This window comes from Chromobacterium sp., assembly GCF_041912965.1.
Lineage (GTDB): Bacteria > Pseudomonadota > Gammaproteobacteria > Burkholderiales > Chromobacteriaceae > Chromobacterium > Chromobacterium aquaticum.
The window spans coordinates 1-41872 of the sequence record NZ_JAYSGF010000043.1; the positions used below are offsets into that span (position 1 = coordinate 1).

Here is a 41872-nt window from a genome sequence, read left to right on the forward strand (position 1 = left end):
CGTAGGCCGGGGTCAGCGGCACGCCGCGACGCTGGGCGTCGAAGTCGGCGCGGAAGGGCTGGGCTTCCTTGCTATCGTGGAAGGCTTTGAGATCGGCCGGCAGGTTGTTGCGCGCGCTCAGGCTCTGGCGGGTGATGACGAATTCACGCTGTTCGCTGCTGTCGCCGTCGTGGGCCGGGTGTTCGTCCAGGCGGAACCATTGGCCGGCGGCCAGGCCGCGCACGCTACCGCCGCCGCTGAACTGCTTGGCGTTCAGATCATGCGCTTGCTGACGCAGCTGGGCGTAGTGGCTGAGTTGGTCGGCGTCGCCGGCGTAGTACAGCGATTGCGGGTCATAGTCGTGCAAGGAGGATTGCAAGGCCTTGCCGTTCTGGCCCTGGTCGATGAGGCTGTCGTCGCCGCTGTGCTGGGTGCTGACGGGCTGGTAATCGAAGCTGGCCAAGGCCACCGCGCCGGGGACGATCTGGCGCTGGGCGTGCCACTCGGTCAGGCCGTCCTCGGCCTCGGTGGCGTCGCTGCGGTGGAAGCGCACCCGTTCCACGCTGGCCGGCGGCAGGCTGTAAGGGTCGTCGAAGGCGACCAGCTGCACTTGGGGGGTGTCGCCATCGACATGATCGAAACGCCAGGCATAGCCCTCTTCGTGCAACAGCCGCACGATGAAGTCGTAATCGGATTCGCGGTATTGCAGGCAGTAGCTGCGCGGCGAGGCCGGGCCGGTCTTGAAGTCCAAGGTCTGCACCCGCGCGAATACCGGGTTGGCTTGCTGATGCTCGGCCAGAATCTGTTTGACGATGTCCGGCACCGACAAGTCCTGGAACACCCGCGAGCTGACGCGATGCCGCAGCAGCGCGAACGGCGGCTCGATGGTCAACTGGTAGCGGCTGAAGCCGCCATCCGAGCCCAGGCTTTCCACCTTGGACACCACGCCGCAGCGCAGGCTCTCCGCGCCGACGGCATCGAGAATGCCGAGGCGAGCCGGCAGGCCGAGCAGGGTCTTGAGTTCGATCGCGCCGTCCGGAGATAAACACACCAACTGGTAGGCGTAAGGCCGGGACACGCCTTCCTCGCCGGCCAGGCTCAGCGGCAGCAGTTGCTCGGCCGCCACGCTGCCGTCGCCCAGGCTGAGGGTGAGCAGGCGCTGGTCTTGGTTGAAGGCGGAGGCGAAGCTGGCGAGCAGGGTGCTGAGGTCCATGGGGCGGTCCTTCGAACTATCCAAAATCAAAACACCCCCAAACCGGCCTTATGCAAAGCCCCCATGGCGACGAGCGTCGACCTGATCTGCGGATGGGGGCCGTGAGGCGTAATGAGGGTGGAGATGACAAAATTTGAGCCAAAATATTTTAGATAACCGGTACTTAGCGGGCAATCCAAGAAAATTGCCATTTTCACAAAACTGGCCAAAAGGACAGGTTTAAACTCTTATCAATCCCAGTGAGCGGCTTAAACCTCGTTTGCCGACATTAAAAAGTCAAAACAAGGAAAGTTATGGCTTGATAAGAAAAGGTAAGAGGCATTCAAGGCCACGCTAAAGACCTGAATTGAATGTGTTTTTATCATGCCGTCTCCACTCAAGGCCCAGGCCAAGCACCTGCGCGCCGCAACCACTGGAGACCACCATGAAACAAAAGCACGCCCTCCTCACCCTGGCGGCCGTCTTTGCCGCCGCGCTTCCGCTGGCGTCTCAGGCCGCCACCGTCACCCGAACCGGCACCATCAAGTTCACTGGCAAAGTCACTGCGCCCAGTTGCTCGGTAAACGGCAGCACAGCGATGGCGATTCCCGCTATTAATGTCACTCTGGACGAGATATCCATGGACAAGGTGCAAGCCTTGGCGATCAAACCGAGCCATCCCAAAACGCACTCGATAACAATTGCCTGCAAGGGCGCTACAAATTTGATCGTGTCCCTCAAAGCTCTAAACGGCACCAACACGCTCACAGGCCAAACCAACATCCTGAAGAACACCGCCAGCGGCTCGCCGGCGACTGGCGTTGGCATCGCGCTGTATCAGACGGGGAAGGCAACAAGCTATGACCTTGTGTCTGGAGAACTGCTGAACAAGCCCTCTCCAAGCACAAGCGAAACCATCACGTTTGATGCCGCTTACGTTAAGGACCCGGCAGTTACCCCGATAACCGCCGGCCCCGTACAAGCCGACCTCCCCTTCGAACTGAGCTACGACTAAGCCCTCGCCTCTTCAACCTACAGCGGCGGGCTTCCCGCCGTTGTCTATTTTCAGGGCCCCATCATGAAAACCCTGCTGCAAGCCGCCGGCTTGGCGGCCTGGCTGGCCATGTCCCACGCCGACGCCGGCATCAGCCTCAACGGCACCCGCGTCATTTTCGACGGCGCGCATCCGGAAGCCGCCGTCACCGTGCGCAACCACGGCGCGGACATCCTGGTGCAATCCTGGCTGGAAGCGCTGGACGGCGACAAGGCCGAACTGCCCTTCGCCATCACTCCGCCGCTGACGCGGCTGCCGGCCGGGCAGGAGCAATTGCTGCGCATCCTCTACGCCGGCGCCGGCGCGGCCGATCAACAGGAAACCGCCTTCTGGCTCAATGTGCAGGAAATCCCCCAGGCCGCCGGGCAAGGCAATGTGCTGCAACTGGCGGTGCGCCAGCGCGTCAAGGTGTTCTACCGCCCGCCGGGCCTGGACGGCGATGCGCTGCAAGCGCCGGAACGCCTGCGTTGGCGGCTGCGGCGCGAGCGCGGCAACAGCTGGCTGCAAGCGGACAACCCCAGCCGCTACCACGTGACCGTGACCGGCCTGACCCTGCTCTCCGGCGGAAAATCCAAGGACATCAGCCGCGCCCGGATGCTGGCGCCCGGCGCCGACGGACAATGGCCGCTGCCCGCCGACGCTGCAAACGACGCGCGCTTGCGCTACCAGATCATCAACGACTTTGGCGCCAGCCAGGCTTTTGAAGCCCGGCTGCAAGGCGCGGCGCCCGTCCAGCCGCAGCGGCTGGAACCCTGAGCCGGCCGCCGGACCGCGAGGCGATGAGAAGCAAGCCGCTGATGCCCCATGCCCGCCGCAGCGCCGCGACCCCGCTGGCCTGCGCCTGCTGGCTGATCGCCTGCGCGCAGGCGCTGGCGGCGGACGCGCCCGTCTTCAACACCCGTTTTCTGAAACTGGACGGGCAGGCGGCGGACCTCAAAGCGGTGCTGAGCGCCGGCAACGACATCCTGCCCGGCAGCTATCGCGTGGACATCCTGCTCAACCGCCAGTTGGCCGACCGCCGCGACGTCCTGTTCCGCCAAGAACGGGACGGCAAAGTCCGCCCCTGCCTGGACGCCGCGCTGCTGCGCAAGCTGGGCGTCAAGCTGCCGCCGTCCAGCGCCGGCGACGAGGCCTGCGTGGACCTGCCCCAACGCCTGGAGCACGCGCAAATACGCTACGACTCCACCCGGCTGCAACTTGAGCTGAGCGTGCCGCAAGCCCATCTGCTGCGCCGCGCCGACGGCTATGTCGACCCCTCGCTATGGGACGCCGGCGTCAACGCCGCTTACGCCAATTATCAATTCAGCAGCCAATACAGCCGTGGCCAGGACGGCCGCGCCAGCCGCCAGTGGTATCTCGGCCTGCAAAACGGGCTCAATCTGGGAGACTGGCGCTTGCGCAACGACGCCACCCTCAGCGGGAATACCGGCCAAGCGACAGAAATACGCAGCAAGCGCGCCCTGCTGCAGCGCGACATCACCGCGCTGCGCAGCCAGCTGGCGCTGGGTGAACAATACACCGACGCCATGCTGTTCGACAGCGTACGCATCCGTGGCGCGCAGCTCAGCCAGGACGAGGCCATGCTGCCGGACAGCGAGCGCGGCTACCGCCCGGTGGTCCGCGGCCAGGCGCGGAGCCAGGCCACGGTGGAAGTGCGCCAGAACGGCTATGTGCTGCACCGCGCCGATGTGCCTCCCGGCCCCTTCGAATTCAGCGACATCACCCCCTCCGGCTCCAACGGCGAACTGGAAATCACGGTGACCGAAGCCGACGGCAGCCGCCGCGTCAGCCATCAAAGCTTCTCCAGCCTGCCGCTGATGCAGGCCAGAGGCCGCTGGAAATATCACGCCGCGCTGGGTCAGTACCAGGGCGGCGAAGCGGCCCGTCCCGCGCTGGCCGCCGGCGCGCTGGTTTACGGCCTCAGCGACGACGGCACCGTGGCCGCCGGCTTCCAGCTTTCGCCGCGCTTCCAGGCCGTCAAGCTGGGCCTGGGCGCCAACACCCCGCTGGGCGCGCTGTCGCTGGACCTGAGCCAATCCCTCAGCCGCGCCCAAGGCAGCGGCAGCCAGGGGCAAAGCCTGCGCCTGCTGTACCACAAGGCCCTGCCCCGTACCCAGACCCAACTCACCCTGGCCGCTTACCGCTACTCCACCGCCGGCTACCGCAGCTTCAACGATCACGCGGCGGACCTGGCCCAGCGCCCGAACCAACATCGCGCGCGCGCGCGGATGGACCTCAGCGCCCAGCAGGCGCTGGGCCGCGAAGGCCGCCGCGGCAGCCTTTATCTCAGCCTCAGCCGGCAGAACGATTGGGGCCGGCCCGGCGCCAGCCACAGCCTCAACCTGGCTTACAGCCACCGCTGGAAACAATTCCATTACCACCTCAGCCTTAGCCGGAGCCGCGACGGCCGCGGCCAAGGCGACAGCCAGATCATGCTGGGCTTCAGCCTGCCGCTGGACAGCGGGCGACACGCCCCGCAGCTCAGCGCCCAGCTTGGCCGCAACGCCCTGCACACCAGCCTCAGCGGCCAGTTGGGCGAGGCCGACAGCTACACCGTCTCCATGGGCCGCGACAGCCAGGGCGACGCCAGCCTAAGCGCCAGCGGCGTCCATCAAGGCGATGTCGCGCAACTGAGCGCCGCCTATAGCGCCGCCCGCGGCCATCAATCCGCCAGCCTGGGCGCCAGCGGCGCCATCGTCGTCCACGGCGGCGGCGTCAACCTCAGCCGCGCCGTCGGCGACACCTTCGCCCTGCTGCAAGTGGACGGCGCCGCCGGCCTGAACGGCAACGGCTACAGCGTGCGCGCCGACGCCCAGCCTTATCGCGCCAACAGCCTGAGCCTGGACAGCCGCCAGTTGGGCGCCGCGCTGGAACTGGAGGACAGCGTCAAGCAAGTGGTGCCGCGCCGCGGCGCGGTGGTGAAGGCCGTGTACAAGGCGCGCAGCGGCCGACGCGTTCAATTCAGCCTGCGCCGCCGCGACGGCAGCGCGGCGCCGTTTGGCGCCAGCGTGGAGGATGGTGCCGGCCGGCCCTTGGGCATCGTGGACCCGCAAGGCCGGACACTGCTCTTGCTCACGCAGCCGCAAGGCCTGCTGACCGTGAAATGGAGCGACGGCGGCTGCAGCGCCCGCTATCGGCTGCCGCCCGCCAAGCCCGGGCGTCATTACCAGCGGCTAGAGCTGCCTTGCCACTAAGCGCCGCGCTTAATCAAAGAAAAGGATACCCAGATGCTCACACCGCCTACCCGCCGCCCGCTGCTGGCCTGCCTCTTCTTGCTATTGGCGCTGGGAAGTTGCAGCCGCCCAAGCCATGCCGATTGCAAAGTGGTTTCAAGCACCCTCACCCAGGCGCTCCCCGATCCCTTGGTGATTCCATACCTGGCGCCCGCCGGACACCTGATCGCCAGGGAAGTGATGCAAACCACGATTACATGCGACAGAACCAATGCCAACGGCCAACGCAACTGGTACGCCTTTTTGTCCTATGACAATACCGACAACGACAGCACATCCCTGACAGGCGTCAGGAAAACCCAAACATCCGGCATCGGTATTCGCTGGATAAACAGCAATACCCACTCCGGAAAGTCGCAGACCTTTAGCACCACAAGGCTGAACAATGGCCGCACCAATCTGCGCGGCATGCCCTTGAATGGCACCGTCACCATTACCGACACTATCGAACTGGTCAAAACCGGCCCGGTGACCTCCGGTCGGCTCAATCCGGAGAGCTATGCCGTCAACTACAAGAACAAGAAAGGCAGCGACCACGGCAGCCCGCTCTATACCTACTCCTTCAATCAGCCCGCCATCAGGGTGATAGGCTGCTCGTTCAAAAACGCCGGTCAAACCGTCCGCCTGCCCGACGTCAGCACTCGCGACTTCGCCGGCACCGGCCGCGCCGGCGATAAGCGGTTCAACATCGATCTGGACTGTGCGCCCGGCACCAGCGTCAGCGCCAAATTGCGCGACGCCAACGCGCCAGGGAACACCGGCACGCTGCTGAGCATTGCCGGCGGGCGAAACAACGCCCAGGGCATTGGGCTGGAGCTGCAGCGCCAGGGCGAAACCGGCGCCTATATGCTGGGCACCGAGTTCACCAGCCTGGCGGCCAGGCAACAGCACGCGCTGCCCATGGTGGTGCGCTACGCCGTCAACGGCGCCCCCATCCAGCCCGGCGAGGTCAACGCCGCCGCCACCGTGGAACTGAGCTTTAATTGAGCCCCGACAATGCAATAAGGCCGGGCATGACGCCCGGCCTTAGAACCTGTTCAAAACCTACTGCGCCTCAGTCCTCCACGCCCCAGCGGATGCAGCCCGGTTCCGGGCATTGCCAGGAAGCCATCAGCCGCTGCCGGATCTCCGCCAGCGATTGCCGCGCCAGCAGCCGGCCGTCGCGGAACACCGGCCGCAATTCGCCGCCCTCCGCCTGCTCCGCCGTCTGCTGCTGGTGCAGCACGTAATGATCGCCCTCGCGCTCCACCCGCAGCAGGCCCTTGGCGGATTTCTTGGTGCCGTCGTCCGTGGCCGGGTCCTTGTAGATATCCACCGCCTCGCCGTCCACTTCCGCGTAAATCGCCTTCAGCGCATAGCCGAAGGTGTCCCGCGAATTCATGCCGTAGACAAAGCTGCCGATGCCGAACACCACATTGCCGGAGGCAAAGCCCTTGGCCGCCAGCCGGCGCAGGATGGCGCGCGCGCGCGGCAAGGTGATGGAGTCGCCGTAGATCAGGCCCACATGGCTGTCCAGCAGCCGGTAGCCGGCGTCGCTGACCGTGCCGCCGTAAATCTCCCACAAGCACTCCACCGCGCCCTTGCGTTCCGCCTCCGTCACCCGCTGGCCGTCGCTCAGCGCCGTGTACGCGCCGTCCGCGTCCCGCGCCGGCTGGCCGTCGACGCGGACCAGTTCCTCGTCGCGGTAGCCGGTGAGGATTTTCACCGGATCGCCGGAATCCGGGCGGAACACCACCTTGGCGTTGCCCAGCGCGTCCGGACCTCGCGCCAGGATGTCGTCCTTCAGTTCACGGGCAATCACCGTGACCACGTTCCAGAAATCAAAGGTATCGCTGACGATGGACACCATGCCCCGCGGATAGTCCTGGCTGACGAATTCCCGCACCACCTCACGCTCCGCCAGCCGGCGCAGCGCCGCCTCCTCCAGCCCGGCGTGGGCCGGGTCGCGGCGCAGCCGCTGCAGCGTCAGCAGGATGCGCAGCGCCATCACGCTATGCTCCGACGCCGGAATGGAACCGCCCACCAGTTCCCGCTCCGCGTCCGCGTCGTAGAAGTCCTCCAGGTAGTCCAGCGCCGGAATGGTGTCGGTGCCGGTGAAGGACAGCAGATGGCCGGCGCCGCAGCGCATGGCGTCGTGCACCCCGCTCATGCCGCGCATGGAAAAATCGTGGCCCTGCCAATTGACGAACTCCGGCGCGCTGCCGGTGAGGCGGGCGAAGTAATCCAGCAGCTTGCGGAATTCAAACGCGATGGTGGCCACGGTGGACGGCTTCCAGGATTCGCAGCTGAACAGGGTTTCAAAATAGGTGGCCACCCAGGGGAAATCCGGATGCGTGTTGCTGAAGATCACCGGCGGCACCTTGATGTCCACCCGCGCGCCTTCCGGCAGGGAGCGGATTTCCAGCGGCAGATAACCGAGCGCGTGCAGCGCTTCCAGCCGGCCTGCTGGCACCGCGCCGGCGCCCAGCGCCGTGTCCATGCGGCGCTGGTATTTGCGCACCGCCTTGTCCCGCGGCTGGCGGAAGAACTCTTGGTCGAACAGATCGATCAGGTATTGCTGGATGAAACCCTGCAGGCCGAACCACACCACCTTGTCGTCGAACAGCTCCGGCAGCACCGGCGCGTACTTGGCCGAACGCGGGGTGAAATTGGCCACCAGCTTGGTGGTGGCCGCCGGATACATGGAGGGGTGGCCGGTTTTGTAGAAGTCCGCCAGATTGAACGGCTGCAGCTGGTTCAGTTCACGGGCCAGGGGGCGAATGGGTGCGTTCATGATGTATTCCCTATTTAATGTGTGAGTCAAACCAGCTGGCAGCGGGCATCCACCGTCCAGTCATTGCGGCTGAACACCTGCTGGTAATGCGCCAGCAGCGGTTCCAGGCCATGGCTGAAAATGCCGTGGGTCACGTACAGGTGCAGCGGCGCGTCCAGGCCCTGCTCCCGCTGGCGAGCGCGCAGCGCCTTGGCCAGCTCGGTGAAGGTGCGGCCGCCGTCGCAGATATCGTCCACCACCAATAGCGGCAGCGCCGGCAAGGGGCCGGCCACCTGGGTGCCGCTGATGCGGCCGCTTTGGGTGTCCCTCACCTTGTCCGCCAGCACCGCCTCGCAGCCCAGCTCCCGCGCCAGCTTCAGCACCCGCTTGCGCGCGCCGGCGTCCGGCGCCACCAGCGCCGCCGGGCCTACTTGCTCCAGCACTCGGCGCAGCGCCGGCAGCGGATCTTCCACTTCCACCCGGTCCAGCAGCGCGGTCACCACATCGCTGTGCGGGTCCTGGATCACCACCCGGCTGTAGCCCTGGGCATTGATCAATTGGCAAAACACCTTGGCGCTCAGCGCCTCGCCCGGGTTGGCCACCCGGTCCTGGCGCGCATACGGCACATAGGGCAGATGCAGGGCCAGCGGGCGCCCCGGATAAGCGCGGCGCAGCGCGTCGCTCAGCATCAGCAAGCTCATCACCGCCTGCGCGTCCGGCAGATGGGCGTGCAAGCGCAAGGCCTGCGCCGGCGCGTCCACTTCCACCGACACCTGCACTTCCCCACCGGGAAACACCGTGCTGTGAAAGGCCAGCGGCTGGCTGCCGCCGTGCTGCGAATCCGCGAAAATCTTGAACATGATGCTGACTCCTGCGCTGCGTTGGCTTACTTAGTTGATAATTTCAACTAACATGCGCACAGTATAAATTCACTTAGTTGAGTTTTGCAACTATCTGGCGGAAAATATCGGCAAAGCCAAACCGGAGACCGCTCATGAGCCCCTCGCGCCCCGCGCCCGCCGTCAGTGTGGACATTGTCCTGCTCACCTTGGGCGATACCGGCCTGCAAGTGGCGCTGCACCGCCGCGACCACGCCCCCTGCCAACACCAGCTGGCGCTGCCCGGCGGCTATGTGCATGTGGACGAGGACGATAGCTGCGAAGCCACCGCCATGCGCGTGCTGCGCGACAAGACCGGGCTGGAACCGCGCTACCTGGAGCAGCTGCGCACCTTCGCCGGCCCGCGGCGCGATCCGCGCGGCTGGTCGGTGGCCGTCTCCCACGTGGCGCTGATCCCGCTGCAGCAACTGCGGGACGCCGGCGACGGGGTATTCCACTTCTACGATGTGGACCAGCTGCCGGAGCTGGCCTTCGACCACGCCGAGCAAGTGCGGGAAGCGGTGCAACGGGTGCGCAACAAGGCCAGCTATTCCACCCTGCCTTGCTGGCTGCTGCCCGAGCGCTTCACCCTCACCCAGCTGCAACACACTTACGAGCAGATTTTTGGCGAAACCGTGTCCCGCGGCACCTTCCGCTCGCGGCTGGGCATCAAGGTGGCGGACGCCAAGCCCGGCGAATACGCGGACGAGGCCGCCCTCCTGGAAGCCACCGAAGAATTCCTGGGCGGCAAGCAGCGCCCGGCGCGGCTGTTCCGCATCAACCGGCTCAGCCTGTTCAAGCGCGCGCGCTGGTGACACGGCGGCCGCTCCTCTGAGCTTGCGCAACACCTGGCGCAGCGGGCCGCGCGCAGCCGGGCATCTACCCCCTCCCATCCTCAGTCCCTCCCGGCGCGGTTCCCCGCCGCCTTGACGCCCGGGACCGTCCCCCTTACTTTCGCCCATGCGCTGCGCCCAATAACGCAGCCTGGGCTTGGAGGCCCAGCGCGTGTATATCCAGACAAATCGCTTGGCGGCGATTTGTCATGTCCATGCGTCCGCCGCAATCGGGTGGGCGCATGGCATCGAGTCCTCCGGGGCTGCCGCTGATATACCGGTCCTCCAACTTTGTCATGCGCCTGCCCACGCCTTCCATGCGTGACGCGCAGGCATCCCTGAAGCGATGTAAGCGGAGGCCATAATGAATATATTGAGTTTCTACCGGCGACACCCCGGCGTTGACCGCCCCGTGGCGATGGAGAGCGAGCCATGAGCATCATCACCGCCAGCGCCCGGCCGTCACCGCTGCGGCAAATGCACGAGCAGATCAAGCAGCTGCGCATCGTCACCGCTGGCCAGGGCAATCTCTACGCCCTGGTCAAAACCCTGGAGCAGCACTATCTGCAAACCGATGCAGGCCTGACCCGCGGCATTGTGCATATCCACACCGCCAACCAGAGCCTGCACGCGATGTTGGCGCTGCTGCTGAACTGCCCGGAGGAGCAGCAAGTCAATTGCAAGCAGATCGTGACCTTGCTGGAGCCGATACACCAGGAACTGCAGGCCGGCTTCACACAGATGTCGGAAGCGATGTAGACGTGACAACGCCGCAGCGGGGAGGCTGCGGCGTTGCGAGGGCTTGGTGCCTGGTGGCGCAGGCGCTAGCCCCTCAGAACCTGTTTACGATCTGCTGCGCGTCGGCGGGATGGATAGAAATGGGCGTTGAAACCAAGCTCAAAATGCTCATGTACCACCTGTACACTCCGCTTCTTCGCTCGGTTTCGCCTTGTCTCGCCTTGTCTCGCGAGATCGTAAACACGTTCTCAGAACGACACCGTGCCGGACAACAGCAAGGTGCGCGGCGCGCCCAGGCCGCCGGACAGGCCGCTGCCGTCGCCGCCGGTCCATGACCCCGTCCAGTAAGCTCGGTTGGCAACATTCTGCACCGTCGCGCGCAGGGTGATTTCCTTGGCCGCCAGCTTGGTGGTGTAACGGGCGCCCAGATCAAACAGAGTGTAGGACGGCAAGGACAGCTGGTTGTTGTCGCGGACGAAGCGCTCGCCCACGTACTGGGCGTTGCCGGTGGCGGTCAGGCCCGGCAAGGCGGCGATATCGTATTCCACGCCCAGCTTGGCCATCACCTTGGGCACGCCGGTGGCCTGCTTGCCCAGGTGCGTCGGGTCCAGCGCCTTGGTCAGCTCGGCCCTGGTGTAGGACGCGCCGCCCATCAGGCGCAGGCCGCGGCTGGCCTCGCCCCAGAAGCTCCACTCCAGGCCGCGGTTGCGCTGCTCGCCGTACACGCCGAACACATTGCTGTCCGGGCTGGTGTAAGCGCTGGGCCGGGCGATCTGGAACAGGCTCAGGCTATGGGTAATGCCGCCCCAATCCAGCTTGGCGCCCAGCTCGTACTGCTCGGTCTGATACGGCTGCAGGCTTTCGCCGGCGTTCTTGGCCGCAGTGGGCGCGGTGTCGCCTTTGTTCAGGCCCTGAATGTAGTTGCCGTAAACCGAGAGCTGGTCCGATAGCTTGACCAGCAAGGCCGTGGCCGGGGACCAGCGGCTTTGGTCGTAGTTGGAGGTTTGCGCGCCGGCCGCGTCGTAGTTGCTGCTCTGCACGTTCTGACGCCGCGTGCCCACCGTCCATTGCACCTTGCCGTCCATGAAGGAGAGGGTGTCCGCCAGGGCGATGCCGCCCAGCTTGTCCTCAACGCTGCTGCCCATATACCGGAACGCCGGCTTGGGTCCGAAGGACGGCGCATAGTAATTGGTGGTGAAGGAGGGCCCTCTGCCATTCTGGTAGTTCCACTGCGAGGTATAGCGCGTGGCCACCAAGGACCATTTATGTTGAATCTTGCCGGTGTCGAAATGACCACGCACGCCGGCCTCGCCGGATTTCTGCGTCCCGTCGCTGATTAAGCGGAAGGCATTCATGTTGATGTCGCCGGCATTATTCAGCAATTCATTTCTGGTGATCTGGGCGTCGAAATCCACGTTCCGCTGTCCCCACGCGCCAAATAGGGTGAGCGCATCGCTCAGTTCGTATTCGCCGCGCAGCATGGCCATCTGGGTGTTGTTAATGCTGGCGGCCCAATCCGGCGCCAGCTGATAATCGCCAGTCTTGGGCGTGGGCAGCTGTGTCACTCCTGAGGCGATGGAGGAGATGCCGAAGTAGTTGATGCCGTCCAGCCTCTCCCGCTGCTTGTAAAGGTCCAGCGAAACGCGAGCGCGCTCGCCGCGCCAGTCCAGGCCCAGCGAGGCCAGGCCCATGTCCTGCTTCTGCTTGTCCACCGCGGTGTCGCCGTTGCGGTAAACGCCGTTGAAGCGCACGCCCCATTGCTGCTTGTCGCCAAAGCGCCGGCCCACGTCCACATGCACGCCGGGCATATTGTCGGATTCAAAAGTCGCGGTGACCGAGGTCAGCGGCGTGTTGCCCGCGCGCTTGGGCACGATGTTGACGCTGCCGCCCAGGCTGCCGTCCGGCGGCATGCCGTTGAGCAGGGTGGACGGCCCCTTCAGCACCTCCACCCGCGCCGCCATTTCGGTGGAGCTGCGCTGATTCGGCGCCATGCCGATCAGGCCGTTGAAGGTCATATCGTTGGCCGAGGTGGGGAAGCCGCGGATATTGAATGTTTCTTTGACGGACCGTTTGCTAGCCACAAAGACCGAGGCGTCGGCGGCACCGATCAATGTGCCAATATCCCGCGCTTGCTGGTTTTCGACATAGTCCTCGGTGTAGCTGATGGTGCTGAACGGCGTGTCCATCACGTCCAGATTGCCCAGCACGCCCACCCGGCTATCGGTGGCCAGCTGGCCGCCGGCGTAGACGCGGCGGCCTTGCACCACCACCGGCTCCAGCCGTTCCGGCGCGCCGCCGCTGGCCTGGGCCGGCGCCTTGTCCGCCGCCAGCGCCGCCGGCGCCAAGCTCAGGCCGGCGCCGCCAAAGCCCGCCATCAGGGCCAGATGGATGGCGACGCGCAGCGTATTCAGGGGGAAGGCGGATTGCGGCGCGAGTCGGCGTGTGCTTGATATGGGGGAGGCCGACCGTTTCTGACTCAACATCCAGATTCCTTTCTACGTGAGGAGATTGTTTCACTTCACTATGTATTCCGAAGCAAAGTGCCAAACCCTCAAATAGAAATGAAAATCATTTTTGATAGCACATCGTCAAGCCACCCGCGCCGCATCCGGTTTAGAGCCGCTAACAAAACCGCGCAGCGTACCTGAGCCAAGGCGCGCCGACGCAGAAAACGAAGTTTCTGCGAAGCTACAGTACAAGTCGTACGACAAGGAGGCGCAACGCAGGATCAGGGGTTTTGTTAGAACCTGTTTACGATCTGCTGCGCGTCGGCAATACGGCGTTGAAACCGAGCGCAAAATGCTCATGTACCATTTGTACATTCCACTTTTTCGCCCGTTTTCGCCTTGTCTCGCCTTAGCTCGCGAGATCGTAAACACGTTCTTAGCGGGTCTTAACTACGATAACCCTTGATCACCTCATCCCCAATCCGGTTCAGGCAACTCAGGCTGGCGGTGCACAGATACCAGGTTTCGGCATCGGCGAAGATCACCTTGCCCTTGCGCCAGGCCTTGGTCTGCCGCAGCAGCGGGTTGTCCAGCGTTTTCAGGTTCAGGGCCGGCCGCCGCTCCATCACCGCGGTGCGGTCTATCACGTACAAGATGTCCGGGTCCGCCTGCTGGATGAATTCATTGGAGATGGGCTGGCCGTGCAGGCCGCTATTGGTCTCATTGCTGGCCGGCTTCACGCCCAGGGTGTCGAAGATGTAGCCGTAGCGCGAGCGCACGCCGTAGGAGGTGAAAGCGCCGTTGTTGTGCAGCACGATCAAGGCCTTTTCCGGGCGGCCGGCGGTCACCTCGCGCACCTGCTTGATCTTGGCGTCGATCTCGCCGGCTTTCTCGCGCGCCAGCGCCTCCTTGCCCAAAATCCGGCCCAGGGTCAGCAAATGCTCCTTGGCCGTGTCCAGGGTATGGCCGGGGCGGTTGTTGAGGTCGATGTCGTAATGCAGCGTCGGCGCGATGCGGCTCAGCTCCGGATAGCTTTGCGCCTGCAGCGGGGAGATCAGGATCAGGTCCGGCTTGAGCGCGTGCAGCCGTTCCAGATTGGGCTGGATGGTGGTGCCCACGTCCACCACCTTGGGGTCCTGCTCGTACTTCTTCAGGAAGCCGGCCACATAGTCCTTGGAGATGCCCGCCACCGGCGCGCCCAGCTGGTCCAGCGCGTCCAGCTCGCTCATGTCAAAGGCCACCACCCGCTCCGGCCGCTTGTTGATCTGGGTGGTGCCCAGCTCATGCTTGACGGTGACCGGGGCGTAGGCGGCCTGGGCCGCCGGCGCGGCGGCGGTGGATTGAGCCTGCCGGGCGTCGCAGCCCAGCAAGCCGCCGGCCACGGCCAGCGCCAGCAGGGCCGCGCGCGCGCGCGGCTGCTTATGAATGCTCATACGGTTTCTCCAGAGGGTGAGGGATTGAAGTAATTGCAGACGAAGCCGCGCTCGCTGGGCAGGATGTCCACGGCCAGGCCGTAGAGATCGCGCAGCCGCGCCTGGGTGACCACCTCGGCCACCGGGCCGCAGCCATGCACCGCGCCCGCCTTCATCGCGACGATGTGGTCCGAGTAATTGGCGGCGAAATTGATGTCGTGCACCACCAGGATCACGGTGCGGCCTTGTTCCGCGCTCAGCCGGCGTATCGCCTGCATGATGCGCACCGCGTGTTTCATGTCCAGGTTGTTGAGCGGCTCGTCCAACAGCAGGTAGTCGGACTGCTGGGCGATGCTCATCGCCAGAAAAGCCATCTGCCGCTGACCGCCGCTGAGCTCGTCCAGATAGCGGGCGCGCAGCGGCTGCAGGCCCAGGAAGGCCAGCGCCTCGTCCACCGCGCGGCGGTCGTCCCGGCTCAGCAGGCCCTGGCTGTAAGGGAAGCGGCCGAACCCCACCAGCTCCTCCACCGTCAGGCGCAGGCCGATATTGGGGTGCTGGCGCAGCGTGGCCACGCGCTTGGCGTAGCTGCGCAGCGGAATCCGCTCTATCTCCTCGCCGTCCATCAGGATGCGGCCGGCGCTGGGCTTCAGCAGCCGGGCGATGGACATCAGCAGCGTGCTCTTGCCGGCGCCGTTGGGACCGATCAGCGAGGTGACTTGCCGGGAGGGAAAGCTGAGATTGACGTCGCGCAGCACTTGTTTGTCGCCGTAGGCTTTGTAGACGCGCTCAAGCGTGATCATGCATGTCCTCTGCTGCGCACCATCAGCGCCAGGAAATAAGCGCCGCATACCAGGTTGACCAGAATGCTGACGGTGGTTTTGTAATTGAACAGCTGCTCCACCAGGAGTTGGGCAGCAATGAAGATGGCGATGGCGACGGCGCAGGCCAGCGGCAGCGTGACCCGATGCCGGAAGGTGCGCGCCAGCGCGTAAGTGATGTTGGCGACGAAGACGCCCATGAAGGCGGTGGGCCCCACCAGGCTGGTGGACACCGCCGCCAGCACCGCGATCAGCGCCAGCTGCATGCGCACATTGCCGGGGTAGTCCACGCCCAGGGAAATGGCCTGTTCGCGTCCCAGCAGCAGCACGTCCAGCACCGCCAACCGCCGGCATACCGTCCAGGCCGCGGCCGCGGTCAGCAACGCGGCGAACAGCAGCGCCCCGGGCTGAACCCGGTTGAAGGAGGCGTAGCTGAAGCCCTGCAGGATGGCGAATTCGCCCGGGCTGGTCTTGAGCTGGATGAACTGGGTGAAAGTGCCCAGCACCATGGTCAGCACCAGGCCGCTCAACAGCAGCAGATAGAGATCGTTGCGCTCCTTGCGGAACAGCGCGCGGTGCAAGGCCCAGGAATAGGCCAGCATCACCGCGATGGACAGCAGCACGTTGCCGTGGCGGCCCAGCAGCGCCAGGCTTTGCGCGCCCAGCAGCAATACCAGCAGCGCCTGCAGCAATAGGTAGATCGCCTCGTAACCCATGATGGCCGGGGTCAGGATGCGGTTGCCGGTCAACGTCTGGAAGGTCAGCGCGGACACAGCGATGCAGACGCCGGCCACCCCCATCGCCGCCAGGCGGATCAGCCGATTGGGAATCACGTAATCGAAATCCAGGCCGGAGCCCAGCAGCAGGAACAGCAGCGCCAGCGCCGCCGCCAGCGCCCAGACGCCGCGGCGGATCAGGGCGTCCCTCATTTGTGCTTCCATAGAATCATCATCAGGAACAGGACGCCGCCCACGCTGCCCGCGGTCAGGCCGATGGGCACTTCAAACGGGTAGATCAGCAGGCGGCCGATGATGTCGCAAACCAACATCAACAAGGCGCCGCAGGCGGCGACGATGGGCAGCGTGCGCTGCAGGTTCTCGCCCCAGCGCAGCGCCACCAGATTGGGAATGACCAGGCCGACAAAGGGAATCGCGCCCACGGTGATGACGGTGGCGGCCACCGTCACCGCCACCAGCACCAGGCCCAGCGCCGCGGTGGCCGCATAGCTCAGGCCCAGGCTGGCCGCCATCTCCTCGCCCATGCCCAGCACGGTGAAGCGGTGGGCGTAGCAATACGCCAGCGCGACGATGGGCAGGATCAGGTAGACGATCTCGTAATTGCCTTCGACGATCTTGGAAAAATCGCCCAGCAGCCAGCCCTGCATGCTTTGCAGGATGTTGTGGCGGTAGGCGTAGAACTCGGCCACCGCGCTGAGCACGCTGCCGTACATCAGCCCTATCACCGGCACCAGTACGGTGTTCTTGAACTGGATGCGGCGGATGATGGCGATGAAGACCAGGCTGGAGGCGAAACAGAAAGCCAGCGCGAACAACATCCGCCCCAGGTTGCCGGCCTCCGGGACCAGGCTCAGCCCCACCAGAATGCCCAGCTTGGCCGCGTCCAGCCCGCCGGAGGTGGCCGGCTCCACAAAACGGTTACGCACGATCTGCTGCAGGATCACCCCGCACACCGACAGCCCCACCCCCACCAGCAGCAACGCCGCCAAGCGCGGCAGCCGGCTGGCGGTGAGGGTCAGCCAGCTGTCGTCGGACAGGGCCAGCGGCCCGGTCCAGGCCATCTGCTTGGCCCCCACCATCAGGGACAGGCCGCTGCAGGCCAACAGCAGCAGCGGCAAGGCGAGTCGTTTCAAGACAGGGCCTCTGCCGCCGGCGCCGCGGTAATGCGCCAGCCCTTGGCGCTTCTGCGCTGCTCCAGGAAGTGGGCGTAGAGGCCGGCGCGCGCGCTCAGCTCGGCATGGCTGCCTTGCTCGCGCACCTTGCCGTCCTCCAGCACCACGATCTGGTCCGCCATCTCCACCGTGGACAGCTGGTGGGCGATGACGATCAGGGTGCGCTTGCCGCGCAGCCGCGCCAGCGCCTCGGCGATGGCGGCCTGGTTCTCGGTATCCAGCGCCGCCGTGGCCTCGTCCACCAGCAGGATGGGCGCGTCCTTGATCAGCGCCCGCGCAATGGAAATGCGCTGGCGCTCGCCGCCGGACAAGCGCGCGCCGCCCTCGCCCACCGGGGTGTCCAGGCCCTGCGGCAGGCGCTCGATGATTTCCTCCACGCCGGCCAGCTTGGCCGCCGCCAACACTTCGGCGTCGCTGGCGTCCGGCTTGCCGATGCGGATGTTGTCGCCAATGCTGCCCTGGAACAGATAAGCGTCCTGGAAGATCTGGCTGATCTGGCCGGCCAGCCGTTCGCTGGACAGATCGCGGACATCCACGCCGCCCACTTTCACCTCGCCCTGGTCCACATCGAAGAAGCGGGCGATCAGGCGCAACACCGTGGTTTTGCCGGAACCGGACGCGCCCACCAGCGCGGTCATGCTGCCCGGCGCTATGCGCAGGCTGAGTTCGTTCAGCACTTGCACCTGTTCCGGCCCGTAGCGGAAGCCCACCCGGTGCAACTCCACCGAGGCGTCCGCCGGTTCGCCGGAACGGACCGGCTCGGCCATGGGCTCCACCTCGAACAGCTTGGCCACCGCCTGCAGCTGGCCGCGCGCGCCGCGCAGCACCTCGCTATAGCCGGCCACGTCCAGCAGCGGATCGATGAAGCGGCTCATCAGCATCAGCGCCACCAGCGCCGGAATCACCGTGGCCGGGCTCAGACCCAGGCCGGCATGGTCGCTCAGCCACAGCGCGGCCACCAACAGCAGCGCGGCGAAGCTGGCCTGCACCGCCCAGACATTGAGCACCGAGGATAAGGCCGACAGCCGGATCAAGCGCCGGCCGGAGCGCTGCTGCTGGGCAATGGCCTGCTCCAGGAAACGCGTGCCGCCGCTTTCGCCGTTGAAGGCGCGCAGCACCGATTGCGCCTGCGCGAACTCCACCATGCGCTGGCTGCTCTGGCCGGCGTGCTGCTGATAGGCCTGGTCCGCGCGCTGGCTCAGCCGCGCGGTCAGCCCAAACACCAGCAGCAGGCAAGGCAGGCTGGCCAGCCCCACCCAGCCCATCAACGGATTGACGGCGAACAGCGCGCCCAGCACCACCACCGGCGTCACCACGCCGACAAACAACGGGGTGAACACATGAGCCGGCAGCTGGGCCATTTCCATCATGCCCTGGGTGGCGATGTGGTTGAGCCGGGCGGTATTGCCAGCGCTGAACCAGCCCACCGGCAGGCCGCCGACATGCTCGGCCAAACGGTGGCGTCCGCCTTGCAGCACGGCGATGCCCACCGCGATGCCGGCTTTCTCCACCTTGCGCCGCAAGCCCCAGCACAGCGCCACGCCCAGCGCCTGCGCCGCCAGCCACATGCCGGCCGCGCGCGCCTCGCCGGCCAGCAGATGGCTGAGCACCGGCGCCAGCATCACGATGGTCACGCCGCACAGCAGGCTGTAGATCAAGGCCAGCCACGCGTAGCGGCGCAATTTGACCGCGTCCTCCCCCAGCAGCCGAATAAAAGTCTTCAACATTGCGGCACCCATCCTTCCTGTTCTGCTTCCCCGGCCTTGCCGTAATGACCCTGCGCCCACAGCCGCGCATAGCAGCCGCCCTGTTCCAGCAACTCATGGTGGCGGCCGCGCTCGATCAGCCGGCCCTGGTCCACCACCAGGATCTGGTCCGCCTGCATCACCGTGTCCAGCCGATGCGCGATCACCACCAGGGTGCGGCCGCGGGCGAAGGCGGACAGCGCCTGCTGCAGCTTGACCTCGTTTTCCGCGTCGGCCGCCGCCGTCGCCTCGTCCAGCACCAGCACCGGCGGGTCCAGCAACACCGCTCGGGCGATGCTCAGCCGCTGGGCCTCGCCGCCGGAGAACTGCACGTCCTCGCCTATCACCGCGTCGTAGCCGCGCGGCAGTTCGAGAATGCGCTCATGGATATTGGCCATGCGCGCGGCGGCCTCGATTTCCGCCTGGCTGGCGGAAGGCCGGCCCAGCGCGATGTTGTCGCGCACGCTGGCGTGAATCAGCCTCACGTCCTGCAGCACGAAGCCGATGCGCCGATACAGCTCCGCGCTGTCCAGCTGCCGCAGATCCACGCCGCCCAGAGTGATGCGCCCGGCGCTGGGGTCGAAGAAGCGCAGCAGCAGCCGCGCCAGCGTGGACTTGCCGGCGCCGGAGGGGCCGACGATGGCCGTCACCGTGCCCGGGGCCAGCGTGAAGTCGATGCCGGACAGCACCGGCTCCTGCTCGGCATAGCCGTAGCTCAGCCCTTCCACGCGGATTTCGGCGTCGGCCGGCCGCGCCGCGCCGGCGGCGGTTTCCAGCACCGGCGTCTGCAGCAGCGCGTGCACACGCTGGGCCGCGCCGGTGGCGTGGTTCAAATCATGAGTGATGTAGCTCAGCATCAACAGCGGCGAGCTCAGCCCCGGCGCCACCAGGGCGAAGGGCAGCACGTCCACCGGGGCGATCCAGCCCAGGCCCACCATCAGCGCGCCGAAAGCCAGCACCACGCCCAGCACCGACACCGGCGCGATGATGGCGTTGGCGTTGGCCATGGAGCTGACCAGCGGCCGGGTGAAATCGGTGAAGGCGCTGGCGAAGGCGTCTATCGCCGCGCGGTAGCTGCCGTGCGCCTTGTGCTGCGCGCCAAAGGCCTTGACCACCGGAATGCCGTTGACGAACTCCACCACCGCGTTGTTGATGCGCGCCATGCCCGCGCCAAAGCTCTCCATATTGGCCGCGCTGGCCTGGTGCGCCCGCGCGAAGAACAGGAAGAACAGCGGAAACGGCAGCAGCGAGGCGATGGCCATGCGCCAATCCATCGCGAACAGATAGACGATGGACGCCAGCACCGCGCCCACGCTGCGTCCCAGCGTGGTGTAGAAATGGGCGGTCAGGCTGTGCAGGGTGCCGATATCGTCGTGCATCGCCTGCTTGACCTCGCCCGAGGCGCGGCTGGTGAACCAGCCCAGCGGCACCTTGGCCAGCCGGCGGGTAATCGCCAGGCGCAGCAGGCCGGTGATGCGGTTGTCCGCCAGATGGGCCACCACATCGCCGGCCAGGATCAGCGTCATGCCGGCGAACAGGCAAAGCAGGCTCAGGCCCACCACCCGCCACAAGACATCGCCGCTCAAGGCGGCCGCGCCCTGGCCCAGCGCCAGCTGCGCGATATGGGCGACGCCGGCCAGCGGCGCCAAGCTCAGCATGGCGCCCAGGCCCGCCAGCAGGCCGGCGGCGATCAGCCGGCCGCGTATCGGCGCCAGCACACGGGCGATAGGCCCGGCGGCGGCCTCTCCCAAAACCTCTTCCTCAACACTCATGACAACTCCTCTACGACACGAATTAATGAATGCGGCTTGCAGCCACCCTGCCCCAGTCCGGCCTCCACGCTGCGGCGGCAAGCCTGCAGGCCGAGCGCGACGTATTTCTCCACCGACGACACCGACACCTGCAGCTCCGCGGCGATATCGCCGTAGCTCATGCCGTTGAGCCGGGACAAGAGCAGGGCCTGGCGCACCTTGAACGACTTGCCCATCAGCGCCAGGTCCACCCCCTTGATCTCCTCCTTCAACAGCGCGCGCGCCTCTTCCGACTGCGCGCGCGGCTCCGGCTGCAAGGCCTGGCTTTCCAGATAGCGGGCCTCCAGCCGGCGGCGGCGCAGCAGATCGATCACCTTGCCTTTGGCGATCTGCGCCAAATGACAACGCGATTCTTCCGCCGGCGGAATCCGCCCTTTCTGGATGAGGTGCAGGTAAATGTCGTGAGCCAGCTCCGTCGCATCGTTCGGATTGCCCAACTTGCGCTGCAACAAGCCGCACAGCCAGCCGTGGTGATCCAGGTACAAGCTCCGCAATTGCGACTGAAAAGTGATCGGGCCATTGTCCACGCCCCTCTCCTTTTCACTTGTATTTGCAAATGATAATCATTTTTATTATTATCACCGACATTGTCAATACGTCATACCTAAAGCAAACACACAATGTCCTTTGCATTAATTATGCCGAAAAGCCAGTTTACGAACGCCAGGCATGACGTATAAGCGCCCTATTAGCCTGATGGACCCGTAAGAACCTGTTCAAAGTCTCGCGAGCAAGAGCGAGACAAGGCGTTGCGGCTGAGAAAGCGGAATGTACAAGCGGTACATGAGCATTTCGAAGTTGTTTTCAACGCCGTATCGCCGCAGCGCAGCAGACTTTGAACAGGTTCTGAAAAACGGCCGGAATCCCGCGCCTCCCATGCCGTAGACATCTCATCGCAAGAACCCGCCGCACCCATTCCCAGGGCCGTCATCCCCCGACGACGCGTCCTGTTGACTGGCGACCGTCAAATGCCTCCCGTCGCCGCCCATAAAGATTATTGGCTGTTGAATTTCAGAAGGAGACCACTCTTGTCGCACCCCCACCCCGACATCCCGTCGCAGCGCCTGTCCCTGAGCCTTCACGAAGAACAATGCTGGCTATTGCAGCAGCAACACCCGGAACGCCTGAGCCGCCGCGTTGACGCCTGGCGGCTGGACGAACAGACCGATCTCGCGCTGCTGACCCTGGCGCTGCAACAGCTAATCCAGGCCCGGCCGGAGCTGAACGCCCGTTACGCGTTCAGCGACGACGGCGATCTGTGCAAATCCCATGTGGCCGGCTGGCACCCTTGCATCGCCTTCCCCCGCATCAAGGAAGCCGAACTGGCCGAGCGCCTGCTCGCGCTGCGCGCGGCGCCGTGGGACGCGGCGACGCAGCCGCCGTTCCAGGCCCTGATCATCCATACCGAGCACAGCGCCGTGCTGGCGCTGAGCCTGCACCCCATTCTGGAACCGGCCCAGCCGTTCAACGCTTTGGCTGACGCGCTGGCCCAGAGCTATCAGCAACTGGACGCCGCGCGCCGCCCGCTGACGCTGACGCCACTGCCCTTGCAGGCCGGCGAAACCGGCTACCACCCGCCGGCGGCGGCCCAGCCCGCGGTCGACGGCCAAGACGCGATCGCCGCCACCATCCTGGCCGAACTGCGCGCGGTGCTGGCCGAGCCCGGCATGAGGCCGGACGACAACTTCTTCGATTTCGGCGGCCATTCGCTGCTGGCCACCCGCATCATCGGCACGCTGCAAAGCAAGCACGGCATCCAGATCCGCTTCAACGACTTCTTCGAAGCGCCCACCGCCGCCGCGCTGGCCGCGCGCGCCACCGTCAGCGAACAAGGCCGCCAGGCCGCGCCGTCCGCCGAAGTGCGGCAAGCGCCGCTGGCGCTGGCGCAAGCCTCGCTGTGGCGCGCCTACGCCGCCTACGACTTCGGCACCATCTTCAACCTGCCCTTCGCGCTGGACTTCCTCGATCCGGTGGACGAAAACCTGTTCCGCCTGGCCTTCAGCGACTTGCTGGAACGCCACGCCAGCCTGCGCACCACCTTCCATGAACAAGACGGCGCCGCGCTGCAGCGCATCGTGCCGCTGGCGGAAACCGGCGGCTACAAATGGTTCTGGAGCAGCGCGGAGAGCGAGGGGCTGACGCTGGCGGACGAAGCCGCCCATCGCTTCGACCTGGGCCGCGAGCTGCCGCTGCGGATACGCTTCCTGCGCCACCCGGCCACCGGCCGCCAAACCCTGTCCTTCCTGGTGCATCACATGGCGATCGACGAATGGTCGCTCAATGTGATGATGGACGAGCTGGCGCTGGCCTATCTCGCCCGCGCCGCCGGCCAGGCGCCGCAATGGGCCGCCCCGGCGCCCTCCTTCCACGCTTTCGCGCTGGAGCAGCAGCGCCAGGGCGTCAACCCGCGCCACATGGATTACTGGACCGCCATGCTGCGCGGCGCCACGCCGGGCCTACAACTGCCGGACCCGGCCGCGCCGGCCGCCGCGCCCGCCCAGGCCGCCGGCTTCAAGGCCAAATGGCTGGAGTTCAAGCCCGAGCCGGGCACGCAGGAAGCGATCACCGCCTTCGCCAAGCGTCACGATTCCTCATTGTTCAGCGTGGTCTACACCGCCATCGCGCTGGCGCTGCATAAGCTGGGCGATCTGCCGGAAATCGTGATCGGCACCTCGTCCTCCGGCCGCACCGACGCGGCGTATTTCGACACCGTCGGCTACTTCACCACCATGGTGGCGCACCGAGTGCGTTTCGACCGCCGGCAGTCGCTGGGCAGCCTGCTCAAGGACGTGACCCTGACCATCAACGACTCCATGGCCTACGCCGACATTCCGCTAGAACTGGTGCAAAACGCGCTGGGCATGACGCCGGCGGACGGCCTGCTGTTCGACGTCTACGTCCAGGTCCACGCCAACAACGCGCTCAACGGCGCGCTGCCGGCCCCGGACGGCGGCGAGATCCGCTACCGTCAGATCGACCCGGACAAGAGCGAATCCATGTTCGGCCTGCAGTTCGAGATCATGGAAGACGCGCACGACGGCTCGCTGCGCCTGGTCATCACCTACCGCGCGGAGCGCTACTCCGCCGCCCAGCTCGAGGCCATCTGCGCCACGCTGCACCGCTTGTTCGCGCTGCTGAGCGCGGGCGACGCCAGCGAGCGGAGGCTGGAAGAGCTGCTGGGCTAAGGCCTATTCCATGCCCGCTGCGCGTCGGTGATACGGCGCGCAAAACCTTGACGCCCCCGCCCTCAAACGAGAGCGGGGGCGTCAATTCCATTCGGTCTCAGAGCCAGTTTTCGATCTTTCTTTAAGTGCATTGAAACCTAGCTTGGTACACAGGAAGTCACATATCCGACGCACCCCGGGTCCCTTCAAGCCTGCCGTCGGGTGGCAGGCCCGAGGTTTTAAGCGGCTGCTTGTTCGAGCAGCGCGACGTTAGCGCGCTGCGAGTTCAGCCGCGCCTCGGGCCTGACGGGACCCGGCGGGAAGCCGTAGGCCAGGCTTGCAGGGTGGCCTTTAGGGGTGGAGGGGATATTTGGCCAAGCAAATATCTCCTCCCTGCTCGCCGGGCGGAACCGGCCCTAAACCATCATCCGCGCAGCGGATTCAAAACCAGCTCGCCAGAAACAACCTACCCCTGCGGCAGCCCATAATGCTGGAACGCCGAACGCTGCGGCAGGCGATAACGCGGCTGACCCAGCAACTGATTGATGATGGCCGCGTTGCGGATCGGGCCTATGCCCAGGTCCGGCGAACCCACCCCGTGCTGGAAAATCTCCGCGTTCTGCACAAACACCCGGCCCGGCCCCTGATCGCGGCGGCGCGCGGTGAAATCCTCCTCCACGATGCAATCGCCCTGCGCGTCCACCGCCAGCACCGTCTCCTTCAGCCGCTCGAACCACTGCGGCCAGGCGTGGGCGTAGCCGGTGGCGGCGACGATGGCATCGGTCTCCAGCTGGCAACGCTGGCCCAGCTGCCGGTGATGGCAAGTCATGCGCAGCGCGCCGTCCGCGCCCAGTTCCTCCAGCGCCTCCACATCGCAATTGGAATACAGCTTCAGGCCCGGATCGCGGCCGCCTATCGAGCGCTCGTAGAGCAGATCGAAGATATCGCCGATGGTGGAGAAGCTGATGCCCTTGTACAGCAGGCCCTGGCCGGCCACCACCTCGCGGCGCTTCTCGCGCGGGATACTGTGGAAGTACTGCATGTAAGCCGGGGTGAAGCACTCCTGCCCCAGCTTGGAAAACTCCATCGGGTGGAAGCCCGGCGCGCGCGTGATCCACTGGATGGACGCCCCGGCCGCCACCTGCTCCGGACTCAGCTCGCGGAACAGCGCCAGCACGCACTCCGCCGCGCTCTGGCCGGAGCCGATCACGGTGACGCGCCGGCATTGCGACAAAGCCTGCTGATTGGGGATGAATTGGGCGGAATGGATCACCCGCGGATGGCGGCTGGCGCGCGCCCACGCCGGTAGCCATGGCGAAGTGCCCACCCCCACCACCAGATCGCGGCCGGCATAGCGGCGCATCCCGCCCGACGCCGACTCGCTGTCCACCACGAAACGCCCCGCGCCCGCGTCGTAAGTCACGTCCCGCACCTCCTCGCCAAAACGGCAGGCCGGCAGCTGCTGCGCGGCCCAGCGGCAGTAATCGTCGTATTCAATGCGCGGCACCAGGGTGTTGTCGTAGTAGTAGAACTGGTAAAGCCTGTCGTGCTGATGCAGATAGTTCAGATAGCTGAGCGGATGCGTGGGGTCCGCCAGCGTGACCAGATCGGCCAGGAACGGCACTTGCAGCGTGGTGCCCGGCAACAGCAAACCCTCATGCCAGCGAAACGCCGGCTTGCGCTCCAGAAACACCCCTTTGATGTCCGAGTGACGCGACAACAAGGCCGCCAGGCCCAGATTGAACGGCCCGATGCCGACGCCGGCAACATCTACGTTCGCCATTTCCATATGCGAAAAACTCCCAAGGTTCTATCAAAGGTTCTATCGATTGTCCCCGGGGTGGGATCGCCGCCCCGGGGTGAGTTTGATCAGGGCTGGCCAGCCGCCAGCAAACGCTCCACATCCGCCACATTGCGGCAGCGCAGCAGCTGCCCTGGCGACAGCTCCACGGCGAAGGTTTCCCGCAGGCGCGCCGCGATGGCTTTCAGATGCTGGGGCAGCAAGCCCATGCTGCTGAAATCCAGCAACTCATCGGCCAGCTCCTGATAGGAGCGCCCCAGCACGCCCAGATAAATGTCCAGCACCGGACGCCGGTGCCGCGTCGCCGCGGCCGGCGCCTCGGCAACGGCGGGCGCCGCCACGCGCTCCTGAGCCGGGGCATGGGCCGGCGCCTGCAACAGCGCGCGCGCGCCGCGGCGGTCCGGCTTGCCGTTTTGCGACAAGGGCAGTTGCGCCACCTGTAAGAAACGCGTGGGCACATGGGATTGCGGCAGGACGCGGCGCGCGTGCTCGCGCAGATCCGCCGCGCTCGCCTCCACGCCGGGCTTGGCCACGTAGAGCGCGCCTATGCTCAGCTCCCCCTGCCGTTCATCGCCCACATCCACCACCAGCACATGGGCCAGCGCCGGATGCTTGATCAGCTCCATCTCGATGTCCGGCAGCGACACCCGCACCCCGCGCACCTTGACATAGCCATTGACCCGGCTGTCGAACATCATCACCCCGTCCGGCCGGTAACGGCCGCAGTCGCTGCTGCGGAAGGCGCGCGCCTGCTGGCCGGCCTCGTCGCGCACGGTGACGAAGTCGTGCTGGGTCAGCTCGCCGTTTTCCAGATAGCCCAGCGCCAGATTGACGCCGGCGGTGTGAATGCGTCCGGCCACGCCGGCCGGGCAATGCTCGCCGCGCTCGTTCAGCAGCCAATAACGGTTGCCGGGCAGCGGCCGGCCATAGGGCACCTTGGCGCTGTCCTCAGCGACGATGTCGTGCCAGATGCTCCAGATCGTGGTTTCCGTCGGCCCGCCCAAGGACAGCAGCCGCGCCGCCGGCAGAGCAGCGCGCAAATCCGCGATGATGGACGGCTTGATGTAATCCCCGCCCTGGGCCACCAGCCGCAGGCTGTGCAGCCCGCCGTCCTGCCGGCAAGACAGCAACATCTCCAGCATCGCCGGCACCGTGCACCACAGCGTGACGCCGTGCTCGTCCACCAATTGGTTCCAGCGCACCGCGTCCTTCTCCTCGCCCGCCTCCGGCAACACCAGGGTGGCGCCGGCGCTCAGGCTGCCCAGCACGTCGAACACCGACATATCGTGGTGCAGCGGCGTCACCGACATGCACACATCGCGCTGCGTCACCCGCCAATGCTCCAGCGTGGCGCCGATGACATTGGCCGTGGCCCGGTTGCACAGCACCACGCACTTGGGCTTGCCGGTGGTGCCCGAGGTATACAGGTAATACGCCGGCATCTCGCTCAGCGACAGCGCCTGCCAGCCTTCGCGAGCGGCCAGCGGCGCGGCCTCGGCCAGCAATTGCTCCGGCGTGGCCCGCGCATGCTCGGTCGGCAAGGGCTGGGCCGCCACCACCAGGTTTGGCCGGCAGTTGTCCAGCAAATAACGCAGCCGCTCCTCCGGCGACGCCGCGTCTATCGGCACCCAGATCACGCCGTTGAAGGCGCACGCCAGGGTGACGATGGTGTGCTCCGGGCTGCGCGGCAGGCATACCGCCACCACCTGGCCGGCGCCGACGCCGCGCGCCTTCAGCGCCGCCATCGCCCGGGACACCGCCGCGCCCAGCTCGCCGTAGCCTATCCGCCGCTGGCCGCTGATCAGCGCCACCTTGTCGTTGTCCGGGTCGAAGATATGGGCGGCGATGCGGCCGAGGAAATCCTCGCTGCGCGCCTCGGCTTCCATGCTGTTCAGCCGGTAATGGCCGTAATCCAGCACCCGCCCGGCCGGCGCCTCGAACACGCCGCTGTCCACCACCTGCTCGATGGCCCGCTCCAGCGCGCTCAGCACCGCGCCCACCAGCGCCGGTTCCAGCGCGTCGCGGGCGTAGTCGATGTCAAACACCAGCGCGCCGTCCGCCCGCGCGGAAAAACGCAGATCCATCGCCACCTGCGGCGTCTGGGTCAGTCCGCCGATCTGGCGCATGGCGCCGTCCGCCGCTGTTGGCCACGACAAGCCATTGGTCACCACCACCGGCAGCGCCGGGCCGGGGCCATGGCTCTCAAACAGCATCCGCGCCAGGTCCACGCCGGAGAAGGCCAGGTGCTGCAAGCCCTCCATCACATCCGCCTGCAAGCGGCGGCCGCGCTCCGCCAGGCTGTCCAGCCCCGCCGGCCACGTCACCGCGATGAAACTGGAACGGTTGGAGAAACCGCCAGACGGCAACGGCGCCACCGGCACCGCCACGCACAAGCCGCCCTCGTCCAGCCAGTGCGACAACACCTCCAACACCAGCGCCATCACCGTGGTGTTCTTGAAAAAGCGTTGGCCGTTGCCCAGCTTGCCCAGCCGCTCGAAACGCTCCGCGCTCACCGTCAGGCTTTGCCGTTCATAGCGCGCCACGCCCAATTGATCCAAGGGCTTGCGCCAAGGCAGCCGCGGCGCGCCGCCGCAATCGGCCAGCTTGTTTTTCCAATACAGCGCATCCGCCTTGCGCGCCTCAGCGGACACCTCGGCCGCCGCCGTGGCGGCCGGCCTGCTCGGCTCCGCCACGCCCTGAAACAGCTCCAGCATCAGCGCAGCGATGGAACGGCCGTCAACAATCAAGGCATCGAAACGCACGAACACCGTCAAGCTCTCGTCCGGCAGCAGGAACAGCGTCAGCTCCCACGGCGCGTGCTCCAGATCAAACAGCGCGTGGGCGTAATCCTCGCGCGCCGCCGCCACCCGCTCCTGGGCCGCCGACGACGACAAGGCGCGCAAATCCACCTCCCGCAGATTCACCCGCGGCTGCGCGCGGACCCGCTGCCGCAAGCGCGCGACGTCGATCACCGTGCGCAGGCAATCATGACGCCTCACCATCTCGCCCAGCCGGGCGCGCAGCAACGCCGGGTCCATCGTCCCGTGGTATTCGCGGAACTCCTGCATCGCCACCCCGCCCAGCGGCAGCTGCGCGGTGCGGCCCAGCAGGTAAGCCTGCTGCAACACCGACAGCGGCGTTTCCGCCTCCGGCTGCGCCAGCGGGCGCTCCAGCGCGGCCGGGTCCGCCGCCACGGCGGTGGCCAGGGCCACGAAATCGTTGAATAGCTGCGTGATCCAGTCTTGCGGCAAGGCGTCCAGGCGGATGTCCCAATTGATCAATACCCCGCCGTCCGCGCTGACAATCTGCGCGTCCAAGGCCACCTGCGGCCCCTGCGAAATCACCCAGTTCATCGCGCCGAAGGCGCGCCGCACCCGCTCCGAGAACAACTCGCCGCCCGGCATATCCAGCGCCGCGGTAAACACCACCGGCGCGATCTGCGGCGAACGGTGATGGCGGGACAGATCCCGCATCAGGTTCACGCCCGGATAAGCGCAATGGCCGGCGCGCTCCAGCAACTGCGCGGCCAGGTTTCGGCACAGCGCGCCCAAAGTCGGCGCCGCGTCCAAATCCACATCCAGCAACACCAGGTTGGCGAATTCCCCGATGATGCGCTCCGCGCCCTCCAACAGCGGCGGCCGCCAGAACACCGGCACATTCAGCCGGAAGCGCCTGTCCCCAGTGGCCGCGCCCAAGGCCTGGGCGAACACGCCCAGCATCAGGCCGGACAGCGTCAGCCGCTGCGCCTTGGCCAGCCGCCGCAAAGCCTGGCGCTGCTCCGGCGCCAGCCAGGCGCACAAGCGCTGGCTGGACGCTACGCCCGCCGGACCCTGCCGGCGCGGCAAGGACGGCGCCGGCGCAATCTTGGGCAGTTGCTCGCGCCACCAATCGCGGTCCCGCTCCCGGGCCGCCTTGAGCCAGGGCTCGTCCCGCGCCCGGTCGCACCACTCAAAGAAGGACGGCGTGGGCGGCAGCTCCGCGTCCGGGGATTCGTAAAACAGCGCCAAATCCTCCATCAGCAGGCGGAAGCTGGACGGATCGACGGCGATCATGTCCGCGTCCACATGCAGCCGGCTATCGCCCGCGCCAAACAGGCTGATGGAAAAACGAACGGCTTGACCGGTTGCCAGGTCAAGCCGTTGATGAGTCCACTGCTGGCGCTTGGCTTCCAGGCGCTGCGCCAGCACCTCGCCCTCCAGGGCGGTGAAATCCTCCACCTCCAGATGAGGCGCCTTGTCCGCCGCCGCCAGCGCCTGCATCCCATCCGCCGTCACGCAGGCGCGCAGCATGGCGTGCTCGCGGCCCAGCCGCCCCAGCGCGGCCACCAAGCGCGGCAGCTCGATGGCCTGGCCGTCGAACTCCGCATACAAATGCGCAGAGACGCCGCCCAGATCGGAATGATCGCCCCGGCCCATCCAGCAGGCCGCCTGCATTGAAGTCAGCTCTCTCATTGCGCACCCATGAAAATTGACAAATGGATTTCTTGCATTTCTTCCATCTCCATATGGCATCTCTAAATGCGAATGATTATAATTTACATAATTAGCGCTATGCAATGATTCAGGTGAAATCAACATGACGAATGAAAAACACGCCCAAACAATGCAAACGGAAGCGGCCAGCCCGCGCCAATGGCTGCATGGCCGGCTGCGGCAACTGCTGGCGGAAGACGGGGTGCTGAACCCCACGGAAAACCTGATGTATTACGGCCTGGATTCCCTGCGCCTAATGACGCTGGCCGCGGAACTCAACGCCCGCGGCATCCCGGTGCGCACGGAAGAACTGAGCCGCTCCCCCACGCTGGCGGACTGGGAAGCGCTGCTGGACGCGCGGCAAACCGCCGCCTGAAGCACGGCAAGCGCGGCGAAAGGCTGTTCACGTTCTTGGCCCGCTTTTTGAACTTGTCTGCCAGGCACCGCGCATCCGATGCGCGCTGGGCCCTTCACGCCCGCCGGGCAGCCCCGGCAATGAAAACCACCATCCGCAAAAACAGGCAACAACCGGGCGCCAAGCCACGCCCGACCAACAAGGAAAAACACCCGGCAATACCCACTCCAACCCACTGAGAAACCACGGAGCCACCACCCATGTCGCTGTCCCCACTTGACCAAAACCGTATCGAATCTTTTTGGCATTACTGCTTGCAGCACCAATATTTCAATCTCGCTTATCCAGAGTCAGCCGACTTCGACTACGCCCCCTTGCACCGCTTCCTGCGCTTCTCCATCAACAACTGCGGCGACTGGAACGAAAGCAGCAACTACCTGCTGAATTCCTTCGACTTCGAACGCGAAGTCATGCACTTCTTCGCCGAACTATTCCACATCCCCTTTGATGAAAGCTGGGGCTACGTCACCAACGGCGGCACCGAAGGCAATATGTTCGGCTGCTACCTCGCCCGCGAACTCTTCCCCGACGCCACGCTGTACTACTCCAAGGACAGCCACTACTCCGTGGCCAAGATCATCAAGCTGCTGCGCATCAAATCCCGCGCGGTGGACTCCCTGCCCAGCGGCGAAATCGACTACGACGACCTGGTGGCCAAAATCCAGCAAGATCAGGAACGCCACCCCATCGTCTTCGTCAATGTCGGCACCACCATGAAAGGCGCCGTGGACGACATCGGCGTCATCCAGCACAAGCTGGCTGAGGCCGGCATCCCGCGGCAGGATTACTACCTGCACGCCGACGCCGCGCTCAGCGGCATGATCCTGCCCTTCGTCGACGCCCCGCAGCCCTACTCCTTCGCCGACGGCATCGACTCCATCAGCGTGTCCGGCCACAAGATGATAGGTTCGCCGATGCCATGCGGCATCGTGCTGGCCAAGCGCAGCAATGTGTCGCGCATCTCCGTGGAAATCGACTACATCTCCGCCAAGGACCAGACCATCAGCGGCTCCCGCAACGGCCACACCCCCATGATGTTGTGGGCCGCCATCAAGAGCCGGCCGCTGGCGGAATGGCGCCGCAAAGTGCGCCACTGCCTGGACATGGCCCAATACGCGATAGACCGCCTCCAGGCCGCCGGCATCCAGGCTTGGCGCTGCAAGAACTCCATCACCGTGGTCTTCCCCAGCCCGTCCGAGCCGGTATGCGACAAACACGGCCTGGCCCGATCCGGCGGCACCGCCCACCTGATCACCACGCCCCACCACCACGACAGCCAGCGGCTGGACCGCCTGCTGGACGACATCGTCCAGGACCTGGGCGCGGTGACGGCCCCGGCCGGCGCCACCATGAGCGCGGCCTAAACCCCGCATAGCGCCGCCGCGGCGCAGCAAAGCGGAAAGCCGCCCACAATGGGCGGCTTTCCGCTGTAACGCCTCCGCCGTATCGCCGAAGCGCGGCAGATTTTGAACAAATGCTTACTCCGCCTCCAGCAACACCGCCTCCACCTCCCGCTGACACATCACTCGGCCCGCCGGCGACGCGGCCAGATCCGCCAGCCGCAGCCGGCACGCCCCCTGCGCATTGCTGATGCAGCCCACCTCCTGGGCGGAAACCGGCTCCAACTGGCAGCGGGCCGCCGGGCCGGCCGGCATGCGGATCACCACCCGCTGCAAGCTCGGCGCCAGCCGCGCCACCCACCAGCCGGCCTCCCGCAGCGCCGCCTGATACTGCCGCCGCCCCTGCTCCAACTGCGCCATCGCCACCCCGTCAACACCGTGCCGCTTGAGGCGAACCTCCACCCCAAGCTGCAAGCCCACCTTGGCCGGCACCGTGATCCGCACCGGCGGGTTCTCGCGGTACAGCGCCGCGCTGATCGGCACCGCCACCGAGCCGAAACGGTCCAGCCGCAGACTGATGGGCGCGGCCGCCGCCAGAATCTCCAGCGTGCCGCCCTCCAAGGGCAAAGCGCGCTCCAGCGGAGACAAGCGCAGGCGAAACGCCAAGTCCGGATATGTTTGCGGGCTGACCTTGAACAGGTATTTCAGATTGACGCCATCGGCGATGCGCCGATAGTCCAACTCATAGACATGCTGGGCCTGGACGGCGGGCAGCAGGCTCAGGCCGATGGCGGCCAGCAGACACGCGGCTAGACCGGAACCAGGTCTCAGGGACGGAACCACCGTTTGCCCAGCCGCAACAAGCCATCCAGCAAAGGCCAAGGCACGGCGGAAGCGGGCTCCACAAAACGCAGCAAGGGCGCGCCATGGCCGGCCAAACGCCCGCACTCGGCCACCGCCGCGTAAAAACCGCCCACCACATCCGCCAGCCCCAAGGCGACGGCCTCCGCCCCATTCAACACCTGCCCGGCCGCCAAGCGCTCCCGCCCCTCGGCACCCAAGGCCGGCCGGCATGCCAGGAGGGCCGCCATGAACTGCCGCCCGTTTTCCCGCACCAGCTCATGCAAGGCCTGCTCCGCCTCCGGGGCCAGATCGGCACAATGACTGAACATATCCTTCAAGGCATTGCTGGCATAAGCGGTGTAGCCCACGCCTAGCTTGGACAACAACGCCGACGGAGACAACAAACGCACAATCGCCCCCGCTCCGCCCAAGGTGGCGCTGGGCGTGACCACCAGCCGGTCCGCCGCCAACGCGGGCAACAGCCCCGCCGACAAGGCCGTCTCCATCACCAGGGCCACAATGGGCAGACCCAACTCCTCGCGGCACAGATTCACCGCTTCAATAATGGCTTCCGCGCTGCCGGCGCCGCCGCCATTGGAAGAAACACGCAGCAATACCGCGCAGGCCGCCGGCTTGCGTGTCGGCAATTCCCGCAGCCGCAGGGCGAACTCCAGCGCGCTGGCCTCGGTAATCGGCCCGGCAATGGAAAAAACATAGATACAAGACGGGCGACGCGGCCATATCACGACATGATCTCCATCCGGATCGCCGGAAACGCCAGCACGGTCCCAATGCACACATCCGTGGTCACATGCGCCGTGAACGCGGCGGCCAGGCCTCCGCTCCACACCCTCAGCCCGCCCAAGGCCAAGCCGTACAACAAGGTCAGGCCGACGCCCAGCCAGCCATTCGGCACCCCTCCGGCATAGTGCGCGGCGGCAAAGGCCAGCGCCTGCACCAGCAAGACGATGGACAAGGGCAAGGCGGCCTCGGCCAAACCACCCTGCACCATGCCGCGATAAATCACCTCCTCCAGCCAGCTGTTCAGCAACGCAAACCCCAAAATCACCGCCAGCAGGGCCATCACCGGCCAAGCCGGCATCAGCCCGGCCTGCACGCGCAAATCCGGCGCGAACCCACGCATCCACAACAGCAAAACACCGCTGCTGATCAAGCCCACCAGCACCCCCAGCGCGGCATGCCGCGCCCGTAGGCGCCCCATGCGCATCACCTCCAGCACACGCGGCCGGTCCCAGCGCCAAAACACCAGCAATGTGAGCAAAATGGGCAACAACATGATCAGCGGCCAGACCTGCCACTCCAACAACAGCATGCGGTTGAGCAGCCATGCCGACACCAGCACCAGCACCATGCGCGCCAAGGGCTGCGCCTGCCGCCATACCCGCCATCCACTCCAGGCCGCCAGCAGCACCGGCCCCCATAACCCCGCTCCGCTGCTCAACTGCGCCCAGGCCAGCGCGGCAATCAGGCCAAGCAGGCCAGCGCGCTCGCGGCTAAGTGACAGCGGCGGGCTCATGTCGAGCGTTCCACCGCCGCCGCCTCCGCGAGCTTGCGCTGCAATAGCGCCTCAAAATCCAGCAGAGTATGCAACTGGCCGGCCTCCTCATCGGAAATCTCAAGCAGAAACGCCTTCTCCAATTCAAACAACACATCGTAAAGCGACAAGGAATCCAGCCCCAGGGTATCCACATCCGGAGCGCCAAGAATGGTTTCCAGCGGCAAATCCGTTGCCCGCGCCAGAATGGCCGCCACATCTTCACGCAGCGCCATATTCACCTCCATCGGCCAGCGCCTGCTCAATCTCCTGCGCCAAGCGCCAGCGCTCCGCCACCGCATGCCAGGCGGTGTATTGCTCGGGATAACGGGCAATCAGCGCGCCAATCACGCCGTCGATGCGGCAGGCCATCTCGGTCAGCGCCTCGCCCGAGGCCTGCGCCGGCACGGCAAGGCGCAAATGGCTGGCGGTGCGAAACACATCCTCCTCCCTCACCACGCTGAGCACGACCAGGTCCACCTCCAGCCGCTTGGCTATTTCCAGAATGCTCAATGGAAACATCGCCGCCTTGCCGCAAAGCCGCGACCCCACCATGCGCACGGTTTCCGTGGGCATGCTGTCCACCCTCATCGCCACGGAAAAGCCCTGGCGCACCGCCCTGGCAATCTGCCTGGCCACCAATGGCTGGTCAGCGGCAATGCCCTCTATGCGCTGCCCGGTCATGCGGGACAAGGATTGATAAAAACCAATCTTCTGCAGCGGCTCCAAGGCGCAACGCGGCTGCACCACCGCTATTTTCCTGGCATTGGCATATTGCTGCCGCACTGGCTGCAACATGCCGAAGTAGTGCAGCGCGAATGAAACCACCAAATAAATAACGGGCTTTTCCGGCGCCACCTCCTTGGGCGGCCGGATATCCACTTGCGTATGCCTGCGCCCCCAGCGCAATAAGCGCTCTCCAGGCAGCCGGCACAGCGTGGAAAAAATCAGGGTGTTTCTAGCGTGATTGATCTGGGTGTGCCAGTAAATGTGCCAACTCCGCACATACGAAACACTCAACGCATGTGAAATGGCGGACACTGTCGAACTCACTTTGCGGGTATTCGCCAAGGCCTTTAAGGTCCAGATGCTGCCCACGAATACGGCCAGCGCCATTTGCATGAAATACGGCCACTTGCCGCCAAGCCAGGCCCAACGCGGAATAAGCCCGATCATATCTGAAAACCTGACACCAACAGGCATGCCATAAGCTGGCGGCGCAGGCGATATTGCGTTTTTATTTTCCACCATTCCCCCCAATTAAAATGAGGCCAGATAAAATGTGAGCCCTTATCTAAAGGGCTCACTCGATTTACCGTGGGATTACTGGGCAATAATCAGACATGTGGCCGAGGATTGAACTGGAGTGACGGCGGATTTGGACACCAGAACCACTTTTCCGCCAATCAACACCTTAACGGCTGGCGGTTTAGCCGGCTTGTTTAATGGCATGAATGCTCTCCAATAAAATGGCTTGAAAGAAATTGGCCTGCAAAAGGCAGGCAAGTAAGCACTCTGCCTTCACCTTTACCCAAGAGTCAATCTCGCCTGGCCCTCTCAGATTTCCGCTTATCCAAACGAATATGAGCAAGCGCCCAAATTATTAGAAAATCTTATCCATTAATAGGATGATGTTTTTTCAATGCATCGCAAAAATACCAAAGACATGCAAAATAAAAAATGGAAACACGGTAAAGACCCGTTAGAACCACGAACAACACCGGCGGCGACGCTGAGCCATGACACGCCAACAGCACACGTAGAATCAGCGGGCTTGTGAGCGGGTCTTATTGCATAATAGCGCTGCAATACGCGCCACTTTGCCTGCTCCACCCCGGCCCGCCAAAATACCAATATCATGCAAACGCCTTTCCTCAGCCCAGCGCCATCATCTCCATTCCATTTATCATCCCAGGCATCGCTAAATGAGCAAGCGCCTGCCGGAAATGAATGGTGGGAAAATACAACATGGCAAAATCGGGGCGATTCCCCGTACAAAAAGCGTGAACATCGCGGCATTCATTTCCCCAACGGACAGGCCTCCCAACCTTGACGCCCCCGCCTTCCCCCCTTACTCTCGTCCGTGCGCTGCGCCAAATAACGCAGCCATGGGCTGGGAGGCCCGTTTGATATCCCGTAGCAAATCGCTTGGCCGCGATTCGTTATGTGCTGTTGCGTCTGCCACCATCCGGGCGGGCGCATGGCACTGAGCCCTCCGGGGCTGCCGTTGGATGTCCGGTCCTCCCACTTTGTCATGTGCCTGCCCACGCCTTCCGTGCGTGCCGCGCAGGCATCCCTAAAGCGATGTTAGTGGAGGCCATAATGAATATATTGAGTTTCTACCGGCAGCACCCCCGTCCGACCCACCCCGCAGCGATGTTCACGGCCATGGAGGACCAGCCATGAGCGCCGCCACCGTCCAACTCCAGCCGCCGCTGCTGCAACTGCGCGAGCAGATCAGACAGCTCTACCTCACCACCACCGGCCAGGACGAAGCCAACGCCATGGTCTCCATCCTGGAACAGTCCTACCTGCAAGCCGATGAAGCCCTAAGCCGCGGCATTGTGCATGTCCACACCGCCAACCAGAGCCTGCACGCCATGATGACGCTGCTGCTGAACTGCCAGGAGGACCAGCAAGTCAACTGCGAACAAATCGTGGCCTTGCTGGAACCCATCCGCCAGGAACTGCAGGCCGGCTTCGTGCAGATATCGGAAGTGATGTAGACGTAACAACGCCGCAGCGGGGAGGCTGCGGCGCTAGTATTTAGGCCTTGCGGCAAGGGGCTAGCGGCAAATCGGGCCACCGCGCTGGCTCATGCGTTTTCCACCTCATCAAACCGCGCATACCACGCCAAGGTATTGGCCTTGGTGAAGCCTTCCGCATCGTCCATGCTGGTGTGCAGCTGATCCGGATGAGGCACCCTCACCGACTTGAGCACCCGATTCACCGCTACATAGGCAGGAGGATGGCCATCTTCCTGCGCGCCGACATCCGGCAACACACCAGCCTGAACCATTAATCTGCCGTTATCGGTTTCCTGCACGCTGACATCGGGCAACTGCAGCTGCTGCTTGAGCGCGGCCATGCCACCCAGCTTCTCGATATAGCGAGGTCCAAGCAACGTCAGCCAACAAACACCATCACAAGCTGCCGTACGAACCCAGGGCCAACACAATTAAAAACACGATGATTCCAAACAAAATCTTCCACCCATTTTTCCATGCTGTTTTGACCTGATATTTCCAACCAGGCTCACCGTCCAACTTGTCCAACTCATCCATAGGATCACACAATACTTGAGATCGACCCCCTTTAGAAATCAATGGTTTGTGCACTTTTTTTGTGAATTCCATCGTAGGAATTCGCAGAAAAGTTGAGAAAATCCTATCGGATTCACACAATAGTTGCTCCAAGGTTCTGTCCCTCTGTCAGCCTCCCCTCTCGGCCTGAACTCCTTCCAGCTGCGCCTGCTGACCTTGGTACTCTGGGTCTGGTCTAGTCGGGTCGTCAGAGCCTGCTTTTCCAAACAACTCAAGTACCTCGCACATGAGTTGGACGATGTCTGGGATCTTGGCGATAGCGACCGCCTGGGGCCTGTCCGCCATATGCAAAATACATTGCATCACTTCGTCTGAATTCCGAATCAAGGCCACCAGGTAGTCCCCCGATGGTCCTCGTTCCCCTGTTATCCAGTTTTTGACTGTTCGCTCGCTGGCTCCCGTCCATCGCATCACAGTATTGGTTGCGCGATGGGATCGTCCCAACTCCTTTTGCAAAGCCGCTGAAATTTGATTTGCATAATCGACTTCAGAGCCTTCTGCCGGCCCATTCGGCAAAACCTTGCCCGTTTTCGGCAACATCTTTCCGATTCCTCCCGCTAAATTGAGAAATGGAACCACCACGCCGGCAATCACTTCACCGATGCCTGGCGCCTGGCCCACCATCCGTTGAACCGGCCAGTAAAGCAGGAGCTCGCCATGAACCACTTGTCGAGCAGTCGCATAGGAAGTACGCAATACCCCTACCCTGTCAGGGCGGCGGCATACGTCCGCATGTCGACAGAGCATCAGCAGTACTCCACAGAAAACCAGGCTGCGGCCCTGTTCCTGTATGCACAGCAACGAAACATTGAGATTGTCCGCACTTACGCCGACGAGGGGAAAAGTGGCTTGCGCCTGGATGGCCGTCATGCGCTGAAAAACCTGCTGGAAGACATCGAGACAGGGGCAGCAGACTACTCCACCATCCTGGTCTACGACGTGAGCCGCTGGGGGCGCTTCCAAGATCCCGATGAAAGTGCCAGTTATGAAATCCGCTGTAAGCACGCCGGTGTGTCCGTCCAGTACTGCGCGGAACAGTTCGTCAACGACGACAGCCCGGTGTCGAGCATCATCAAGAGCGTCAAACGCACCATGGCTGGTGAGTACAGCCGTGAGCTGTCCGTGAAGGTGTTTGCCGGCCAGGCACGGTTGATCGAGCGGGGCTATCGACAAGAGGGAACGGCCGGTTTCGGATTGCGCCAGCAGTTTGTCGATCACACCTGGGCACCCAAAGCTCTGCTGACACGGGGAGAACACAAGAGTATTCAGACGGACCGGATCATCCTGATCCCTGGCCCGGAGGAAGAGGTGGCCATCATTGGGGACATTTACCGAGCCTTCGTGGAGGAGGGGCGAAGCGAACAAGAAATCGCCGGCATGCTGAACCAGCGAGGCATAACAACAGACCTGGGACGAGCATGGACACGTGGCACGGTGCACCAGGTGCTGATCAACGAAAAATACATCGGCAACAACGTCTGGAACCACGGCTCGTTCAAGCTAAAAAACCAACGCGTGCGTAACAGCCCAGAACAGTGGGTACGGGCTGATGGGGCCTTTGAACCTATCGTCAATAAAACGCTGTTCAATGCCGCCCAAGCCATCATCCAGTCCCGCTCGTATCGTCTCTCTGACGAAGAAATGCTGGATGCGCTGCGCCAGTTATACCTGCAACAGGGGAGCCTATCCGGACTGGTGATCGACGAAGCCGAAAACTGTCCCTCCAGTAGCGCCTATCTGAGTCGGTTCGGCAGCCTGCTGCGGTGCTATACCCTGATCGGTTATACCCCAGATCGGGATTTCAGCTACATCGAGATCAATCGCGGCTTACGTGAACAGTATCCTCATCTAGTCGAGGAAACCATCGAGCACATCCGGTCCTTGGGAGGGCGGGTGACGACAGATCCAGAGAACGGCCTGCTTACCATCAACGAAGAATTCACCGTCTCGCTGGTACTCAGCCGGTGCAGGATGACCCAAGCGGGCTCGAGCCGCTGGATCATTCGCTTCGACACTGGGTTGTTTCCCGACATTACCGTCGCCGTACGTATGTCGCCAGATGGCACCCAGACATTGGATTACTACCTGTTGCCGGCGATCGATATGACGGTGGCCAAGCTAACCTTGGCGCAGCAAAACGAAGCCGGGCTGGAAATCTACCGGTTCGACTCGCTGGAGCCGTTGTTTGTGCTGGCGCGGCGTACATCCTTGCGGGAGATGCTGTCATGACACTCGCTCTCCGTACTCTGCACCATGTAAACGGCGAGTCAGAGATCCGCCTAATCGAGCTTGACCGGATCAGGGTGCTCAACCCGCGCGTACGCGACAAGAAGATTTTTGCTCGCCTAGTGGAAAACATTGCCACCCTGGGACTGAAACGGCCGATCACCGTTGCGGAAAGGGGCACAGCCGAGACGGGGCAGATCTACGACCTGATCTGCGGACAGGGTCGCTACGAGGCTTACCAGATGTTGGGGGAGAAGGCGATTCCCTGTGTCGTGGTACAGGCCTCCGAGGTCGATCGTTACCTGATCAGTCTGGTGGAAAATCTGGCTCGGCGTAAGCACTCCAACCATGACTTGCTGGATGCGGTCCGGATTCTGGAGGACCGGGGCTATAACAATGTACAGATCGCGCAAAAGACCGGACTGGACCCAAGCTACATCAACACGATCATCTATTTGTTGCGCCAGGGGGAGGAACGCCTGATTGGCGCCGTCGAAAGCGGCTGGCTGTCGATTTCCATGGCCGCGGAGATTGCGCGATCGGGCGATGACGAAATCCAAAGTGCCATGATGCAGGCCTACGAATCTGGCTTGCTCAAAGGTGACCAGCTGATGCGGGTACGACGACTGATTACGCAACGCACGGCGTTCGGCAAAGGCTATCGACGAGGCTGGCACCTCCGCGGTGACAAGAATGTCACACCTCAAAAGCTACTGAAGACCTACCAGGCTGAGGTTCGGCGGCAAAAACTGATGGTCAAAAAGGCCGAGATTAACGACCAACGCCTCCTTTTCGTCACCACTGCCTTGCGCCGCCTGATGGCTGACGAGCATTTCCTGACCCTGCTCCGGGCAGAGAATATTCAAGACATGCCGCAACCACTCGCGGAACGGGTACGTGGAGGGGGGCATGCATGACACAGGTACGGATGGGTTTCGAGGCAGAAACCATCAGGGTTCCAATCCAGAGCATCTTGCCGACTCGCCTGGTCAGCCAGGAGGTACTGCAGTCGGTCAAATATCAAGCAATTCTGGCCTCTATCCGTGAACTCGGTATTGTCGAGCCGCTTGCCGTGCACCCGGAAAAGCGGATCAACGGGGATGCCCAGCACTTTATCTTGCTGGATGGCCATTTACGGCTTGAGGCTCTGAAAGAGTTGGGGGATCAGGAAGTTGTTTGCCTGGTTTCAACCGACGATGAAGGGTTCACCTACAACCGCCAGATCAACCGAGTCAGTGCCATTCAGGAGCACAAGATGATCCTGGCGGCGATCAAGAAAGGGGTTCCAGCCGAACGCATTGCACAGGTGCTCAATGTCAACGTTGACCGTACCCATGAGCGTCAACACCTGCTGGATGGCATTGCCCCGGAAGTGGTCGAACTACTCAAGGACCGTATGATTGGCCGGCAGGTATTTCGCGTATTACGCAAGATGAAGCCCATGCGACAGATCGAGGCAGCCGAGATGATGCTCTCAGCAAACCGGTTCACCCAAAGCTATGTCGACATGATTCTGGTGGCGACACGATCTGAGCAACTGATCGACAAGAAAAAGACCAAGCACACGGAAGTCACGCCAGAAGATATCGCACATATGGAGCTTGAGATGGAAAAGCTCCACCACGATTACCAGTTAGTAGAGGAGACGCTGGGTGAAACCATGCTTGTGCTGGTCGTTGCGAAAGGCTACATCTCGCGACTGATTCGCAACGAAGCCATTTAAGGTTACCTAAAGCGCCATCACAAGGACTTATCGGAAGAACTCGTATCGGTCATGGAGGCTATTACTACAGACACCCGGAGCCAAGGAAGCGAGTGAAGCTCAACGACGGCGGCACGCCTCCTGAATGGCCCTGAATTGTAGAAGTTCAGACTTGATCTGACAGTCTCCCGTTTTGACGGCGCCCGATTGTCAGATCAATTCAGCTTGTC

General features: G+C 64.1%; 34 protein-coding genes. 13 read left to right on the top strand and 21 right to left on the bottom strand.

Annotated elements, in window-relative coordinates:
* On the bottom strand, window positions 1-1192 hold a 1192-nt coding region (locus tag ACE3QM_RS18945; protein ID WP_374424048.1), incomplete at its 3' end, for a type VI secretion system Vgr family protein.
* A 424-nt stretch (window positions 1193-1616) separates the two neighbouring features.
* Between ACE3QM_RS18945 and ACE3QM_RS18950 the strand changes: the two genes are divergently transcribed.
* The 4 genes from ACE3QM_RS18950 (at window position 1617) to ACE3QM_RS18965 (ending at window position 6445) form a co-directional block, all read left to right on the top strand.
* Window positions 1617-2186, top strand: coding sequence for a fimbrial protein (locus tag ACE3QM_RS18950; RefSeq protein ID WP_053074182.1), 570 nt, complete (start codon window positions 1617-1619; stop codon window positions 2184-2186).
* Window positions 2187-2249: 63 nt separating this feature from the next.
* Entirely contained in the window at window positions 2250-2981 is a 732-nt protein-coding gene (locus ACE3QM_RS18955; protein WP_374424051.1) for a molecular chaperone, read from the top strand.
* Window positions 2982-3004: 23 nt separating this feature from the next.
* Window positions 3005-5419: a fimbria/pilus outer membrane usher protein gene (locus tag ACE3QM_RS18960; protein WP_374424053.1), complete on the top strand. Its 2415-nt coding sequence runs from the start codon at window positions 3005-3007 to the stop codon at window positions 5417-5419.
* A 33-nt stretch (window positions 5420-5452) separates the two neighbouring features.
* On the top strand, window positions 5453-6445 hold the full coding sequence (locus ACE3QM_RS18965; protein WP_374424055.1) for a fimbrial protein: 993 nt from the start codon (window positions 5453-5455) through the stop codon (window positions 6443-6445).
* Between the two features lie 67 nt (window positions 6446-6512).
* Here ACE3QM_RS18965 and ACE3QM_RS18970 read toward each other — a convergent pair whose 3' ends face one another.
* Window positions 6513-8231, bottom strand: a complete 1719-nt coding sequence (locus tag ACE3QM_RS18970; RefSeq protein ID WP_374424057.1) for a nicotinate phosphoribosyltransferase — start codon at window positions 8229-8231, stop codon at window positions 6513-6515.
* A 26-nt stretch (window positions 8232-8257) separates the two neighbouring features.
* Window positions 8258-9070 (bottom strand): ribose-phosphate pyrophosphokinase-like domain-containing protein, encoded by an 813-nt coding sequence (locus ACE3QM_RS18975; protein ID WP_374424059.1) that lies wholly within the window; start codon window positions 9068-9070, stop codon window positions 8258-8260.
* Window positions 9071-9204: 134 nt separating this feature from the next.
* Between ACE3QM_RS18975 and ACE3QM_RS18980 the strand changes: the two genes are divergently transcribed.
* Window positions 9205-9903: an NUDIX domain-containing protein gene (locus ACE3QM_RS18980; protein ID WP_374424061.1), complete on the top strand. Its 699-nt coding sequence runs from the start codon at window positions 9205-9207 to the stop codon at window positions 9901-9903.
* 450 nt (window positions 9904-10353) lie between these two features.
* The gene (locus tag ACE3QM_RS18985; protein WP_231462022.1) at window positions 10354-10680 is read left to right on the top strand and encodes a hypothetical protein; all 327 of its coding nucleotides are present in this window, start codon (window positions 10354-10356) and stop codon (window positions 10678-10680) included.
* Between the two features lie 227 nt (window positions 10681-10907).
* On the opposite strand, the gene ACE3QM_RS18990 is transcribed toward ACE3QM_RS18985, so the two are convergent.
* The 8 genes from ACE3QM_RS18990 to ACE3QM_RS19025 form a co-directional block, all read right to left on the bottom strand.
* Window positions 10908-13142, bottom strand: coding sequence for a TonB-dependent receptor (locus ACE3QM_RS18990; RefSeq protein WP_374424063.1), 2235 nt, complete (start codon window positions 13140-13142; stop codon window positions 10908-10910).
* 410 nt (window positions 13143-13552) lie between these two features.
* Window positions 13553-14539: a siderophore ABC transporter substrate-binding protein gene (locus ACE3QM_RS18995; RefSeq protein WP_374424065.1), complete on the bottom strand. Its 987-nt coding sequence runs from the start codon at window positions 14537-14539 to the stop codon at window positions 13553-13555.
* Window positions 14536-15318 carry an ABC transporter ATP-binding protein gene (locus ACE3QM_RS19000; RefSeq protein ID WP_374424067.1) on the bottom strand — a complete coding sequence of 261 codons (783 nt, stop codon included), beginning with the start codon at window positions 15316-15318 and terminating at the stop codon, window positions 14536-14538. The genes ACE3QM_RS18995 and ACE3QM_RS19000 overlap by 4 nt, the downstream gene beginning before the upstream one ends.
* A complete protein-coding gene (locus tag ACE3QM_RS19005) occupies window positions 15315-16265 on the bottom strand; it encodes an iron chelate uptake ABC transporter family permease subunit (protein ID WP_374424069.1) in 951 nt (316 codons plus the stop codon). Before ACE3QM_RS19005 ends, ACE3QM_RS19000 begins: the two co-directional genes overlap by 4 nt.
* Entirely contained in the window at window positions 16262-17206 is a 945-nt protein-coding gene (locus ACE3QM_RS19010) for an ABC transporter permease (protein ID WP_043592528.1), read from the bottom strand. Before ACE3QM_RS19010 ends, ACE3QM_RS19005 begins: the two co-directional genes overlap by 4 nt.
* Window positions 17203-18972 carry an ABC transporter ATP-binding protein gene (locus ACE3QM_RS19015; RefSeq protein ID WP_374424072.1) on the bottom strand — a complete coding sequence of 590 codons (1770 nt, stop codon included), beginning with the start codon at window positions 18970-18972 and terminating at the stop codon, window positions 17203-17205. The genes ACE3QM_RS19010 and ACE3QM_RS19015 overlap by 4 nt, the downstream gene beginning before the upstream one ends.
* Complete coding sequence (locus ACE3QM_RS19020) at window positions 18966-20762, bottom strand: ABC transporter ATP-binding protein (RefSeq protein WP_374424074.1); 1797 nt, start codon at window positions 20760-20762, stop codon at window positions 18966-18968. Before ACE3QM_RS19020 ends, ACE3QM_RS19015 begins: the two co-directional genes overlap by 7 nt.
* Complete coding sequence (locus ACE3QM_RS19025) at window positions 20759-21328, bottom strand: sigma factor-like helix-turn-helix DNA-binding protein (RefSeq protein ID WP_374424076.1); 570 nt, start codon at window positions 21326-21328, stop codon at window positions 20759-20761. The genes ACE3QM_RS19020 and ACE3QM_RS19025 overlap by 4 nt, the downstream gene beginning before the upstream one ends.
* 501 nt (window positions 21329-21829) lie before the next feature.
* Here ACE3QM_RS19025 and ACE3QM_RS19030 point away from each other — a divergent pair.
* Window positions 21830-23986: a condensation domain-containing protein gene (locus tag ACE3QM_RS19030; protein WP_374424078.1), complete on the top strand. Its 2157-nt coding sequence runs from the start codon at window positions 21830-21832 to the stop codon at window positions 23984-23986.
* Between the two features lie 445 nt (window positions 23987-24431).
* On the opposite strand, the gene basC is transcribed toward ACE3QM_RS19030, so the two are convergent.
* Together basC and ACE3QM_RS19040 are read right to left on the bottom strand one after the other, a co-directional pair.
* Window positions 24432-25748, bottom strand: coding sequence for a putative histamine N-monooxygenase (basC, locus tag ACE3QM_RS19035; RefSeq protein WP_374424080.1), 1317 nt, complete (start codon window positions 25746-25748; stop codon window positions 24432-24434).
* A gap of 86 nt (window positions 25749-25834) precedes the next feature.
* Window positions 25835-30217, bottom strand: coding sequence for an amino acid adenylation domain-containing protein (locus tag ACE3QM_RS19040; RefSeq protein ID WP_374424082.1), 4383 nt, complete (start codon window positions 30215-30217; stop codon window positions 25835-25837).
* 124 nt (window positions 30218-30341) lie between these two features.
* On the opposite strand from ACE3QM_RS19040, the gene ACE3QM_RS19045 reads away from it, so the two are divergent.
* Together ACE3QM_RS19045 and ACE3QM_RS19050 are read left to right on the top strand one after the other, a co-directional pair.
* A complete protein-coding gene (locus ACE3QM_RS19045) occupies window positions 30342-30614 on the top strand; it encodes a phosphopantetheine-binding protein (RefSeq protein ID WP_374424084.1) in 273 nt (90 codons plus the stop codon).
* 239 nt (window positions 30615-30853) lie between these two features.
* The gene (locus tag ACE3QM_RS19050; protein ID WP_374424086.1) at window positions 30854-32017 is read left to right on the top strand and encodes a histidine decarboxylase; all 1164 of its coding nucleotides are present in this window, start codon (window positions 30854-30856) and stop codon (window positions 32015-32017) included.
* Between the two features lie 114 nt (window positions 32018-32131).
* Here ACE3QM_RS19050 and ACE3QM_RS19055 read toward each other — a convergent pair whose 3' ends face one another.
* The 5 genes from ACE3QM_RS19055 to ACE3QM_RS19075 are packed head-to-tail and all read right to left on the bottom strand — an operon-like array spanning window position 32132 to window position 35642.
* The gene (locus tag ACE3QM_RS19055) at window positions 32132-32836 is read right to left on the bottom strand and encodes a hypothetical protein (protein WP_374424088.1); all 705 of its coding nucleotides are present in this window, start codon (window positions 32834-32836) and stop codon (window positions 32132-32134) included.
* Window positions 32821-33582 carry a S49 family peptidase gene (locus ACE3QM_RS19060; protein ID WP_374424090.1) on the bottom strand — a complete coding sequence of 254 codons (762 nt, stop codon included), beginning with the start codon at window positions 33580-33582 and terminating at the stop codon, window positions 32821-32823. Before ACE3QM_RS19060 ends, ACE3QM_RS19055 begins: the two co-directional genes overlap by 16 nt.
* Window positions 33579-34373 (bottom strand): type II CAAX prenyl endopeptidase Rce1 family protein, encoded by a 795-nt coding sequence (locus tag ACE3QM_RS19065; RefSeq protein WP_374424092.1) that lies wholly within the window; start codon window positions 34371-34373, stop codon window positions 33579-33581. The genes ACE3QM_RS19060 and ACE3QM_RS19065 overlap by 4 nt, the downstream gene beginning before the upstream one ends.
* The gene (locus ACE3QM_RS19070) at window positions 34370-34627 is read right to left on the bottom strand and encodes a phosphopantetheine-binding protein (RefSeq protein ID WP_231461358.1); all 258 of its coding nucleotides are present in this window, start codon (window positions 34625-34627) and stop codon (window positions 34370-34372) included. The genes ACE3QM_RS19065 and ACE3QM_RS19070 overlap by 4 nt, the downstream gene beginning before the upstream one ends.
* On the bottom strand, window positions 34614-35642 hold the full coding sequence (locus ACE3QM_RS19075; protein WP_374424094.1) for a hypothetical protein: 1029 nt from the start codon (window positions 35640-35642) through the stop codon (window positions 34614-34616). Before ACE3QM_RS19075 ends, ACE3QM_RS19070 begins: the two co-directional genes overlap by 14 nt.
* A gap of 1151 nt (window positions 35643-36793) precedes the next feature.
* Here ACE3QM_RS19075 and ACE3QM_RS19080 point away from each other — a divergent pair.
* Window positions 36794-37117 carry a hypothetical protein gene (locus ACE3QM_RS19080; protein ID WP_374424096.1) on the top strand — a complete coding sequence of 108 codons (324 nt, stop codon included), beginning with the start codon at window positions 36794-36796 and terminating at the stop codon, window positions 37115-37117.
* 89 nt (window positions 37118-37206) lie between these two features.
* Here ACE3QM_RS19080 and ACE3QM_RS19085 read toward each other — a convergent pair whose 3' ends face one another.
* Genes ACE3QM_RS19085 through ACE3QM_RS19095 form a run of 3 tightly spaced genes read right to left on the bottom strand, consistent with a single transcriptional unit; the run spans window position 37207 to window position 38410 of the window.
* Complete coding sequence (locus ACE3QM_RS19085; protein WP_374424098.1) at window positions 37207-37569, bottom strand: type VI immunity family protein; 363 nt, start codon at window positions 37567-37569, stop codon at window positions 37207-37209.
* Window positions 37535-37807 (bottom strand): hypothetical protein, encoded by a 273-nt coding sequence (locus ACE3QM_RS19090; RefSeq protein WP_374424108.1) that lies wholly within the window; start codon window positions 37805-37807, stop codon window positions 37535-37537. Before ACE3QM_RS19090 ends, ACE3QM_RS19085 begins: the two co-directional genes overlap by 35 nt.
* A gap of 15 nt (window positions 37808-37822) precedes the next feature.
* Complete coding sequence (locus ACE3QM_RS19095) at window positions 37823-38410, bottom strand: hypothetical protein (RefSeq protein ID WP_374424100.1); 588 nt, start codon at window positions 38408-38410, stop codon at window positions 37823-37825.
* Here ACE3QM_RS19095 and ACE3QM_RS19100 point away from each other — a divergent pair.
* From ACE3QM_RS19100 to ACE3QM_RS19110, 3 genes are read left to right on the top strand one after another with little or no spacing between them, the layout of a single operon-like run.
* Window positions 38372-39943 carry a recombinase family protein gene (locus tag ACE3QM_RS19100; protein ID WP_374424102.1) on the top strand — a complete coding sequence of 524 codons (1572 nt, stop codon included), beginning with the start codon at window positions 38372-38374 and terminating at the stop codon, window positions 39941-39943. The genes ACE3QM_RS19095 and ACE3QM_RS19100 overlap by 39 nt on opposite strands.
* Complete coding sequence (locus ACE3QM_RS19105) at window positions 39940-40857, top strand: plasmid partitioning protein RepB C-terminal domain-containing protein (RefSeq protein WP_374424104.1); 918 nt, start codon at window positions 39940-39942, stop codon at window positions 40855-40857. Before ACE3QM_RS19100 ends, ACE3QM_RS19105 begins: the two co-directional genes overlap by 4 nt.
* Window positions 40854-41663: a plasmid partitioning protein RepB C-terminal domain-containing protein gene (locus ACE3QM_RS19110; RefSeq protein WP_374424106.1), complete on the top strand. Its 810-nt coding sequence runs from the start codon at window positions 40854-40856 to the stop codon at window positions 41661-41663. The genes ACE3QM_RS19105 and ACE3QM_RS19110 overlap by 4 nt, the downstream gene beginning before the upstream one ends.
* Window positions 41664-41872: the final 209 nt, after the last annotated feature.

What these genes read in the sequence shown, in the direction of transcription:
- ACE3QM_RS19075 (WP_374424094.1), bottom strand. Translation starts at nt 35,642, where the DNA reads ATGGTGGAAAATAAAAACGCAATATCGCCTGCGCCGCCAGCTTATGGC.
- ACE3QM_RS18980 (WP_374424061.1), top strand. Translation starts at nt 9,205, where the DNA reads ATGAGCCCCTCGCGCCCCGCGCCCGCCGTCAGTGTGGACATTGTCCTG.
- ACE3QM_RS18995 (WP_374424065.1), bottom strand. Translation starts at nt 14,539, where the DNA reads ATGAGCATTCATAAGCAGCCGCGCGCGCGCGCGGCCCTGCTGGCGCTG.
- ACE3QM_RS19005 (WP_374424069.1), bottom strand. Translation starts at nt 16,265, where the DNA reads ATGAGGGACGCCCTGATCCGCCGCGGCGTCTGGGCGCTGGCGGCGGCG.
- ACE3QM_RS19000 (WP_374424067.1), bottom strand. Translation starts at nt 15,318, where the DNA reads ATGATCACGCTTGAGCGCGTCTACAAAGCCTACGGCGACAAACAAGTG.
- ACE3QM_RS19040 (WP_374424082.1), bottom strand. Translation starts at nt 30,217, where the DNA reads ATGAGAGAGCTGACTTCAATGCAGGCGGCCTGCTGGATGGGCCGGGGC.
- ACE3QM_RS18990 (WP_374424063.1), bottom strand. Translation starts at nt 13,142, where the DNA reads ATGTTGAGTCAGAAACGGTCGGCCTCCCCCATATCAAGCACACGCCGA.
- ACE3QM_RS19045 (WP_374424084.1), top strand. Translation starts at nt 30,342, where the DNA reads ATGACGAATGAAAAACACGCCCAAACAATGCAAACGGAAGCGGCCAGC.
- ACE3QM_RS19050 (WP_374424086.1), top strand. Translation starts at nt 30,854, where the DNA reads ATGTCGCTGTCCCCACTTGACCAAAACCGTATCGAATCTTTTTGGCAT.
- ACE3QM_RS18965 (WP_374424055.1), top strand. Translation starts at nt 5,453, where the DNA reads ATGCTCACACCGCCTACCCGCCGCCCGCTGCTGGCCTGCCTCTTCTTG.
- ACE3QM_RS18985 (WP_231462022.1), top strand. Translation starts at nt 10,354, where the DNA reads ATGAGCATCATCACCGCCAGCGCCCGGCCGTCACCGCTGCGGCAAATG.
- ACE3QM_RS19100 (WP_374424102.1), top strand. Translation starts at nt 38,372, where the DNA reads ATGAACCACTTGTCGAGCAGTCGCATAGGAAGTACGCAATACCCCTAC.
- ACE3QM_RS18970 (WP_374424057.1), bottom strand. Translation starts at nt 8,231, where the DNA reads ATGAACGCACCCATTCGCCCCCTGGCCCGTGAACTGAACCAGCTGCAG.
- ACE3QM_RS19080 (WP_374424096.1), top strand. Translation starts at nt 36,794, where the DNA reads ATGAGCGCCGCCACCGTCCAACTCCAGCCGCCGCTGCTGCAACTGCGC.
- ACE3QM_RS19015 (WP_374424072.1), bottom strand. Translation starts at nt 18,972, where the DNA reads ATGTTGAAGACTTTTATTCGGCTGCTGGGGGAGGACGCGGTCAAATTG.
- ACE3QM_RS19110 (WP_374424106.1), top strand. Translation starts at nt 40,854, where the DNA reads ATGACACAGGTACGGATGGGTTTCGAGGCAGAAACCATCAGGGTTCCA.
- ACE3QM_RS18950 (WP_053074182.1), top strand. Translation starts at nt 1,617, where the DNA reads ATGAAACAAAAGCACGCCCTCCTCACCCTGGCGGCCGTCTTTGCCGCC.
- ACE3QM_RS19065 (WP_374424092.1), bottom strand. Translation starts at nt 34,373, where the DNA reads ATGAGCCCGCCGCTGTCACTTAGCCGCGAGCGCGCTGGCCTGCTTGGC.
- ACE3QM_RS19020 (WP_374424074.1), bottom strand. Translation starts at nt 20,762, where the DNA reads ATGAGTGTTGAGGAAGAGGTTTTGGGAGAGGCCGCCGCCGGGCCTATC.
- ACE3QM_RS18960 (WP_374424053.1), top strand. Translation starts at nt 3,005, where the DNA reads ATGAGAAGCAAGCCGCTGATGCCCCATGCCCGCCGCAGCGCCGCGACC.
- basC (WP_374424080.1), bottom strand. Translation starts at nt 25,748, where the DNA reads ATGGCGAACGTAGATGTTGCCGGCGTCGGCATCGGGCCGTTCAATCTG.
- ACE3QM_RS18955 (WP_374424051.1), top strand. Translation starts at nt 2,250, where the DNA reads ATGAAAACCCTGCTGCAAGCCGCCGGCTTGGCGGCCTGGCTGGCCATG.
- ACE3QM_RS19070 (WP_231461358.1), bottom strand. Translation starts at nt 34,627, where the DNA reads ATGGCGCTGCGTGAAGATGTGGCGGCCATTCTGGCGCGGGCAACGGAT.
- ACE3QM_RS19105 (WP_374424104.1), top strand. Translation starts at nt 39,940, where the DNA reads ATGACACTCGCTCTCCGTACTCTGCACCATGTAAACGGCGAGTCAGAG.
- ACE3QM_RS18975 (WP_374424059.1), bottom strand. Translation starts at nt 9,070, where the DNA reads ATGTTCAAGATTTTCGCGGATTCGCAGCACGGCGGCAGCCAGCCGCTG.